This is a genomic window from Caldivirga sp. MU80 (assembly GCF_001663375.1).
In the GTDB taxonomy this organism is placed as follows: Archaea; Thermoproteota; Thermoprotei; order Thermoproteales; family Thermocladiaceae; genus Caldivirga.
This window is the reverse complement of record NZ_LCTF01000023.1, coordinates 1-41,549: the sequence shown is the minus strand read 5'-3', so window position 1 is coordinate 41,549 and position 41,549 is coordinate 1. Positions and strand designations below refer to the sequence as shown.

The following is a 41,549-nucleotide window of genomic DNA, read 5'->3' as shown; positions in this document are numbered from 1 at the left end:
TATTAATGACCTGGGAGTTATGAATAGGATTACTAGCGATATCACTAGGCTGGTTATTGAGAATAGAGTTAAACCCGTCATCAACCTAATTCCGTGTTTAGTACCCAATATATTCACCACAACTATGGCTGCGAAGAACACTACGGCTATTGCAACAGACTCCGCTGGTGTTATGTTAACATTGAAGCCGAGTATTGGCAATACTGAGGCTAATTGGCTGACGCCTGCTAGGGATATTAATGCGTAGTAGACCAAGGACTCGATCACAAAGCCCAGCGCTAGGCCGAAGGCTAGCCAAGCTAACCTAGGCCCAAGGGCCCTGGTTAACCACACGTAATCGCCACCGGTTCTCGGTATGTGCCTTGTTAACATCGTGTATACTATGATTTGTGGTATCGATAGCGCGAAGGCTATTAGTGAGGCGTAGACTAGGTTAACCCCTGCCACGGTTGGTAGTGAGGCCAGGGTGAAGCCCACTGTACCAAGGGCGGCCCCAACGGACATGTTGGCTATGTTAATGGACACTGCATCCGTGAACCCAGCTGTTTTAACGAGACCAGTAGACTCCCTTACAAATACCCTTCCCTTGCTTCCCATATTAACCATCTAGTAAATTGATTTATAAATATTTCCTTTATTTTAAAATAATCTTTAATTAACTAATTAAATTATGTTCATAACCATATCATGAAACATTTAAATGATGCAATGATGGAGTTCTAACCGGTCTATGAGATATTGCCGAGTTTTTATATTGCAATGCAATGCCTTATCATTGCTTTATTTTATTAAAAAGCTCATTGTTAATGTCCTTACCTAGCTTAACGAGTATCCCCCAGGCTGCTATTACACCTGTGGCCGCGGCCACATTGATACCCCTCGATAGCCCTGCACCATCACCAGCTGCGAATATACCCTCCACTGTCGTCTCCATGAGCTTGTTGACTACTGCCCTCATACTGTAGTACTTTATCTCTGGCGCATAAAGGAGTGTGTATTTTGATGCTAGGCCAGGTACGACGTTATCAACCTTGTTCAGGAACTCCAGCAGGTTGTCAACAACCCTGTGGGGTAAAGCCATTCCAATGTCACCTGGGGTTACGAACTTGAGGGTTGGCTCAACAATACTCCTCCTAATCCTATCCCAAGTGGACCTCCTACCATCCTCAAGGTCACCGAGCCTCTGAATTATTGGCCTACCCCCACCTAGCTTAGTGGCTAACCTGGCTATTGACTTACCATACTCAATGGTGTCCTCCAGTGGATCCGTTAGCCTTATTGATGTTAATAGGGCGAAGTTCGTGTTGCTGCTCTTCCTATCCAGGTACGTCTCGCCATTAACTCCAACGGTCCTATCATCATAGTTCTCCATGACCACGAAGCCACCTGGGTTGACGCAGAATGTCCTAACCTTGTCGTCATGAGACCTGGTGTACATGATCACCTTGGGGTCCATGTATAGGTCCGTCAATGGATCCATGACATACTTAGGCACCTCAACCCTAACCCCAACGTCAAGTGGATTCGGGTTTAACTCAACACCAATCCTCCTGGCCTCATCCCTAAACCACTCAGCCCCAGCCCTACCGGGTGCCATCAGGACTGTCCTGGCCTCAACATCCCCCCTCCTTGTCTTAAGGCGGAATAAACCCCCATCCTTAGACACATGCTCCACCGCCGTACCGACCATGAACCTAACCCCAGCCTCCATTAGGTAAGATGTGAAATTCTCAATAACCCTAATGGACCCATCAGTACCAATGTGCCTCTGCCTAATGGGCACCAGCTGAGCCCCAACCTTAGCCAGGGATCTCTGGTAGTCGCTGAAGGTGGGGCCACTTGGCTCGAAGACCCTATCCACAGGTGCGCCAAACTTAACGAAGACATCATCAACGTAGTTTATGATATCCATGGCCACACTCCAGCTGCCGATTAATTCATGCAGGTCACCACCTATGTCGGGCCTTAGGTTTATTATGCCACTACTGAATAACCCAGCCCCACCAACACCGTGTGTTACGTGACATGGCACACAGACGCATTTACCAACCTTGGCCAGTGGGCAATGCCTCTGCCTTGCCATGTAGCCCTTATCCAAAACAACCACGCTTAAACCACCACCCGCATTCTTAACCAGTTCATAGGCTGCGAATAACCCGGCTGGGCCAGCCCCAACTATGGCGGCGTCGTAGATCATGCAGCCTCACCCCTCCTTAGGTCAACCATGTCCATTGCGTCCTCCCCAGTCCCAATTAACGTGACTGGCACCCCCAACTCCTCGCTCACCCAGTTAACCCACCTCCTGGCTTCAGCCGGTAACTCACCCCAACTCCTCTTCCCCCTGGCCCCCGGGAATAGGGCATCCAACTTTGTTACGGCTATTTGAGTAGGCTTGTTAAGCATGACGGCCCTCTTAGCCAGCTCAACGTTGAATGGAGCCACCCTCCTCAACCTACCCGTCACAGTACCCCTCTCAACCCAACCCCTAGCCTCAGCCTCCTCCGGCTTTAACTCACCCGGTAGTTCACCAGCCCCAACCCTACTGACGAAGGCCTTGAAGACGAGGATTATGTCGCTGACGCTCCTTGGACTAACCCCAACCTCACTTAAAACACCTGAGGCGGTGGTGTCCCTACTCGTCACATATGGGTATGTGCCGTGGTATAGGCTTAGGAAGGTGCCCTGAGTACCCTCAACCACCACAAGCCCACCCCTGCCTAGGGATTCATCAACCTCCCTAGGCACGTCAGTGAGCATGCCGCTCAATTCCTTGAAATCCCTAGCCAACCTAAGCCTCCTCAGGACCCTATCCACCGTTGCCATCCCAACCCCTTGCCCCGTGGAGCCTATGGTCTTCATGAGGTATTCGTCGCTCCTCTCAGCCTCAACATGCCTATCCTCAATCACGCCCGTCGAGTAGTCAACCCAAACCCTCCCCCTGGCCCCAGTTTCCTCAACCTCCCTCATGAGGACTGGTATGCTTAACAAGGCCCCGGGGGCTATCATCAACCTGGTTTGGGTGTTTGGGAAGCAGGATGGGATTATCCTAACCCTCCAAGTCCTGCCACCTAGGTTTACCGTGTGGCCTGCATTTATTGAACCCGTCCTAACGCATATGTCCGGTTTATCAACGAGACTGAGGTATGAGATGACCTTACCCTTACCCTCATCACCGAAGAAACCACCTACAACTACTGTAAGGGGCACTTTTTAATTAAACAATTCAGCCTACTTTTAAGTTTTTCGGTTAATAGTGGGCCTACGTTTAAACAATCATTTAAATATTTGGGAGCGTTTATTAACCCTAACCTGGGTTAACTGAGGTGGACGTGATAAGCCCACTGGACGCCAGGTATAGGGGTGAGCTGGCTGGTTACCATGAATTGGCCTCCGAGGAGGCATTCATGAGGTATAGGGCTAGGGTGGAGCTGCTTTACCTGGGATTCCTTGTGGATAAGTTATCTGGCATGGGCTTGGTTAAACCCATTGATGATGAGGGGAGGGCTAGGTTAAGGAGGCTTAACCTAAGTTACGATGATGTTAAGAGGGTTAGGGAGCTTGAGGTTGAGATTGGTCATGACGTTAAGGCGCTTGAGTATGTGCTTAGGGATAAGCTTAAGGCCATAGGCCTCGGTGAGTACTCACACCTACTCCACTTAGGCTTAACATCAGAGGATGTGAATAACCTAGCCCTAGGCATAATGGTTAGGAGGATACTGCATGGGCACCTGCTACCCAGCTTAGTAGAACTGGGTAGGGTAATGCTGAGGCTGATTGAGGAGTATGCCAACACCCCCATGCTCGCCAGGACCCATGGTCAACCAGCCACGCCCACAACCTTCGGTAAGGAAATAGCCTACCATGCCTACAGGTTATGCACGTGGCTGGGTGAATTAGCCAGATTCAAGTTGACTGGTAAGGTTGCCGGTGCAAGCGGCTCCATGGCAAGTTTCACAATGATAGCCAACTTGGATTGGCCGAGGTTGCTTAGGGACTTCGTAGAGTCCCTAGGTTTTGAGCCTGTGCCCGTGTCAACCCAGATACTGCCCCCCGATAACCTAACGCACCTACTCTCCATGGTTGGTTTGATGGCTAGTTCGCTAGTTAACCTGGCCCAGGACCTGTGGATGTACTCAATGCTGGGTTACATTAGGTTCAGGGGGAGGGCCGTTGGGTCATCCACAATGCCACATAAGGTAAACCCGGTGGATCTGGAGAACGCTGAGGGTAACCTGAAGCTCGGTTCATCAATGCTCATGGAGATCTCCAGGATGCTTCAGGTTAGTAGGCTTCAGAGGGACTTAAGTGACTCAACGGTTAAGAGGAACCTTGGGTTAGCCATGGGTTACGTGATCCTTGGTGTTAAGAGGCTTAGGGCATTCATGGAGGGTGTTGAGGCTGATGTAGATGCCTTAAGCAGCGACCTCAATAACCACTGGGAGGTTCTCAGTGAGGCGGTTCAGGTTAGGTTAAGGTCACTGGGGTTGGTGGACGCATACGAGAGGTCACTTAAAGTGTTTAGGGGATCCAGGATGGGGGCTGAGGATTACCTCGACGCCATTAAGGGGCTTGGGGTTAATGATGAAGTCCTCCTAAACCTAAAGCCAAGTAACTACACTGGTTACGCAGAGTCCATAGCCAGGGACGTGGCGAGTGGCTGCAGGGCACTGCTTAATGAGGTGGAGGGGGTGTGCCGCAGGGAGAGGGAGTCCATGACACAGGTGCTTGGGATTGATTGAATCAATTACCTAAACAATGTTTTAAATCACCCGAAGCATTTATTAACTAAATTAGCCTAAACACGTTAACGTTAAATGAAGAGGGAGTTCGAAATAATCAACTGGAATAGAATTGAGGAGTTGAGCGTTAGATTAGCCGAGTTAATAGCATCCTCAGGCTTCAGACCAACGGTAATAGTAGCTGTAATGCGTGGTGGCTACATAGTAGCCAGGTTATTGTCGGACCTCCTCAACGTACCCAGGGTACTAACAATAACCATAAAGTCCTACACCAGTATTGGGGTTAGGGCCAGCAGCCCAATGGTCATAGCCGGTGAGGTGAATGTTAAGGGTGAGCAGGTGCTAATCGTCGACGACGTCACGGACAGCGGTAATACAATGAGGACTGCCGTCAACTACATTTCAACCCAGGGCCCGCGTTTAATCAAAACCGCGGTGCTCTTCCATAAACCCTGGTCAATGGTTAAGCCCGATTACTACTCATCGGAGACTACCAAGTGGATCATATTCCCGTGGAGCATTGCCGAGGTGTTGAGGCAATTGTCAGTTAACAGGGATCCTGGGGATATCGCCAGGGAGATGGGGTTAAACAAGCACTTCAATGAGGAGATTATAAACAGCATAATTAATATTATTAAGCACACAATGAAGGTCCGTTAGCCCTTAAATATTCATGTGATTAATTAATTCAACGTAATTCTAATCCTAACGAAACGCTTAAAAGGGTGATTGATTATAATGATTGCATGGTTTCCATAGCCGTGTTAGCAAGCCACTCAGCCCTAGACGTACTTGACGGCGCGAAGGATGAGGGGTTTAGGACTGTGGCCGTGGCTAAGAGGGGTAGAGACCTCCCCTACAGGGAATTCCCCGTTGTTGATAGGCTAATACTGGTCGACGACTTCAAGGAAATGGTGACTGAGCCCGTTCTCAGTGAGTTGAAGGCTGAGGATGCTGTATTCGTCCCTAATAGGTCCTTCGCAGTCTACGTGGGGTATGATAACATTGAGGAGAGGTTCCCAATACCCATATTCGGCAATAGGCGCCTGCTCAGGTGGGAGGAGAGGAGCGGCCCCTTCAACTACTATAGGCTACTTGACCACGCGGGCATAAGGAGGCCCAGGACCTTCAACAGCATTGATGAGGTTGATAGGCCGGTCATAGTTAAGCTACCTGAGGCGGTTAGGAGGGTTGAGAGGGGCTTCTTCATAGCTAGGGATAGGGATGATGCGGCGAGGAAGGTTAAGGAGCTCGCTGATAAGGGGATAATAAGGTTGAGTGACCTGGAGCAGGCGTCGATAGAGGAGTTGGTCATAGGGGCCCACTTCAATGCTAACTACTTCTACTCCAGGGTTAGGAGGAGGCTTGAGCTGCATAGTTTCGATAGGAGAATTCAGTCAAACCTCGATGGCGTATACAGGATACCGGCTAGGGACCAACTGGGGCTGGACATTGACGTTAGGTACATTGAGGTTGGGCATGAGCCGGCTACGATTAGGGAGAGCCTACTTGAGAAGGTTTTTGAAATTGGGCACAGGTTCGTGAAGGCCGTTGAGGAGCTTGTACCACCCGGCGTTATAGGGCCATTCACCCTCCAATTCATGGTCACCCCAGAGCTGGACCTGGTGGTCTATGATGTAGCCCCGAGGATAGGGGGAGGGACAAACGCCTACATTGGCATAGGCGGGCAGTACAGTAAGCTATACTTCGGTAGGCCAATATCCATCGGCAGGAGGATAGCGATTGAGATTAAGGAGGCTATGAACAACAACATGCTTGACGAGGTGACCACATGAACATTGAGGAGGTTGTTAAGGGGTACGACGTGGATAGGCTTAAGGTAGTCACCATAGCGAGCCACAGCTCCCTACAAATACTGAGGGGCGCCAAGAAGCTTGGGTTGGGTACCGTGGCTGTGGCTAAGCCTGGTGTTGGGTGGTTTTACAGGCGGTTCAACTTCATAGACAGGGTGATTGAGGTTGACTTCAGCGAATTCGAGAGGTTGGCCGATGAGTTGACTAGGGATAACGCCGTGCTGATACCCCACGGTAGTTACGTTGAGTACGTTGGCTGGAGGAGGGCCCTAAGGATGCCCATACCAACCTTCGGTAACAGGTACCTGCTTGAGTGGGAGGCGAGCCAAAGCAAGAAGATGAAGCTACTTGAATACGCCAGCATACCCATACCCAAGTCGTTTAATGACCCAAGCAGTGTGGATAGGCCCGTCATAGTTAAGCTATCCGGCGCTAAGGGTGGTAGGGGCTACTTCATAGCCAAGGACCCACGGGAGCTCATGGATAAGCTAAGTGGTGTTAAGGATGATGACTACATTATCCAGGAGTACATAGTCGGCGTGCCAGCCTACTACCATTATTTTGCTTCAAGGGTTTATGGGCGGGTTGAACTCTTTGGGATGGATATTAGGTATGAGAGCAACGTGGATGGTAGAACCTTTAACCTAGCCGAACCAACCTTCGTGGTGGTGGGTAACCTACCCATCGTCCTAAGGGAGTCACTCCTACCCACGGTCCAGAGGTACGGTGAGGAATTCTCCAGGGCGGTCTCCGAATTAGTGCCTCCAGGTATGATTGGGCCCTACAGCCTTGAGTCAATAATCAAGGATGACTTAACCATAGTGGTCTTCGAGTTCTCAGGTAGGATAGTGGCTGGGACCAACGTATACATGGGCATTGGTAGCCAGTACTCAGTCCTCTACTTCGATAGACCCATGGATATGGGTGAGAGGATAGCCCACGAATTGGTGACGGCAGCCAAGTCGGGCAGGCTACACGAGGTTGTCACCTAGCCACCTCACACTCCCCTTTAAGGTACACTTGGGTTGAATTGGTTACAGCAGGTTTACCGCAAGGGTCAGGTTCATCCAGTGGTCAGAAGCGGCATTTATCATCACTAGTCCGTGGGCTCTAGAATCATCACCCGCTAAGCATGCACCCTAAAGAACAGCCTCTTATTAAACTAAACTCAATAATAAAAAGTGAAACCCCCATGGTAATTACCCTCTGGCTGGGCCTAATGAAACGGTTACTGCATGGCTGGTTTCCATGTGGTTACAGCGAACGGTTTTACGCCTGAAACCGGTAAGCTCACTTGACCGATATGGCAAGCCGGTTAACGTGGATCATAGTAGGTGTAGTGGCTGCGGTGGCGGTGGTAACAGCAATTGTAGGTGCGGCGTACATGGTGCACGTGTTTAGTAATGGCTACTACCGCTATGGATATTATGGAGGTTACCCATGGGGTTGGATGTGGGGCTGGATGCGGGGTTACGGCAACTTGTATGCCGGGCAACAGCCAAACCGGAACCAATACGGTACCCTAGGTTATGGGTACTTCACCTACTACTCGATAAATGAATCACTTAACATGGCCATGAAGCTACCTGGCAATGCGCATGTTTACCCACAGAACAATACAATAGTATTTACGGGTACTCAAGTGAACCTAGTGGTCATAGCCATGATGAGGGATGATGCTGAACGTATGTTTAACGCCACGGCGCCATCCTATTCCCATGGCGATGTCTTCGTAATATACGGCCTAATAAACCCAACAATAGTAGTATCCGCCGGCGCCATCATTCACATCACATTCATAAACCTTGATGACGATATGTACCACAACTTCGTAATAACCACGGCACCACCACCCTACCCGTACAACGTAATGCCGTATATAGGCATGTATGGTGGCATGGGTCCACAGATGATGCTCTACATGAGGTGGCTACCCCCAGCCAACTATAACTCTGGGTATGCGTATGGTTACCAATACACCGTGTCACTTAACCTACCTGGCACGTACTGGTACATATGCACCTATCCTGGACATGCCGAGGGGGGCATGTACGGTAAATTAATCGTGGTGGGTGGTTAACGTGGTGCCTGTGCTAATACTACCACTGGTAATTGGGGTGTTATTTTGCTGTATGGGTTGGTGGGGTTGGGGATGGGGACCGGGGCTATGGTTCGGGTTTGGGTGGTGGATAATCGGCGCATTAATGTTCCTACTGTTCATAGTGTTAATAATACTCCTCATAATTTGGTTGATTAGAGCCATAAGCCGTGGTTCAGGTTCAAATGCGCATGAATCCCACGGCCCATCGTGCAGCTAACCTTAGGAAGCCACTTGAGTTGATGAATCGTTAAAATTTCTCCTTAACCTAACTATGTTTCTCCCCTTAACCTTAACAACCTCAACGAGCCCCTTCTCCTCAAGCCTACGCACTATCCTCCAGGCCCTAACCTTACTCATTGAGGTCCCTCATAACCTGGTACTGGTAAACCTCACCACCGGACTTAATTATGTACTCTAAAACCTCCCTCTCCTGCCTTGGTAGCAACTTAAGCACATCGAGTCCTTTACCTGTAGGCTGTGGGGATGCATTTGTGCTTGAACCACCTATGCCACTGTTTTGCCTAAGTAGTGTGAATGGCAACGCCATTAGTACTAAGCCGATTATCAACAGTGTTAGTGGGAGGATTAACGGGTAGTAGAACATTGAACCACACATCATACCCATACAGTGGTAGTAACCCATGTAACTGACCATTGGTAATGCAGTAATCAGTGTAACTAGGGCCACCGCCAACACCACCGCTCCAACAATAACCATAGCTACGCCTAGTGAGCTTAACCCGCTGCCCACTTAACCTTAATCATTAATTGCCTATAAAAACATTTGGTGCTGATCCCCCGGGTAAAAATCCTCAATTAATAAACTCTTATAAAAACGGCGGCGCCAGCCTCTCATGCCCATAGTTAGTTTCAATGGGAAGAGCCCTAGGTTGGGTAGAGGTGTGTTCATAGCCTCTACGGCGTACGTTATCGGCGATGTTGATGTTGGTGATGAGGTTAGCCTATGGCCATACGCCGTGGTTAGGGGTGATGAGGACCGCATTTCAATAGGTAGGTTCAGTAACCTCCAGGACCATGCCGTGGTGCACACGGATAGGGGTATTGAGACTGTTATAGGTGAGGGGGTTACGGTGGGGCATAGGGCAATCATCCACGGGGCTAGGGTGGGTAACTACGTGCTTATTGGGATGGGGGCGATACTCCTCAACAACTCGGAGGTCGGCGAATACTCAATAATCGGCGCCGGCGCAGTGGTTACGGAGGGTACCAGGATACCACCCAGGAGCATTGCGGTTGGGGTGCCCGCCAGGGTGATTAGAAGCGTGACCGATGATGACGTTAAGAGGATTATCGAGAATTACAAGGCCTACCTGGAGCTGGCTAAGGCATACGGCAATGGCTCATTATAAGCCGAACAATCACCCCCTTAAACAGCGGATAATTAACTAAGGTCTAATCAGGGTTGGGGGTTGCCGGTTAGTAATGACCTTATGTACCTCTCATAGGCCTTAATGTTCTTGAGCGAGTCCACGTAAAGCACCGTGCATTCACCCTCACACCTAATGTACTTTACAACGTCCCTGTACCTATCCTCAACGATGATTAACGCATTACCCACCTTTAAACTAACCCTCCTCGGTCTCAGGTTGACCCTGGTTGTTTGGGAGAATGGGTAAACATCACTGAGTTCAATGGGGATTAGGCCGTAGGCGCCGTGGTATAGGAATACCCTGACGCCCAGCCTAATGAGCTCACCGGCCACCTGAGTCCTTATGAATGGTTCATCGTAGTCACCGATGATTACCAGTGCGTTGTTTAAGTCACCCATACCCTCAATAAGCCTACGCAGCCTAAAGCCAGCCCACTGAACCTCGGGTCTCGCCAAGTCTGCTTCGTCGAGGATGTTTAACTGGGCTGCATTAACCTTAAGCCCACTGGCCAGTTTGGACACCAATTTACTGAAGAGTGGGCTCCTGCTTAACGCAACATACGCCCTGTAGAGTGATGGGTGTTGCCTAGCCTTCTGCGCCACGTAACCCCACAGGTCATGCTCCCTGATCCTCTGCTTAATCTCGGCTAATTCCCTCGACAGGACCCATAGGTTATGCTGGGCTATTAACCGAACCCTCTCCTCCTTACCCATCTCCAAAAGCTCACCCGCACTTTTACCGCAACCATCAAGTACGTAGCCCCTGTCCAACTCACCCAGCCTAACAGTCCTGCTGCTTAGGATGACCCTGTCATCATTGGCGTAGAGCATGTATGAGGCCGAGTCGAATATGTCTACGCCGAGGGCAACTGCGAGGGGCATTATTAACGGGTGCCCAACGCCGAATAGGTGGATGGGCTTACCAGCGGGTACAGTGGACTTGACCGTGAGTATCATCTTCACTATGTTGGTGAAGTTATAGGATTGAAGTAGCGTTGTTGGGCTACCTATGGCATATATGTCGAAGGGCAGCTCTGAGACAACCCTAGCTGAATAGGCCAGTATGTCCCCATACACCCCACCCTGAGTTGGCCCAACAATAAGCATCCTATGATCCGGGTCCAACTCCCTGAGCATCAGTATTGCCCTTCTAGCCCTCCTAACGGTTTCATTAACCTCAACCTCAACCAGGTCCCTTGGCCTTGGGTAACCCGTGGGTATGTCTAGGATTACCCCTATGTCGCTGCCTATCTCAACCTGATACCTGAGTATTTCATCAGGATTTACGTCGACGTAGCCGTACTGGAGTATTTGATAAGCCCCGGAGTCGGTCATTAGTGGCCCGTCCCAGCCCAACAGTTCATGGATCCCCAAATCCCTGGCTGAATCACCGTAGGTGCCCTTGATTATGTACGCGTTGGTTATGACTTGGCTGAAACCCAAATCCCTAATCCTACTCAACTCAACGTACTGCTTACTTGGGTTTATCACAGGGAATAATGCGGGTGTCTCCACTACCCCATGCCTCGTGTACAATTTACCTATCCTGGCTACCTCATCCTTCTCCACTACTTCAAACATCACCTCCTCCTCGACTGGACGTACTCATCGTAAATCTCCTTAACCCTCCTTGCCATTAACCCAGTCCCCTTAACACCCTCCTCGGTAACGGTCACGTTCTCCCCCACGATTATGGTGTTGGTCTCGTCTATGTACTTAACCATGCCTGGGAAGTACTTCTCAAGTATCTTAGCCAACTCCCTTAGGTCAATGTACTCCTCAATCAATGCAACATCCCGTATGGCCTCAGACCTAATGAGCACCTTAGGGTACCTCTCATTCTTACTGCTGACGACGTTCACAAGCACCATGTTTAACCCCTGGTCTATACCAACCAACTGCCCCCTGTACGATGAACCATCCATGAGGTTGACGAGCACCATCCTCCCAAGCATCCCCATGACCTCAGCGTTGAATCGCCTAGCCCCCTCACCAAAGGCCATACCAGTAGTCCTATACAGTGGCCTTTTTAAACTCTAATAGCCTAAACCAGGCGATGTACGAGTATAAGGGCACCTACAGGGTCACGGGGCTAGAGTATGAGCCAAACAACGTGGTTAAACTTAGGCTTGAGGGTGAAGACGGCCTACTGACGATTGAACTACCAGCCGTGGTGAATAGGTTTAGGGAGGGGGATTCCGTGTTGGTTTCCCTATCAAGCAGTAGGGATGAGAATTATAGGGAGAATTGGAGCGTGTACATGTGGGGCGTGGTCTACTACTCCGGGGAGGACTACGTTAGGTTATCCATTGGGGGATTCATAATGCACATGGAGGGGGGTGTTGTTAAGAATAGGCCTGGTTTGGGGGAGAAGATTTACATTGGTTTAAGGCAATTAACCAAGTGACCCTTTAACCCAATTAGTCGCCGCCACCTGAGGTACCGCCTGTACCCTCCTCACCCTCCTTCTTCCCCTTCTCACTCCCGCTCTCAATCTTGCTGGCGGCTATTATCTCATCAATCCTGAGTATCATTGAGGCAGCCTCGACGGCCGCCTTGTAGGCCTGAGTCTTAACCACCAATGGCTCCACCACGTTGAGGGATATCATGTCAGCCACCTTGCCGCTGAACGCATCAATACCGTACTTCCACCCATCCTCCCTACTCTCATGCATGTGCCTCAGCTCGGTCAATATGTCCACTGCGTCTAGGCCAGCGTTCTCCGCTAGGGTCTTGGGTACGGCCTCTAGGGCGTTGGCGAAGGCCTCAATGGCGTACTGCTCCCTACCACTGACCTTAGCGGCCAATTGCCTAACAGCCTTAGCAGCCTCAACCTCAGGTGCACCACCGCCGGGCACTATGAACGGGTTCTCTATGGCATCCGACACAACGCTTAACGCATCGGTGAGGTTCCTCTCAGCCTCATCAACGAGCCTCTCGAAGCCGCCCCTAATCAGTATGCTCACAGCCCTCGGGTTCCTGCACTGCTCAACGAACACCATCTTCTCGTCCCCAACCCTCCTCTCCTCCACAAGCCCGGCGAAGCCTAGGTCATTCTCCGTTAGGTCGTCTATGTTAGTGACGAGCTTTCCTCCAGTGGCCCTAACGAGCTTCTCAATATCACTCCTCTTAACCCTCCTAACAGCCATAATACCAGCCTTAGCTAAGTAGTACTGGGCTATGTCGTCAATGCCCTTAGTGGTGAAGACTACGTTAACCCCTATTGACTTCAACTTATCCACGTAACCCCTCAGTATGTTCTCCTCCTCATCTAGGAAGGCCTTGATTTGTGTTGGGTCCTGTATCCTAATCTCAGCGTCTATCTCAGGCTTCTCAACCTCCAGTGGTGCGTCCAGTAGGGCTATCTTGGCGTTGGTTATCTTCTTGGGCATTGCGGCGTGCACAACCTCCTTATCAACAACCACACCTTGAATGAGCTGGGTGTCCAGTAGGCTACCCCCATGCTTCTTAACCAGTTGAACATTGTCCAGGTCGGCTATCCACTTATCACCCCTCTGCTCCTTAATCATGGACACTGCCCTTGCCGCAAGCTCGGCGAATTGATCCTTAACGGTCTCACTTATCTTGCCGTGCATTGACGTTGCGGCCACCTTCTTGAGTACATCTATGTTATCCCTATCAACCGGTATGGCTATCTTTGATAGGTACTGAATTGCGGCGTCCAGCCCCTTCTTAAAGCCCGATATTATGACGGTTGGGTGTATGTTCTTCTCAATGAGCTTCTCGGCCTCATCAAGCAGCGCCCCAGCCAGGACAACGGCGGTGGTTGTGCCGTCCCCAACCTCATCGTCCTGTGTCTTAGCTATCTCAACCAGTAGCTTACCTATTGGGTGTTGGACATCCATCTCGTTTAGGATGGTGGCGCCATCGTTCGTTATGGTTATGTCGCCTAGGCTGTCGATGAGCATCTTATCCATGCCCTTGGGGCCTAGGGTTGTGCGCATAACCTCAGAGACGGCCTTAGCCACCATTATGTTTATCCTGAGTGCCTCCTTGCCGAAGGCCCTCTGGGTCCCTTCCTTAAGCACCAGTACAGGGACACCACCTATCTGCGCTATGTAAGCTTGTTGACTCATAAGCGCCCTTAAAAACCGCTTCTATATAAACCTTTCCCAATGCTAAGCGAGCCCACCCTTAATTAATAAGCATGAGAACGAGACACGCCATTACACGGCCGGTAACCAGGAGTGCTAAAGGCTAAGTTGCATGATGCTCCATTACCTCTATAGATGCATGGGAAGCCATCGGTATCATGGGCTTAACTACATTAGGCAAACGTCTTTAACTTAATTCTATATATTATGTCACATATTTAACTTGAACTATAGAAAGAAGGCAAGGAATTAGGCATGTGGGTAATGCTTAAATATACCCCAACGGTAAACCTACTGTGCACTACTTAGAGGGCCTTGAAAATGTAAGGATTATAAATAGTTTCCTCAGAATATTAAATAAGGATTATACTAGGGATTTCTGGAGCAGTAGTGTTGTTGAGGAGATTAGGCGAATGGCGGTTACGGGAAGGCCCATTAGGATATTTAGGAGGGGTGTTAGGAGGTACAGGGTCCTCGATAGGTTAAGCTTCGATAGGTATGAGGTGACGCTTAACGGTGATGAGACATACACTGCGGATTTAACCACCAGGATAGGGGGCGTTGAGTTATCAGCCCCAATCTACATAGGTGACATGTCCTTTGGGGCACTCTCCGGTGTACCCAATGTTGTCGTGGCTGAGGTTGCTGATGAACTAAACCTGGTGGCTGGTATAGGTGAGGGTGGGCTACACCCAGAGGTTGGGAGGCATAGGAGGATTTTCATACAGTGGGCCTCGGCCAGGTTCGGGATAGATATTGATGTATTAATGAGGGGGCTCGGCATAGTTATTAAGATTGGGCAGGGGGCTAAGCCTGGGATAGGGGGCCACCTACCTGGGAGCAAGGTAACTAAGCTCATCTCAACTGTTAGGAGAATACCCGTTGGCGTTGATGCCCTCTCACCAGCTCCACACCACGACATATACTCCATTGAGGACCTTAAGCAGAGGATTGATGCCCTAAAGGAGGCGACGGGTAAACCAGTCCTCGTTAAGATAGCGGCAACCAACTACACACCCTACATCGTGGTTGGGATAGCTAGGATGGGGGCTGATGGTGTGATAATAGACGGACACGGCGCCGGGACCGGTGCGGCACCCCAGGTGGTTAAGGATAACGTGGGCATACCCATTGAGCTTGCCGTGGCGTCGGCGGATAGGATGCTTAGGAGGGAGGGGCTTAGGGACGGTTTCACGGTGATAGCCTCAGGTAGGGTATCGTCAGCCGACGACGCAGCCAAGGTGATTGCCCTCGGCGCTGACGCAGTTGCCCTGGGCACATCCGTGCTTATATCAATGGGGTGCGTCATGGCTAGGACATGCCACACGGGCAATTGCCCAGCAGGCATAACGAGCAAGCTAACCGAGGGATCGGTGCTGGTTGACCATGAACTGGCCAAGAGGGGTGCATTAAACTACCTGAGGGCGTTCCAGGTGGAACTGGGCTTAATAGTGGATAAGCTTGGCCTAGGCAGTGTGAGGGAGCTCGTGGGGAGGAGGGACCTACTGAGGGGTAGCTGCATCGGCGGTGAGTTGGCTAAGATACTTGACGTCGACGATGAGTGCGACGCAGACCCACCTCCCCTTAAGGCCGGTGGATCAGTCTGGACGCCGGACTACTCCATATACGCCAGTCAACTGGCCAAGAAGGGTGACGTGGTCATAACCAGCATGGGGAGCACCGGCCCACCTGAGGTTGAGCCGCCTAAGAGGTTGATTGACTGGCTTAGGCTTGATGGTGCTCAAGTCACCAAGCCATCCATAGATCCCTACAGGGAGGACATAGACACGTCAGTCTACCTAGCAGGGGGTAGGTTAACCATGTCAAGCCCAATCATAATTAGGCCACCTAGGGAGTGGGGTGCGGAGCAGTTGGAGAGGGCTAAGTTCGTGGCTCACCTGATGGACATAGCCATAGACCTGTATGGGTTACCTAACCCAACAGGCAGGCATGCATCGAGGGTTATGTGGGATAGGCCGCTTAGGGGCATGGCAGCCCTCGTAACTAACCCAAGCTACCTAGGTGGGAAATTAACCCCCGAAACGGATGCACCGGTGTACGTAAGGCTACCCCCACTTAAAGACCCCATCAGCCACGTCAAGCAGTACCTAAACTTGGTTTCAGGCATAATAATTGATGATGAGTTGGGCGGTGAAACGGACCTGGAGGTTTCCCTGGTCAACGCCGACCTGGGGTTGAGGAGGCTTGGGGTTAGGTATAGGGTCGACGTGGTAGCTCACATGTCGGCCTTAAGGAGCTCAGGGGACGTGGTTAAACTGGCCGCCCTGGGGGCTGATGCCGTTGAGGTTAGTTCAATATTAAGTAAGGCTATTGTGCCAGGGGGCTTTGAGGATAAGCTCATAAACATAGTGAATGGGTTGAAGAGGGAGGTGGCTCAACTACTGGGCGCCGCTGGGGTTTACACGTACTACTCAACCGTCGTGGGTAATAGGGAGCTTCTGAGGGCCCTTGACCCCAGGGTTAAGGAACTGCTGAGGGTTAAGGTGGCTGGGGAATGGTGATTGTCAACCACTACCCATCATCATGCGGAGTCCTAGGCGTAATAAGGGCCAGCGGCAACGCCGAGAGGGTTAAGGGAGACCACGTTGTTACTGGGATTAGCGCCGTGAGGTATAGGGGGATTGGGCTTGGCGCCGGCTACGCTGCCATAAGCCTCAACGGCCATGGTAACTACAGGATCGGCCTATTCGCCGTGAGGGAGCACTACGAGGACGTTGACTCGCTGCTTAGGGATGGACTAGGTGAGGCTGGGGTCAGGGTAATCAACTCCACCGTTAAGGCTAAGGTGGGTAGTGTGGTTGACGTTGAGTATGAGGTAAACGGCACCGGTGATGGCCTCGGCGATTTAATCAACAACATTAATGATAGGCTCTGGGAGATGGGGGGTGTTGGTAGGGTTTACTACTGGGGTAGACACGTGACCGTGTTTAAGGGGGTTGGGCACCCTGAGGAGGTGGCTAAGGTATACGGCGTCAATAGCCTTGAGGCCGATGCCTGGGTAGCCCACACCAGGTTCCCAACAAACTCACCGGGCTACCTACCCTACTGGTCACACCCATTCGCCATTAACGACATTGCCGTGGTGCACAACGGCGAGTTAAGCTCCTACGGCGTCAATGCAGTCCACTTGGGCTTAACCATGGGGGTTAGGGGGTTTGTGGGTACGGACAGCGAGATAGCCGCCTACATACTTAATTACCTGGTTAAGGTGAATGGGCTTGACATTGAGGATGCGGTTAAAATCATGGTTAACCCATCGCTCAGGGGCATCACCGACCCATTACTAGTTAGGTTACTCAACGAGTACAGGTGGGCCAGGCTTGATGGACCATTCACCCTGGTCATGACCATGCATCACAACGGCGACGTCTACCTAATAGCCCTAGCTGACAGGTTTAAGCTGAGGCCAATTGTGATAGGGTACGATGGGCAGTACTACTACGCAGCCAGTGAGGAGGCTGAGATCAGGGCTATTTCACCCGAAGCCAGGGTTTGGACACTAGCCCCAGGCGGCTACTTCATAGCATCGATTAAGAGGGGTGTTGTATCTTGGGGTAGGCCCGTGGAGCAGGTTGAGGTCTTCTTCCCCCAGAGGCTTTTCCCAAGGCCAATCGACAGTGACGTCGTAGATGCAGGGGGGTTGGGGTATAGGGAGGTTAATGAGGATATCCTGAGGAGGGTTATGAGGGGTGATAAGGTGGTTAGGGTTGTTAACGTTAATGGGCAGAGGTTCATAGGGGTTAACCTGCCCAGGTACGGGGTTAGGGGTGTTAGGGTTGAGATATACGGCACGCCGGGCAACTCACTTGCTAATCTGAACAATGGGGTTGAGTTCGTCGTCTACGGTAATGTGCAAGATGATGTGGCCGACACAATGCACGACGGTAAGGTTGTGGTCCATGGTGATGCGAGGGATGTGCTAGGGCAAGCCTTCCAGGGTGGGAGGATTTTCGTGAGAGGTAATGCGGGTAATAGGGTTGGGGTTCAGATGAGGGAGTACTCCAACAGGAGGCCCTACATGGTAATAGGCGGTAGGGTTGACGACTACCTGGGCGAGTACATGGCGGGTGGCGTCATAATGGTTCTTGGCATTGATGCGTATAAGCTAGGTAAAAGCGTGGAGTTGACGGGTAGCTACATTGGGAGTGGCATGGTTGGTGGTAGGATATACATCAGGGGCAGGGTTGATTACAGTAAGGTTGGCCTAGCCCCCTCAAGCCATGAGGTTAAGGCCCTGGTGGAGGCCCTTAGGGAGGAGGGTTACCCGGAGGACACCTTCAATGAGTGGTTGAGTAGGGTGCTTCAGGTTAGCCACGTACCAAGGCCAACCATGGACTACAGAGAGCTTACAGAGGATGAGGTTAGGGAGCTGAAGCCAATACTGCTCGACTACGCAAGGGAGTTGGGCATCGATGAGCAGGTTATTGATGATTTAATAGGGGAAAGGTACACGGTGATTAAGCCGGGCGTTAGGGGAATACCCACACCGGTTAATTACGGGTTTGAATAACCCCATAAACATGATTAGGTTGATGCATTTTAACATCCATTGATGATATCCCCATGGGGTAGTTTAAGCCTTTACCACGGCTATTACGTCAACCTCAACGAGGGCCTTGGGGTCAATCATCCCAGTGACCACTGTTGTCCTAGCCGGCCTGTGAGGGAAGTACTCCTGGAAGAGCCTATTCATGTCACTGAAGTACTTGGCGTCGGCCAGGTAAACAGTGACCTTGACAACGTTGCTTAGTGATGAGCCGGCTGCATTAAGTATCTTACCAATCTTCTCCACGGCGTTCCTGAACTGTTCCTCGAAGGTCAAGTCTTTACCTTGAACCGTGCCCAACTGCCCCGAGACGAAGACAAACCCATTAGCCACAACAGCGTGGGAGTAGGGGCCTGCCTTGGGTAAGCCCTCAACGTCAACACCCCTAAACATACCTAACCCCGGGCAATCCCCTTTATAAGTATAGGTACTGTGAAAAACAATACCTACATTAGTAAAGGAACATATACATACCCTATGTAATCAACCACATCATGTATATATGCAAATGTTTAAAACATCTGAATATTAGGATAGGTATGGTTATCAGCAGGGAGGTTATAGGCAGTGAGGTTAATGAAGCCTTTGCGTTAATTAAATTTGAGCATAGGGATGACTGGACCCTGAGGACAAGGTCTATTAATGCCCACTTCAGTAGCGTAACATGGTACCCCATTGTTAACTACGCAAACATAGAGATTGTTAACGTTAAGTGGCTTGAAAGATCCATGGATATACGTGAATACTTCAATGGATTGAGTAAGAAGGGGTTGATTTACGAGGTACCTGTAATCAGGCACATAACCGGTAGGCTATACCTAGTGGGCTTCATGGGTCCATACCAAGGCACGGTTAGGGAGAGGCTAGTAATGAATAACATACTTTACTTCAACTCATTCATAGAAAATGGTCAACAAAACTGGTTAATAATGGCACCAATGGACAAGGTGATGGATTTAAAGGATTCACTTAAAGGAATAGGCAAGGTAACGTACTTTAAGGTACAGCCGGTGAAGAGCACGAGGGATGTACTACTAGTGGTAATGAGAAATAACATGATGTCTAGCTACGTTAGGTTAGCCTTAACAGGTAGTGAGTTAAACACGTTAAGGAGCGTGTGGAAACTAGGTTACTTCAACTTAAACAACAGACCGACGTTAAGCGATGTATCGGTGATGCTTAACAAGAATAAGTCAACAATAGATAGGCAGATAAAATCGGCAATACATAAACTGGTGAATTACGTAGTTAACATTACGTAAGCAAATGCAACAAAGTTGCACATAATGTTTATAAAAACTAAAAGGTTTATCACTCATGTCTAATGGTAATACGTTAAAGCTGAATATGAGTGTTAAGGTGCTGGTGTTAACGGTGATAGTGATACTGGTGGTAATGATTAACGTAGCCTTACCTCAAGCAACCTCTCAGAAGCCTCAAATAATATGGGCTGATTATGGTTCCCTGGTCCTAACAGGGCCGATATATAACCCATTCTACCCAAACACCCTGGCGAGCGACTCGGTGACCAGCATAATGACCTATGCGCCATTGGCTCTCTATAACCCATATAATAACCAGTTTTACCCTGTTTTAGCTAGGAATTGGACTATTCAGGTGCTTCCTAATGGTAGTGGCATCTTCACCATTTACCTTAGGCCTGGCTTCTACTGGTTCAATGGTTCAGCGGTAATACCATTTACGGCCTGGGATGTTTACGCATACTTCTACATTGAGGATAAGGCCTTCGCTGCCTATGCGCCATTCCTACAACCCCAATACGCCGATGAGTCATTCAATGTGTTGAACAACTACACCCTGCAGATAACATTCCAAACCTGGTCCCCCATAGAGTGGATAATCTTCATTACATCCAGTATACCTACTCCATGGCCTGTTTGGAAACCCGTAGTTGAGGTTCTCCATAAGATGAATTCCACGCAGGCAATGATATACTCCACTAATATAACTAGGTTGAATACGCCGTATTGGGGGATATTCCCGTATTACCTAACGTACATCAGCACCTCCAGCCTCGAAATAACGCTAGAGCCCATGTACTACAACGGTGTGCCACTATTAGCCAATTGGCTTAAACTATTCCCATTAGCATCCTGGGATTACTACAACCCTACCTTTGAAGAGTTCTTCACCGGGAGCCAATACATAGCATCCCTAGTGGCCCATAAGGCAACTTGGGCTGGTGGCTCTGCATCGGTAAAGCAGGTTGCATTGCTTAATAGCAGTGGGTTTAGCGCATACTTCGCCCCTGACCTATCAGGGTGGGGTATAACGTTTAACCCCCACGTATACCCATTTAACAATGTTGAGTTGAGACAAGCATTATGCATGATATTTAATAGGAGTGAGGTTGCGGCTGCATGGGGCTTAAACTACCCTAATTATTACCCCCAGCCAATAGCGCCTGAGACGGTTGATGTATATCCGTCAAGTGTTAGGCAATTCCTAGTCCCATGCACTTATGACCCCAATAAGGCTGCTCAAATACTGCGGAGTTTAGGATTTAGCAACGTTAGCGGGTATTGGCACCTACCTAATGGATCGGCATTCTCAATTGAGGTCTTGGCGCCAAGCGGCTGGATAGACTGGGATACTATGGCATCTGAGGCCATTACCCAAATGCAAGCCTTCGGTATAGATGCGAAGATGATTGCCCAAGACGCTGGGGCATACTGGGGCACCACGATACCTAATGGTCAATACGTGGCCGCATTAACATGGACCACGGCGTTCACGCCATCATACTACGCTGCCTGGGAGGCCTTAAGCTGGCCTTGGTGGGCCTTTGGTAATGTTATCTCCGCTGATGTACCTGGTAGTGATGTTTGGCCTTTCCAGTGGCCTAACGGCACTTGTACGCCCGTTATGGCTCCTTCATCAATGCACCTACCCAACAGCACCATCGTGTGGTGCGTTAACTCAACACTCGGCTACATTAACTTGACTAATTGGCAGAATGCTTTCAATGCAGCAGCACCAGGTAGTGGAAATTACAACCTGGCATTGGATGTAATATTCTCATGGTATCACTACTTCGTCCCCATAGTACCCTTAGCCGCTAAGATCGACCCATTCACATACCTCACACCGATAGCTGATATGGATTGGGTGTACGATTGCCTACCCTATGAAGTACCTTTACTACTCGTCTCAGCCAACTGGTACACTTATGGTGCTGTTATACTGCAGATGTTTGGAGCCATAGCACCCAGGAGCATTGCCCCACCCTTGGCTGAGGTTATTGCTAATGGTTCGCTTTGGACTAATCCTAGCCTTAAGGTTGTTGCCAATTTCCTAGGCTTACCAACACCAGACGTGAAGGTTCAGGAGTGTGTTGCCTCATACTTCCATATACCATACACTCCAGTAGCCACAACAACTACAACCACAACGACCACTACATCAACCACAATCACATCAACAACCACTACCACCACTACAACCACTACGTCTACGACTACAACTACGACTGCTACTCCTGTTACTACCACATCCACAACGACTGCAACAACTACGACTACAACTACGGCGGTTTCAACTGTTACTTCAACGGCAACGGTGACTAGCACTGTGACTTCAACAGTGGCATCAACAACAACAGCAATAAGCACGATCACGGTCACGAAGACAGTAATATCAACAGCACTAATAGCAGGAATAGTAGTCATAGTAATAGTCATAGCAGCAGTAGCCGCCCTAATAGCACTAAGAAGAAGATGAACTAGGATTAAATCACTATGAACATTAAAACGATAACTTTTTCTCCATTTTTAACCTTTCTTTTATTTTTCATTGCCTAATGAATGCATGTGGTTACACATTATGGATGCATCCGTGGGACTACCTGTGATAATCATGCCTAAGAAATGGTTAAAGGTGACTGGTGAATGATCCTATAGCCTACGCCATAAAGATTCATAGTGAGCTAGCTACTAATGTGTGAGCAAAGCAAGTCACCTTCCTACTGTGGGTCTGCAGCGTTAATAAAAAGTTTTTAATTGCCTTAGTGTCAGAAGAAGAATAGGCTATCCAAGTAGATTACTGTGGCAAAGCCGAGCAGTAGGAGCGCCGGTATTACTATCGTGTATATTGGCGTCCACCTGACCCCCCGCCTGATTAACGCCAGCCCTATGCCGCTGGCTATGTGTAGCGTGAAGAAGAAGGCCAGTGGGTCTATTAGCAGTAGGTGTAGTTCAAGCCCAACACCCCTGGTCAACAACCCACCTGTGGCGGCTGTGATTAGGTTTGAGGACACGGGGCCCGCTGCGAAGCCCGTTAGGGCCTCCATTATGGATAGTGCCAGTAATACCCAGGCCGTTTGCCTTTGGAATGAAGGTGAGTATATGCTCCTGTTAATGCTGGGTATGGTAACCGTTGCAGCGATGACTATTAGCATGTATGGTGCCGTCCACGGCATGAGGTAAAGTATGGAGGAGACTAAGGCGGCCTCGGCTTGGATTATTAAAGCCCCATACGTAGGCTTGAGACCGCCTAGACCCACGGCTACTCACCGTTCTTCCTGGCTATGTCCGGGTAGCCTAGGGATTCCCAGTAACCCAGGTAGTTCTCATTAGTCACCGTTAACCTGACTAACCACTTAACGTTCTTATAACCCCACCACCTGGGTACGACCAGCCTAACTGGGTAACCATGATCACTCGGTAGCGGTGAGCCATCAGCCATGTAGGCTACTATCGTGTCCGGCTCCATAGCCTTTGAGATGGGTAAATCGCTCGTGTAGCCATCGGCGCCGTAGGCAATCACCTTAATGGCTCCCTCGGATACACCAGCCATGTTCAATATCGTGCTTAACCTAACCCCAGTCCACTCAACAGTTGCCTTAAGGAAGTATGGGTCTGAGACGCATTGCAGGGTGTTCACTATTTTAACCGATGGTAGCGACGTTAAGTCATTGTAGGTTAGCTTAAGCGGCCTCTCCACAAGTCCATCAACCACTAGGGCGTAGTTGCTGACGTCGATGATTGGCGTTGGGCCAACTTGAACTATGTACCAAAGGTACTCCGGCGTTAATTCAACCAACACCCAAAGCCAGGTTGAATTGACCTGCGGGTATTTCTTAGTAGCCGATATGTGCGAGCCTGGCGGAGGTTGTGGCCCCTTGGTGGTTTCGAGTCTGGATAACTGGCTACCCACGTACCTGCCCGCCAGTGCCAAGCCACCAGACGCCAATAGCAGCTTTATGAACCTCCTCCTGTCGCTAATGCTCATGGAGTCTTATTAACGTGGGCATCTAAATAAGGCTTATTCAGAATTTCACGCAACTCTACGCACCACATCGGTAAACCCAGAATAACAATATAGCAATAGTAAAAGTAAATTTTTATTTATAAAACATGGCGTTTAATGCTGCTAGCCCCTACTTGACCGTTATCTTCCTTGCCTCACGCTCAGTCTCCCTTAGCATAAGTATGTCCCCGACCCTCACGGGGCCCTTAACGTTCCTGGTTATTATCCTCCCCTTATCCCTACCCTCAAGTATCCTAACCCTCACTATGCTAACCTCACCAGCCACCCCAGTCCTGCCCAGTATCTGCACCACGACTGCCGCCGTTGCGTCCTCGTATGGGCTTAGCCTTATTTCACCACCCTCACTGGCCACCCTCACTCACCTCCCTACCCCTCCTCTCCCTCTGCTCCCTTTGCTGCGGCTTAGCCTGAGGCTGTGTCCTGGGTATCTGTATTGGGTTTAAGCCGGCGCTAACCCTAACGTCGTTTAGCTTTGAGACTAGGTCCTCCAGGTCCTTTGATGCTTGCCCTGGATCCACTATAGCCACTGAGGATGCGTAGGAGGCTAGGCCAACGGCCTTACCGAGCCTCTCCTTACTGGGCACGTAGATGTAGGGCACCCCCTTCTCCTCGCATAGTAGGGGTAGGTGCATCACTATTTCAGGTGGGTCCACGTCCTCCGCTATGACGACTAGTTTGGCTAAGCCCCTCTCAATCATCTTAGTGGTTTCATTGGAGCCGCGCTTAACCACGCCGGTCTGCTTAGCCATACTAACGACGTTGTACGTCATCTCAGCTAACTCCTGGGGCACCGCAAACCTCACGTATATCGGCTTCCCCTGCGGTGGGTTAGCGTAAAAGACCCTCGGGTCTATTGTACTCATACATCATACGTAACCCCTCACCCTTTAAAAACTTTCACGTGGGCCATTAGGTTAATTAACTCGTCCTACCTGCCGTTAAGGCCTTAACAGCATCATCAATGTTGACGGCTAGGGTAACGTACTCCCTATCGTTAACCCTCCCCCTACTGAGGAGCCCCATGCTCACCAGCTCATCCATTGCATCATATATACTCATCCCCCTAGCCACGGCAAGGGGGGCTATGAGTCTCTTGGCGTTGCTGCTAACATCAAGGTCAACCATTTCTTGGTAGGCCTCGGAGAGCTTCCTAGCAACCTCAACAACTCTGTCGAAGCCGGCGTCGGTGCGTAACCTTGACCCATTTAACTCAGCCCTATGGCCCATTAACCTAAGCGCCAGTTCAATGGCGTCGGGTGGTATGGGTGACTTGGGCTTAGCCTCCTGGAGGACCACGGTTAAGTCGTATGTGTTGACCCTACCACCCTGCCTCAGTGTCCCGTAAACCTTACGTGCCTCCACGGCTGATAACTTGGCTAAGGCTGGGTTAGCCCAAACCTTAACCTCAACCCTACCACCCCTGTACTTTATGTAAACCTCCCTAGCCTTAACCCTATCCAGGTAAGTGTCGATAAACCTAACGGCATCACTAGCCCTCCTAGCCTTAAACGTCAACCTCCTGCTAACCATCCAGCCAACCACCCAGTCTCCTCCTTAAAATACCTTGCCAATTAAAACCCAATGAACCTACATCTGAAACTAGTGCTGATTAGCCCATGTCTTGACTAGTATTGTAGGCTTCGATGCCTCTTGTTATGCCTGCTAGGCATGCGTCCAGTTGTGTTGGATCCTTGACCCCGGCTAGTTGCTTTATGGCTAGGCAGTTCACTAGGGCCTCCGCCTCCGCTCCAGTTTCAATTAATCCACTTGCCTTCTCCAGTAGCCATGGGGGTATTAGGACGCCCCTCTGTTGGGCTACACCCACTATTATCGCCTTGACCATTTCAGGTGGTGGCTTGGCCACGTAGATCTTTAGGTCACCCAACCTACCCGGCCTTATGAGCGCCTCATCGAGTGCGTTGACGTTGTTTGTGGTCGCCACCACGAGAACCTTATCGTACCTAGATGCCACGCCGTCGATGTTCTGAAGCATGACGCTGACCAGCCTATAGCCACCAGCCCCAGCCTCCTCCCTAGCCCTCCCTATTGAATCCACCTCATCTATGTATATTACGCTTGGCTGAAGTGCTCTGGCCAGTTGGAAAACCTTCTCAAGCCTCCAGGCCGTCTCCCACGGGCCACCCCTCATTAACCTACCCGCCTTAACTACAATAACCCTAAACCCCCTGTATAACCCAAGCCAGGCGGTGTACCCAAGCCCAAGGGCAGTCTTGCCGGTTCCAGCTGGGCCGTAGAGTAGGACTCCGTGTATTGGCCTAACGCCACTGCCCCTAAAGCTCTCTGAGGCTATTATCAACTCCCTCTTAGCCGAGTCCAACCCTATTAGGGTCTCCCAATCCTCACGGTAATACTTGATTAAGGTGTCCCTGTCCGGTATGTCCGCTATGCTACCGTAGAGCATTGGCAAGACATCTATGCTGTTAACGTACCAGGAACCCGCGTAGGAAATGGGTAGTGATGACGCTGCCAGGATTAGTGCACCCTGAACACCCTGGGTCAGTGCAGGATCCATGGGCACCATGGGTATTAGTGATGCAAGGGACGCCAGTAGGACCGCCGGTACCGGTGATGCCCAGCCCCTAACCAACCTAGCCAATGCAGGCGAGGCTACGTACACGGCAGCTGCCGTGATGGTTAGGGAGAGGGTGAGGGGGTTGGTGTATGTTGATATGTTTCTGACGAAGACCTCGTAGAAGCCTAGGGGGCTTAGGCCCACTGGGCCCCATGGGGTTGAACCCTGCATCACAATACCCACGAGGTACGTTACCATGAAGGTTAGGGTTGGGAGGACGGGCATTGAGAAGGCCTCAAAGGCAGCCGTAACACCACCCGCAACAGCCCAGGCAGCCCCAATCAACGGCCCCGGCCAGGGCTGGAACATGAGTAGGAGTGAGCCTATTGAGAACAGTGGACTAATCCCCTGGCTGGCTGACGCATTAAGTAACTTAACCTGGAAACCAACCACGACGATGGGTATGAGGAGTAATGGGGTTAGCCTAAGCATTGAGCCTATAGGGTTCGTGGAGAACCACGGCCAGGAGGCCAGTAGGAGGGCCATGACGTAGGCCAGGAGGCCAAGTACTGAGGCTTGGTTGAACCTACCAACACTACCCAACACCACCAAGCCGCCGAAGATGACCAGCATTAGGAGTGAGAAGCTGTGGGGCATCATGAGGAGTGAGAAGGTCGTTAAAGGCCCTAGGGCAATTAGGGAGACCAATAGGCCACCCAACCCAGCTATAATCCTACTAATGCTGCTAAGCCCCATTACAACACCCATGGCTAAATAATATGCTAAAATATAAACATATCGTTAAACCTATACGCAGCCTTGAATTACTCATTGAGGACTTTCAATTACATCAACGTAAGTTACCGGAGAGGCCGCTTACTGCGAATAGATGTAGATATAGACAGCTAGAGAAGCCCTCGTGAACGTGTAAGTCACGTATGGTACTGTGGGAATAGTGACTTATGCTGTTCAATCATCTTGTTGAAGTACTTAATAACCACGCCATCTGATGTTGTCTGACCCTCAGTGTTGACGTTGCCCATGCCGTTGCTTACGGCTACTAGGCTCCTTGAACCAGCCTCAATTACACCGTCGACGTAACCACCCTCCAGCACGTATATTGAACCACCTGTGACGCCATCATCAATTAGCCTCCTGACCATTTTGAAGACCTCCACGTAGCTGTTTAGGCTTAGGTTCAGGTTTGTTAGTGGGTCTAGGGTGTGGGCGTCGAAGCCTAGGGAGACGACGATGTAGCTTGGCTTATAATCCCTAAGGGCGTTCTCAATAATCCTTAAAACCAAGCCGTAAAGGTCATCACCAGTCATTGGCGGTAGTGGGATGTTCATGTTGAAGCCCTCCCCATCACCAACCCCAACCTCATTAACGAAGCCCGTGCCCGGGTATATTGTCCTCGGGTCCTGGTGAGTGCTTATGTAGAAGACCCTTGACGTGTCGTAGAACAACTCCTGCGTACCATTACCATGATGTGCATCAACGTCCAGTATAGCCACCCTGGAGGCACCACTTCTCAGCAGTAGGGTTGCAACCATGGCAGCGTTGTTAAGTATGCAGAAGCCCTGAGTTGGAGCAAGTAGTGCCCTACCCCTGAAGCCCACGTGGTGTCCAGGGGGCCTTAGTGGGATGTAGATGAACCTCTCCCCCGACCTAGCCAAATCAACGGCGGTTGCTATAGCCCTCACCTCCGCCTCTAATGCATCGCAGGTGCCCTTGGACACGTACGTGTCCTGGTCCAACCTACCTCCAGTGGCGCAGAGTGAGGTAACGTACTCCACGTAATGGTACTCGTGGATTAGGCTAGCCACCTCAAGGAGGTTAGCCTTAACAGTCGGCTTCACGACCCTCGACAAGCCTTCAACACCCCTTAAGGCGCTCACTGCCCTATTGGGCGCCTCGGGATGCCCATTGGGTACCTCATGCCTTAGGTAGCCCTCATCGAATATAGTTACGAGCATTAGGCTTAACTGGGCTATGCAGGTGTTTATTAATGTTGAGCCGCTGACCTAGGCTATGGTGTGGGGGATTCTCCTAACCAACACCTTAACCCCATTATCGTACCTTAAGGTGTAGTCCACTAGGCCACTTGACTTAAGAACCTCAAGGACCTTGATAAGCCTGTCTGGCGGCACGTTAAGCCTCTTAACCATATCATCCAGGTACTCGTCGGAGCTGCCGTTCATTATAACCCTCAGTAGCCCCGACTCAACGTTAACCCTCGTGGTGAAGAATGCCGAGAGTAGCCTCTGCGACTCAGAGTAGGTCATTGATATGAAGTCCAGCATGGCGCCCACCTTAACCATAACCTCCCTCAACCTGTCCACTGCATCATCGATTTCGCTGCAGGGCCCACTACACCTACTCCTATAAGACTCAAGCAGCTTAACCACTTCATCAATGTCCTCAATTATGCCCATCCTGGTTATTACAGGTATGCTTCATTTAAGCCTGGCGTTTAATATACCCTAAAACATGTGCGTGGCTTAATCCGCCGTTAGGTAAGGGTTATTAATCCACTCACCCAGACACCACGTTATGGGCGATAGGTGGGTGGTTAACAATGTTAAGGACTTCCTGAGCAGGGTGGATAAGTACGCACTCAAGGTGAGGGCTAACGGGCAGGCCAAGGGCTTCATAGTGATATTCTACGACTTGTACTGCCCAGGCTGCGCACTACTAGACATTGACCTCATGGACTACTTCATGCAACTTAACCAGAAGGGCCTGGTAGACGTACTATTCGTCGACTACCCAGTCCACAGGGTTGAGAAGCTTCACGCAAAGGCTAGGGTGCTGTTCAAGAGGGACCTCAATGAATTTTTGAAGACACTCAACAAGGTGTACAGTGACATGGTTGAGAGGGGGGTCTTAACAAAGGACATACCGGGCGTTAGTGACGATGAGGCTAACGGTGAACTACAGGCCGTTGACGAGTGCAAGAGGTTAGCCAAGACCATTAAGGTGCCGGGCACGCCGACAATAATGGTTGGTAGGTATGATAGGGACACTGGGGTCGCCATATTCGGCTATGATGGACCGGACTCGGTCATGAACTTGATAAGGGAGGTTATATTCGAATTTTAAACACCTCGGTTAACAAGCGGGCTTAACATATATCACATGTATCATACATGGAGACTACATGATTAGATATGATGGGAATATTTATAAGGGTGTCGTTTAAATTAAAGCCTATGCCGAGGACAAAATCCGAGGAGAAGATGGTGTTGATCTCAGTCCACATACCGAAGCAGATGCTTGAGGAGCTTGATGAATTGGTGAGGAGTGGTTCATTCCCATCTAGGAGTGAGGCCATACGGGTAGCCATAAGGGACCTGTTAATCAGGGAGAGGGCGAGGGGGGTTGAGCAGGGTGGTGGGGTATTGATGAGCGGGAGGTGATGCACCACAGGTAACACCACCATAGGTTAATTAAACCAACTCATCAATCTTCACCAAGGGATTAGCACTATTGGTGCGCTACTTTACCTTGGCGATCACGGTTTCGCCTAAACTCATGCATTAAGCCTGCCCTAGCCGGCTACTCATGGGTGCTGGTGGTGCCTGCACAAGTGCATAATGGTTATGGTAATGTTTAAATACGGCCTACGTTACTCTTAATAGTGGTTTACAAGGGTATTGGGGTTAGGTTCGTCTACATACATGGGGAGGTCACCACCCCACCACCTCCTGGCACACAGCTTCAAATGGCCATGAACATACAGGTCAGTGGACCCCCTGAGGTTATGGAGGAATTGGTTAATGTCCCGTTCACCATAACGGTGTCCTCAATACCGCCATCAATAAGCATAACCATAAGGGGCCTATTGGCCATACAGGCCACCAGCGATGATGTTAAGAGGGTTTCAAGTCAATTGAAGTCCGGCACCGTGCCGCCTGAGGTTCAAGCCATCATAACCCAGTACGCCGTGTTTGAGGCTGGGTTGGTGGCTAGGGAACTGGGCATACCACCAACCATACCGTTACCCATGGCCCAGCAGCAACCACAGCAGAGGGGGCCTCCAACAGCTATTTAGCAACTCAACCCCTAATGGCGGTATAAGTTTAAAAACCTTCAGGGCGGCGTTGGGGTGATGGTTAAGAGGACCCACGGCTACAGGTTTAAGGCTAGGAGGCTATTGTCAAAGGCACCCAGGGAGAGGGGTAGGCCCGGTCTCTTCAGGTGGCTCCTCGCCAGGTACTATAGGGTTGGGGATAAACTTGTCATAGACATCGACCCGGTTAACATTAGTACGGCCCCACATAGGAGGTATCAGGGTAGGGTTGGGACACTGGTTGGGTGGAGGGGTAAGGCGCTTGTGCTTGAGGTTGACTTCATGGGTGAGAGGAGGACAGTAATAACGACCCCGGACCACGTGAAGCCCCTCAACCTTGAGGCCTTCATGAAGGAGAGGGTGCCCAGTGAACCGGTTATTCAGAGTCAGGGTGAGTAGCGCCTCCCTGCCTACTGCCCACGGTTACCTTAAGTAGGCTGAAGATGTCGCTCTCCCTAATGACCGATATTCCAGTCTTTGATGGGAAGACCTCAACCTGAATCACCTTATCAGGGTTCTCAAGCTTAACCTTCCTCATTATCTGGGGAGCCGCCTTATCTATAATGGTCATTCTATCGAAGAGTACACCCCTCCTCCTAACCTCAATCTTATAGGTCTCGTTCTCGGCTATCATCGAGTTCCCCATCTGGACAACCTTACTCACAACCTCGTCTACATCAGTCCTAACAACCTCCTGTATCGGAACTACCTTAAGTATGAACCTCGGTATGAAGACGCCGTTGGCAACCATCTCCCTCAGCTTATTGCTAAACTCCACGGGATCCATACTAACCCTACCTGTTAACAAGCCGTCAAAGCCCGTGAAGAAGGTCCTCACGTCAACGGAGAGCAATTCACCAACCCTCTTCAACTCAGCTATACACTTACCCTCAACACCCCTCCCAGTGGAGATGACCAGGTTAAACGACATCACCACTACCAGGCAAACCCCGCAAAATCAGTTTAAATACATTTTCAAGCACCAGGAGCCACGATACTAATGGCATCAACCCCATACTCACCTAGGTAAACATAGTGGCTAGATGCCATTAAGGCATCAATGCTTTTATAATAGTGAACAGCAATTATAACGTATGACGAGCGTAGTTTACGAGCTAGCGCGCAAACTTACCATTAACCTAGTTAAGCTAATAATTGGCAGGTACATGGTGAAGTATGGCCGTGGAATCAGCGCCAAGGCGTTAACCGAGCTCCTATTCCTAACGCTATATACGGACAACGAAAGGTTACTTAACACACCAAGGATTAGAATACCCGAGGGATTTAGGATACGTTCAAAGGGCCTTTACCTACCAATTAACAAGCTCCTTAGAAGGCTCGGTGCCTATGATGAAGGGGCCGTAATTAGGGTTGGGGATAAGTACTATGTTAAGAATCCGGAGGAGGTGTTTAAAGAGGCTTATGATGAATTGACTAAGAACGGGTTAAGGGAATTAGCCGAGTACGCTACCAGGGTCGTCGATGTGTATGGTGGCTATGGTGAGGAGGAGTTAACTAGGTTAGGTGAGGATATACTCAAACTAACCCCTATGATTAAAGCAGTGAGCTTTAATATGGATCTAGACGTCTTCATAGAGGCCAAGAAAACGTTAAGAAGGGTCTTAGAAAGTGGTGAGTACGTTGACGAGGTAGAACTTTACCCAGACTTATTTAAGGAAAGGGAGGGTGATTAATTGGCATATGAATTTTACTACGTATTCACGGATACCAGCGTCCTTGTTAAAATTGTTTATTCGATAACTTTAAGCTATATCCGAAGAATTAAGCTTCCTGAAATTTTAGGTCTTCTTGAATCTAATAGGCTGGTTATTTTTACTGATAGAGCCGTAATTAATGAATTAATCAATAGGGCACTTCCAAACCTACTAAGTAGGGTGGATAGAGGGAGGCATGGTTGGAGTGGCAGGGGTATCGACGAGATGTTGATGTACACGGCAAACACGTTTTATAAGCTAATTAGGAAGGGATTCATCAGAGTAGTTGAGGAGGATCCATCACTGAGGAGGCGGTATTTAAGCGTACAAATGAGGTCTAGTAGAAGGGTTTGCTGGCAAGGTTACATCATGGACCTTGTGATTAATGTAGCACCACTTGAGGATTACGAAGTCTTAACGTCACTGCTGTTAGCATATGACCTACTAGCCATAGTACCCAAGACAACCGAGGCAGGGGGTAATAAGAGGTTCATTAGTCTTCGTAACTGATGATAAGGCGTTAAGAAGCTTTGTGAATAATAAATTAGCCTGTGCGGGATGCCCATGTGGTGGCTTAATATATGCAGTTAGCTATGAGGAATTTAAGAGAAATTTGAGGGATTTCCTGCTGAGATAATTGGTAATTATTGACCACCTCACTGGGTTGTTGATGTGTACTTGAGTATTGTTTCCTTGAACTTGCCCTCTATGTATGCCACATCCACCCTTGTGAATACCCCTATGTCCGTGATTAGTACGTCCACTAGGCTTAGTGGTATTTCGTCGAAGAGCGGCACCTCAATGCCGCCTACGTTAACCCTGTAGACTTGGCTTGGCCTTGACCTGCGTGCTTTGAATGATTCGAGGACCACTATGACTGGCTTACCCAGGTGCCTTGAGGTTAGGGCTAGTGGTAGGGAGCCAACCTTATTCACTATGAAGCCTTCGTAAAGCCCATCACCACCCATGACCACCGCGTCGGAGTTGGCTATGAAGTACGGCATTGTTAGGTCCGGGACCACCAGGCCACCGTGGCCACCCCACATCCTACCCTCACCACCTGGGTTTGACTCAAGGGCCACCACCTTAGCCCCAACCGCCTCGGCGAATAGCCTGGCGTTTGAGGAGTAGCTTATAGTCACCATGGATTTAACCCTATTCATAAACAACCTTGAATTAGCCCTAATACCCTCCTCAGCCCTCCCCCAGTAAACCCTAATAGCCCTAGACAGGTCAAGGGGCTTAACCTGGGTTAGCAGCTCGGCTACGTTTTCAAGTGGAGCCATGCCTGGCCTAATGGACCTTATGTCACTAATCATGGTCTCGATGGGGACCTGCTCACTAACCCCAGCCTCAAGAAGCTCGGCGAGCCTCAGGAAGTACCAGGAGGCTCCGTGAACCCTATCACTAATCATCTCCTCCAACACAGCCCTATAACCCCTCCCCCTAGGGACACTCACTAACTAGGATGAATCTTGCCACTTTTATAAATTCCCTAATGGCCACCGGTCAATAAACCCCTAATGGATTCTAGGCTACTCATGAGGGTGTAGGTTAGGGCGTCAACGTCAGTTGAGTTATCGTAGACGGCTACCATGCTTAAGTCACCATCACTAACCACCATTATCGACGACTGGTCACCACTAATGGTAACAACCCTACCCGTGAAGCTGGCCAACCAACTCTCCGGGTTAATGGACCTTACACGCCTGGTTAAGCCACCTATGAGCGTGGCTATGGTTGAGAACTCCAGGTTACCTAACCTTAAGCCACCCTTAGCCACAGACCCGATGACAATACCACCATCGCCCACCACCGCTACGGCTAAGACACCATCCACATCATTCAACACACTCCTCAACACGTCATTAACTCCACCACTAACCCTACCCACAGCCCTCCACCCAACCTAGAGGCACAGGTATTTAACAAGCGCCTAAACTTAAATTTAAATCTAGTCTGCGTGGTGAATGGTTCTTATTGAGTAATCGTATGGAGACCGCCTCAGCACCTTCAAACATGCCTATTTGTCTTTTAATTCAGAGGCTAAGCCAGGGGCTTAACGTCACGGTGCAGGATTTTAATGAAACCTAGGCCAAGGGCCCTATTCTTACCGACTCCAAGAAACTCAGCAACGTCAAGTAGGGCATTAAATAAGTTAACATTATCAGTGTAGGTAACATACTCCGCAACGCCGCGGAAGGCTGGCATAACCCTACCACCACCCAGATCAACCCTAAGTCTCCTAACCCTAAAACCAACAACCTCCGTGTTAAACACCAGGTCCTTAATGAAATCCTTAACATCAACACCATTAATAACTCCACTCAGTTTTCCACCATCCTTACTGAGGACGATGCTTGACCCATGGATGAGGCTAACTAGGGAACGGGCAGCCGAGGACAGGAACCTCGCTGGGCTCGGCCAGGCTACGTAACGGCTCCTGAAGGTGAAGACAGTGGGCCAAAACCTAACACCCCAATTAACAACAGCCCTACCGCCAGTGTTGCTGTTGAGCCTAAGCTCACTAACCTCCACACCGAAAACCCTAACAACCCCACCACTACTCAGCGCATAACTATCACGAACAAAGGCATTAACCACCCTACCGCAATCAACCATATTGCACATAAACGAAACCCTAAACCAGTAAGCGTTACCAGGAACAAGCCTACCAACCACACGACCATTGACATCAAAAATGGGGCTAATTGAGAAGGGCTTAACCTCTGCACCATGAGGAACCCTAACACCAACACCCTCAAGAACCTCACCAACAAGCCTACTAAGAAACCGACCACACCAAGAACCAACCCCAACCTCCCAATCAACGCTAAACCTAACAACCAAACCAACACCAAGCACTATAGTCACCGTATATTTCTATTCATCTTAGCTATCGTACCATCAGCCTCATTCAACAAACCAGCTATTGCCATTATTGCCGGCTTATGTGGATAGAATACATTACTGAGTAAGAAATTCTTGAGTTCTTTATCTAAAAATATTTCGATTTCGAATTTACTTAATTTATTTTTTAATTCGTGCATTATTTTCTTGCCAAGATCACTTTGTACGTGGATAAGCCCATAATTAATAACCTCGTTTAATTGATCAATGCAATCTTTATATACATCAATCCTCTCCTTTTTTATGCTTATAATATAATGAATATGCTTATATGGATCAGCTTGCACGTAATGGTGAAGAAGAATTGGAAGCGTCAATAAATCAAGAAAAAGACCTTCTGTGCTGTCTTTCTTAATTAGCTTAAATGCGATATTGCGAATCGCAGTTGTTGAGAGAACCTCATGATTGCTAAAGCCGTGATTTGGCTTTTCCTGGTATTGTTTATCTACCTTACCTAGATCATGAAGTAAACCAGCTAGTAAGACCGCATCGTGCACCAGGTCCCTACTCACGCCAAGCCTTACACTGATTGTATTAATGACCGCGTTCGTGAGTGACGCCAAGTCCTTAAACATGTACTCAACAACGTCTATAGAGTGCCTATTAAACTCTTCAGACTTTTCCTTATCCTTCATTGGATTTGGATAATATGCGTAACAAGTCATAGAGTCTCACCGAGACAACTCTCTCTCAAAATTACGATAGGACCTGCCTCGTATTTTTTGATAAATTTGATAAAACTGCTGTATGATTTCTCATCCCCATTAATAAAGCCCCTTATTAAGTCGTTATCGTTAACCTGTTCCCTGAGTATCTCATCATGCTTTATCTTAATATAGCCTAACCCTTCTACGCACTTACTTATTCTTTGAAGATTTCCGAGATCGCTTGTGAATGAATCAAGGATTACATTTTCATAAGTATCACTAATAAAGTTTGACAAACCTTTTGTATAAACCTCAACAATAGGTTCCCTAACAAGTGAAAAGTCCTTACTCTCGAAGAACGCGTCCAAGATGTTCCTAGGTATGAATACGAAGTTAAATATGTTCCATAACTGTTGCTGGTACTTCCTATCTAATTCAATTGGCTTGATAAAAATGTCTTTCATCAATTCCTCATATCCAATACACCCATCCAAATCAAACGGTACTCGCCAACAAATATTATTATTCCTCCTCAAATAATCTACTAAATTCCTATTGTTCTTTTCAAAGCCATCTACTAAAATAACCTTACCCTCGCACTCCTTATTAATATCCCTACAGACCCTACCCGTACGCTGTATAAGTGCAAGGGCATCAGTCGGTGTAGTTATTAATGTATCAAACGATACATCAACACCAGCCTCAATCGCGCTAGTACCAACAAGTACCTCGTATTTACGCAGGTTATCAATTATTTCCAGTCTCTCCCTCCTAGTTCGCATTGAATGAATAACACCAATGTTAAAACCTCTCTCACGAAGCATGCGATACACTTGCATCGCCACATTAATATTATCAAGGATAATAAGTACACGTTTTAGACCCACATCCTGCAATAGATCAGCGGCTTTTTTCACAATAGAATCAAGCCGATACTCTATGAACTCAAGCGTGTATTTTATCCTAGTTACCTTCCCCACGAAGTCATCATCCTTCACAACAATTTCCCTACCCCTACTTACGTTATTCTCAGCCTTTTTTCCAAGCCTAACAATAACGAGATCATTAACGGCCTTGACCAACTCTTGCTTGATATTCTGCGGAATTGTAGCGCTCATTATTATGAGCGGGTTACCCATCTTCTCAAGAAGCTCAATGCTTGTCAGGAATACAGTACCAACCTTCTCCTCAGAGGCGAATAAATGAGCCTCATCAAATATCACGCTCGAAACGTAAATCCGAGTAAATGGAATATAATAGTGCTTCTTCTCGTTATAAAGCTCCGTTATTGGGAACTTGAAGAAATTATGGGCAAAGGAATCCATGGTAGTGATGGTATAGTCCGCATCAAAGAATGGCTCCTTCCTAATATTGAGGATTCGAATACCTGCTTGGTACGCAACCGTCCCATCAATCCTGCCATTAAACCTATTTGCCAAATCCTCAACTATAGCGCGGAGAGGCAATACGTGAATGATCCTATCCTCAGGTCCAAGTTTCTTAATTAACTCGTATAACCTTATACCCGCCGTACTTTTACCATAACCCGTTGGTAACTCAATTATAAGGTGTCTTTTACCCTTCTCGAATAAATTAATTACCTCGGTTATTGCAATTCTTTCTGCCATGCAATCACCTTTATGCTTAATAACTTAGATTTTAACTTAGCCCAACCTTCAGCACCTAAGGCTTTATTCATATCTTCATCAAATGAACCAGCAACTATCGACCTAACCGTGTAGTATATATGGCGTAAATCCTTACCTATTGCGTAAGCAAATATGTTACCTCCAATAATGTTCGCCAAATTAGCTACATAATTTTCAACATCGTGCCTACCACCAGAATGATACGTTTGAAGCGATCTAGCTATGTCAGCCAGCGCATCCGCAGCTCTCATTCTTAGAACTACTTTAGCTAGGTTAGTCAAATCATAAGGCGTAACTCCACTTTCACTAACCCTATAAAGAACCAAGGCGCCATTATTTACTAAATCCATAATTTCACCATAAGTTTGGTCGTACTCATGTTTATCTCTCAGTAACTCAAATAATTTATCAATGGCAAGTCCACTCAAGAGTGTTAAAAAGGCGGTTTCACCCAACTTATGATTTCCGCCTTGGCGTTGAATTTCCTCATGATATTTCATAAAATCACGAATACCGAGATAAAACTTCCTAAAGCCATCAATATCTAACACTTTATTATAATAGTGCAGATAGTAACTAGGCTCTACTAAAAGAAACGCATCCTTATCGTTTCTACCACCCCTAGCAATTCTTGTTAAATACATACCGAGTTCATAAAGACCCAGCATGTAGCTTCGTGTTTTAAGTACATCACGAACCGCTTTTCCACGCCCACCCCAAATCCTTACGTACTCCTTAAATTCATAATCCATGAAGAACTCCGTGTTCAATGCTTCTTCCTGATCACTATTTATTTTCGTAAGAATTTCCTCGAGCTCCTCTTTTTCAGCTTCGACTGCTTTTTTCAACCTGGAATTGTTGACCTTTTCATACCTCTTCTTTACATCGCTCATTAAACTATTGACGAGCCTTTTAGCTTCATCCAGGATTGGTGATGGATTACCAATTGGCTTATTAAATGGATCTTCACCGGTCGTATACACAATCGCGAATCGAACAAACTGCGCAAATGATAAGTGCCTGAATTCCATAAGGTTCTTTAAATCGATACATACGGCACTCGATTCAGAGTCTCTTTTCGAGATTCTCCTACGATCTTTACTCATTATAGGATCACCTCCTTGGGTATTGCTACGCACTCGTTTGATCCGTTAATTGGGAGGTTAATAATGATCGCTTTATCGAGATCGGGATGGTACTGTATTTTATCACCGTATATTGGTATTGGTATTATGAATTCCTCTTTTATGAGATTACCATTGATTACATTGTTTAAAACCCATGACGCGGTATTTTCTGGACGCCCCTTCATTAATCTGGCTGGTATGTAAAATTGTGTTTTACATTTATCATAGGTATTAATGATCATTTTTTGTAACTCATACATTTCCACATCATATATAATTGCTATATCCTCTTTACGCCCAATCCTGGTTATTAACCACGTATATCTGCTTACATTTTTGTTATCCGTAATGTATAGTAAGTAAGATGGAGTTGCGAAAAAGGTCATTGACCTTGAACTTACACCCCACATATTTTGTAACGCCTCATCGTATAAACTCTTACATGCTATATCAATATCCTCAACTTCGACACCACTGTTTCTTTTACTTATGTAATCTAGGCACTTTACGATGTTTTCCTCAGTTATCCACCTTGCTCGTTGTGGTCTTTGATACGTAAGTCCGAGGTCTCTCTCGAGGGTTGTTGTTTCAGTGTATGGTGGTACCCAGAACGATGCGTATCTAACACCCCACCTCTCATACGCCTCTTTAACCAGGTCTTGAATTGTCATTCCCTCACTAATCGCGTTATCCTCAAACCTCTTAATGGGATACATCAGGGCGCCTATGAGCGTTAATGGGCTAGGTACAGGCGCGGCTTGCGATGACAATACGTAAGGCGGTAAAACAGAGAACGTGAGGATGTCGGCCTTTACTAGTACGACATATAAGTTTTCATTTTTAGCAGGCATTATTAACACCTTGAATAATGCTTAGGCAGTTCCATCCTTCGTTTGCCCTAACACTTCATTCTTTACTTTATCTATTAGGGAATTTATGTCATTAACCCGTTCAATAATTTTCTTAGCTTCATCGGATTGAGGTACCCAGTTGAATTCATTATCTAGATAGAATATCTTCACCGTTGCGTTAAACATTTGCCTGAATCTGAGGGCCCTCGCCACGGTATCTTCTAAATACCATGGCGCTAATGTACCATTACTATCCTGTCTCACCTTAGGTGGAGATACGACTAATGGGTACGGGTGTGAAACCACGGCTACCGCGCCCAGGGGTTCCATCTGTGGGAAATACCTACTCTTCTTAGCACCTACGTAACCGCCGTTGATCATTAATGCGAGTGCTTCAATTGCTAAGGTGATTCTATCCTTTCTATTATTTACGACTATTTTATCACTATCTATTCTCCCTATCCCATCAACGTCTATATTAGTAATTAAGGTATAAATGGCCGACCCGCTCTCGACATTAAATATCATCTGCTCCTCTTTTCCATACCTAACGTGAAACTGCGGCATTGGTGATACATGGCGTGCACTGTCAGCGTCGGGAATTAAGTAACTGAATTGGACACGTGAGGTCCTCCTGACCGCTTGGCCCCCACCAGGAGGTGCAGCCATGAAACCTGTTATGTCCTCAACTGCACACTCTTGAATCCTCACAGCAACATCCTTCAACTCATTGGGTCTCTTCGGGAAGCCACCTAACTCCATGTAGCTTCTACACATATCACAAACCGGTATGTTCCTACTAACGGCGAGATCCGTCAAAGCCCTCATATACGCATTAGCCACTGATTGCCCGCTTACTACGGGTAGGAATTGGACCTCATACCTAACTTTGTCGTCCTCTATGAAGCGCCTAATGATTGGCGCAACCCTATGGCGACTATAGTTGCCAACGCTCTCGACCATGTTCATGGCCTCCACATTAACCCTAAACCTAAAGCCAAAGGATACGAAAACCATACCTATCACCCTACCTGCTTACTCTCCTTCCTATCAGATTGTTGTTGCGTCTGTTGCTGTGGTTGCTTCATCTTTTCCGCCCTAATCAAAGCCTTGATGGCTATTTCCCTCATGACCTCGGGGTTCTTCTTTGCAATAGCCACGAAAGCATTGAATTCCTCTTCACTAGGTATTGTGTATCCCTGGCTCTTGGCATACCTAATGGCATTATATAATGAGCCTAGGGCCACTGAAATATCTGGAGTAGTTGCTAAAACATCAAGGGGTCCATACATCTTGTCAGAAGCAAGCTTAGCCAACATGTCAATTATACTACCAAGAAACTCCTTACCCTCCTGTTGTTTCTTCTCCTCTTCTTCCATACAAGTGATTAACCCGCTTATGTTTTTAAACTTCACTTGGATTCACATATCCAATTATGGTTGTTTCTTCTCCGTCTTTGGAGAAGTTGAATAGGAGGTGTGTTGTGGTTAGTGTTGGTTTGTACCCGGGTAATGCGGAGATTGCTTTGATGAGTGTTGGGTTTCATGATGGTGATGTGGTTATTCTTGTGAATAGTGAGCCTAGGTCTGTGCCTGAGAGCGTGATTAGGGGTAGGAGGAGGCAGCCGACGGAGGCTATGGAGGAGCTGCGTAAGTTCATAAGTGAGTTCATAAGTAAGGCCTTCAAGGGTTTAAACATTGAGGTTAGGGATGTGTGGCTTAACCCAAAGCTTGGGCTTATGACCAATGTGGCTATGTTAAGAAGCATTATTGAGGGTTATGCACCTTGCGATGTCATTATAGCCATGGCTGGTGGGCTTAGGTGGTTGTCCTCAGCTCTCATGTTCCTTGCAATTGCTCTGAATACGGTTGGTAGGTTCATCAGTGTTAGGGTTGATAAGGTTTTCACGATGCTTGAGGAGGAGAGCCCGAGCATTAGGGCTTTGTTTAAGGGTGTTGAGAGGTTTATTGAGTGGCCCTTCATACCGGCAATGGCGGAGTTAACCAGGGAGGAGTACAGTGTGCTGAAGC

46 protein-coding genes are annotated in these 41,549 nt (G+C 48.5%); 19 read left to right on the top strand and 27 right to left on the bottom strand.

All coding sequences use genetic code 11. The features are described from left to right. The 3 genes from AAX04_RS07675 to AAX04_RS07665 form a co-directional block, all read right to left on the bottom strand. Nucleotides 1-597 (bottom strand): amino acid permease (locus AAX04_RS07675; protein ID WP_156519754.1); only part of this gene is annotated, 597 nt, incomplete at its 3' end. 175 nt (nucleotides 598-772) lie between these two features. Further along, nucleotides 773-2,197, bottom strand: a complete 1,425-nt coding sequence (locus tag AAX04_RS07670) for an NAD(P)/FAD-dependent oxidoreductase (protein ID WP_066796413.1) — start codon at nucleotides 2,195-2,197, stop codon at nucleotides 773-775. Further along, nucleotides 2,194-3,207, bottom strand: a complete 1,014-nt coding sequence (locus AAX04_RS07665) for an adenylosuccinate synthetase (protein WP_066796411.1) — start codon at nucleotides 3,205-3,207, stop codon at nucleotides 2,194-2,196. Before AAX04_RS07665 ends, AAX04_RS07670 begins: the two co-directional genes overlap by 4 nt. Nucleotides 3,208-3,323: 116 nt before the next feature. On the opposite strand from AAX04_RS07665, the gene purB reads away from it, so the two are divergent. From purB to AAX04_RS07635, 6 genes are all read left to right on the top strand, one after another. After that, on the top strand, nucleotides 3,324-4,739 hold the full coding sequence (purB, locus tag AAX04_RS07660) for an adenylosuccinate lyase (protein WP_066796409.1): 1,416 nt from the start codon (nucleotides 3,324-3,326) through the stop codon (nucleotides 4,737-4,739). 75 nt (nucleotides 4,740-4,814) lie between these two features. Continuing rightward, on the top strand, nucleotides 4,815-5,399 hold the full coding sequence (locus tag AAX04_RS07655; RefSeq protein WP_066796402.1) for a phosphoribosyltransferase: 585 nt from the start codon (nucleotides 4,815-4,817) through the stop codon (nucleotides 5,397-5,399). 86 nt (nucleotides 5,400-5,485) lie between these two features. Then, nucleotides 5,486-6,535 carry a formate--phosphoribosylaminoimidazolecarboxamide ligase family protein gene (locus AAX04_RS07650; protein WP_066796398.1) on the top strand — a complete coding sequence of 350 codons (1,050 nt, stop codon included), beginning with the start codon at nucleotides 5,486-5,488 and terminating at the stop codon, nucleotides 6,533-6,535. A gap of 2 nt (nucleotides 6,536-6,537) precedes the next feature. Beyond that, nucleotides 6,538-7,545 (top strand): formate--phosphoribosylaminoimidazolecarboxamide ligase, encoded by a 1,008-nt coding sequence (locus AAX04_RS07645; protein ID WP_066796432.1) that lies wholly within the window; start codon nucleotides 6,538-6,540, stop codon nucleotides 7,543-7,545. Nucleotides 7,546-7,856: 311 nt separating this feature from the next. After that, nucleotides 7,857-8,633: a plastocyanin/azurin family copper-binding protein gene (locus tag AAX04_RS07640; protein ID WP_066796395.1), complete on the top strand. Its 777-nt coding sequence runs from the start codon at nucleotides 7,857-7,859 to the stop codon at nucleotides 8,631-8,633. A gap of 1 nt (nucleotide 8,634) precedes the next feature. Continuing rightward, nucleotides 8,635-8,871, top strand: a complete 237-nt coding sequence (locus AAX04_RS07635; protein WP_238377839.1) for a hypothetical protein — start codon at nucleotides 8,635-8,637, stop codon at nucleotides 8,869-8,871. 2 nt (nucleotides 8,872-8,873) lie between these two features. Here the strand turns inward: AAX04_RS07635 and AAX04_RS12390 are convergent, their stop codons facing one another. After that, entirely contained in the window at nucleotides 8,874-9,011 is a 138-nt protein-coding gene (locus AAX04_RS12390) for a hypothetical protein (protein ID WP_238377838.1), read from the bottom strand. Next, nucleotides 9,004-9,405, bottom strand: coding sequence for a MarR family transcriptional regulator (locus AAX04_RS07630; protein ID WP_238377837.1), 402 nt, complete (start codon nucleotides 9,403-9,405; stop codon nucleotides 9,004-9,006). Before AAX04_RS07630 ends, AAX04_RS12390 begins: the two co-directional genes overlap by 8 nt. A 103-nt stretch (nucleotides 9,406-9,508) precedes the next feature. Here AAX04_RS07630 and AAX04_RS07625 point away from each other — a divergent pair, with 103 nt between their 5' ends. Continuing rightward, nucleotides 9,509-10,024: a gamma carbonic anhydrase family protein gene (locus AAX04_RS07625; protein WP_066796391.1), complete on the top strand. Its 516-nt coding sequence runs from the start codon at nucleotides 9,509-9,511 to the stop codon at nucleotides 10,022-10,024. A 47-nt stretch (nucleotides 10,025-10,071) separates the two neighbouring features. On the opposite strand, the gene tgtA is transcribed toward AAX04_RS07625, so the two are convergent. Next, complete coding sequence (gene tgtA / locus AAX04_RS07620; RefSeq protein ID WP_162270121.1) at nucleotides 10,072-11,613, bottom strand: tRNA guanosine(15) transglycosylase TgtA; 1,542 nt, start codon at nucleotides 11,611-11,613, stop codon at nucleotides 10,072-10,074. 11 nt (nucleotides 11,614-11,624) lie between these two features. Continuing rightward, nucleotides 11,625-12,047 carry an Lsm family RNA-binding protein gene (locus AAX04_RS07615; RefSeq protein WP_066796385.1) on the bottom strand — a complete coding sequence of 141 codons (423 nt, stop codon included), beginning with the start codon at nucleotides 12,045-12,047 and terminating at the stop codon, nucleotides 11,625-11,627. A gap of 53 nt (nucleotides 12,048-12,100) precedes the next feature. Between AAX04_RS07615 and AAX04_RS07610 the strand changes: the two genes are divergently transcribed. Further along, nucleotides 12,101-12,451 (top strand): hypothetical protein, encoded by a 351-nt coding sequence (locus AAX04_RS07610; RefSeq protein WP_066796382.1) that lies wholly within the window; start codon nucleotides 12,101-12,103, stop codon nucleotides 12,449-12,451. Nucleotides 12,452-12,464: 13 nt separating this feature from the next. Here AAX04_RS07610 and thsB read toward each other — a convergent pair whose 3' ends face one another. Continuing rightward, entirely contained in the window at nucleotides 12,465-14,141 is a 1,677-nt protein-coding gene (gene thsB, locus AAX04_RS07605) for a thermosome subunit beta (protein WP_066796379.1), read from the bottom strand. Nucleotides 14,142-14,455: 314 nt separating this feature from the next. Here thsB and AAX04_RS07600 point away from each other — a divergent pair, with 314 nt between their 5' ends. Both AAX04_RS07600 and AAX04_RS07595 read left to right on the top strand, forming a co-directional pair. Further along, the gene (locus AAX04_RS07600; protein WP_066796377.1) at nucleotides 14,456-16,681 is read left to right on the top strand and encodes an FMN-binding glutamate synthase family protein; all 2,226 of its coding nucleotides are present in this window, start codon (nucleotides 14,456-14,458) and stop codon (nucleotides 16,679-16,681) included. Next, nucleotides 16,675-18,690: a glutamate synthase gene (locus AAX04_RS07595; protein ID WP_084761266.1), complete on the top strand. Its 2,016-nt coding sequence runs from the start codon at nucleotides 16,675-16,677 to the stop codon at nucleotides 18,688-18,690. Before AAX04_RS07600 ends, AAX04_RS07595 begins: the two co-directional genes overlap by 7 nt. Nucleotides 18,691-18,753: 63 nt before the next feature. Here AAX04_RS07595 and AAX04_RS07590 read toward each other — a convergent pair whose 3' ends face one another. Continuing rightward, complete coding sequence (locus AAX04_RS07590) at nucleotides 18,754-19,119, bottom strand: RidA family protein (protein ID WP_066796374.1); 366 nt, start codon at nucleotides 19,117-19,119, stop codon at nucleotides 18,754-18,756. Between the two features lie 146 nt (nucleotides 19,120-19,265). Between AAX04_RS07590 and AAX04_RS07585 the strand changes: the two genes are divergently transcribed. Further along, a complete protein-coding gene (locus AAX04_RS07585; RefSeq protein WP_066796371.1) occupies nucleotides 19,266-19,988 on the top strand; it encodes a hypothetical protein in 723 nt (240 codons plus the stop codon). A 55-nt stretch (nucleotides 19,989-20,043) separates the two neighbouring features. Further along, nucleotides 20,044-22,467 carry an ABC transporter substrate-binding protein gene (locus AAX04_RS07580; protein WP_066796368.1) on the top strand — a complete coding sequence of 808 codons (2,424 nt, stop codon included), beginning with the start codon at nucleotides 20,044-20,046 and terminating at the stop codon, nucleotides 22,465-22,467. A gap of 289 nt (nucleotides 22,468-22,756) precedes the next feature. Here the strand turns inward: AAX04_RS07580 and AAX04_RS07575 are convergent, their stop codons facing one another. From AAX04_RS07575 to AAX04_RS07540, 8 genes are all read right to left on the bottom strand, one after another. Next, the gene (locus AAX04_RS07575; protein WP_066796365.1) at nucleotides 22,757-23,248 is read right to left on the bottom strand and encodes a hypothetical protein; all 492 of its coding nucleotides are present in this window, start codon (nucleotides 23,246-23,248) and stop codon (nucleotides 22,757-22,759) included. 2 nt (nucleotides 23,249-23,250) lie between these two features. After that, nucleotides 23,251-23,976: a molybdopterin-dependent oxidoreductase gene (locus tag AAX04_RS07570; protein ID WP_066796360.1), complete on the bottom strand. Its 726-nt coding sequence runs from the start codon at nucleotides 23,974-23,976 to the stop codon at nucleotides 23,251-23,253. Between the two features lie 148 nt (nucleotides 23,977-24,124). After that, complete coding sequence (locus tag AAX04_RS07565; RefSeq protein ID WP_066796424.1) at nucleotides 24,125-24,367, bottom strand: 30S ribosomal protein S28e; 243 nt, start codon at nucleotides 24,365-24,367, stop codon at nucleotides 24,125-24,127. After that, complete coding sequence (rpl7ae, locus tag AAX04_RS07560; protein ID WP_066796358.1) at nucleotides 24,357-24,878, bottom strand: 50S ribosomal protein L7Ae; 522 nt, start codon at nucleotides 24,876-24,878, stop codon at nucleotides 24,357-24,359. Before rpl7ae ends, AAX04_RS07565 begins: the two co-directional genes overlap by 11 nt. 55 nt (nucleotides 24,879-24,933) lie before the next feature. Continuing rightward, nucleotides 24,934-25,545, bottom strand: a complete 612-nt coding sequence (locus AAX04_RS07555) for a DUF2067 family protein (protein ID WP_156519752.1) — start codon at nucleotides 25,543-25,545, stop codon at nucleotides 24,934-24,936. A 79-nt stretch (nucleotides 25,546-25,624) separates the two neighbouring features. Next, on the bottom strand, nucleotides 25,625-27,316 hold the full coding sequence (locus AAX04_RS07550) for an ATP-binding protein (protein WP_066796353.1): 1,692 nt from the start codon (nucleotides 27,314-27,316) through the stop codon (nucleotides 25,625-25,627). A 164-nt stretch (nucleotides 27,317-27,480) separates the two neighbouring features. After that, nucleotides 27,481-28,524 (bottom strand): histone deacetylase family protein, encoded by a 1,044-nt coding sequence (locus AAX04_RS07545; RefSeq protein WP_066796349.1) that lies wholly within the window; start codon nucleotides 28,522-28,524, stop codon nucleotides 27,481-27,483. 48 nt (nucleotides 28,525-28,572) lie between these two features. Beyond that, nucleotides 28,573-28,983 (bottom strand): hypothetical protein, encoded by a 411-nt coding sequence (locus AAX04_RS07540; protein ID WP_066796346.1) that lies wholly within the window; start codon nucleotides 28,981-28,983, stop codon nucleotides 28,573-28,575. Between the two features lie 118 nt (nucleotides 28,984-29,101). Between AAX04_RS07540 and AAX04_RS07535 the strand changes: the two genes are divergently transcribed. From AAX04_RS07535 to AAX04_RS07520, 4 genes are all read left to right on the top strand, one after another. Beyond that, complete coding sequence (locus AAX04_RS07535) at nucleotides 29,102-29,650, top strand: thioredoxin domain-containing protein (RefSeq protein WP_066796344.1); 549 nt, start codon at nucleotides 29,102-29,104, stop codon at nucleotides 29,648-29,650. Nucleotides 29,651-29,760: 110 nt separating this feature from the next. Continuing rightward, nucleotides 29,761-29,967 (top strand): ribbon-helix-helix domain-containing protein, encoded by a 207-nt coding sequence (locus AAX04_RS07530; protein ID WP_066796341.1) that lies wholly within the window; start codon nucleotides 29,761-29,763, stop codon nucleotides 29,965-29,967. Nucleotides 29,968-30,188: 221 nt separating this feature from the next. Continuing rightward, nucleotides 30,189-30,602 (top strand): hypothetical protein, encoded by a 414-nt coding sequence (locus AAX04_RS07525; RefSeq protein WP_084761265.1) that lies wholly within the window; start codon nucleotides 30,189-30,191, stop codon nucleotides 30,600-30,602. Between the two features lie 57 nt (nucleotides 30,603-30,659). Further along, a complete protein-coding gene (locus AAX04_RS07520; RefSeq protein ID WP_066796339.1) occupies nucleotides 30,660-31,019 on the top strand; it encodes a 50S ribosomal protein L21e in 360 nt (119 codons plus the stop codon). Here AAX04_RS07520 and AAX04_RS07515 read toward each other — a convergent pair. Further along, nucleotides 30,997-31,551, bottom strand: coding sequence for a THUMP domain-containing protein (locus AAX04_RS07515; RefSeq protein WP_066796417.1), 555 nt, complete (start codon nucleotides 31,549-31,551; stop codon nucleotides 30,997-30,999). The genes AAX04_RS07520 and AAX04_RS07515 overlap by 23 nt on opposite strands. Before the next feature lie 163 nt (nucleotides 31,552-31,714). On the opposite strand from AAX04_RS07515, the gene AAX04_RS07510 reads away from it, so the two are divergent. Together AAX04_RS07510 and AAX04_RS07505 are read left to right on the top strand one after the other, a co-directional pair. Next, entirely contained in the window at nucleotides 31,715-32,314 is a 600-nt protein-coding gene (locus AAX04_RS07510) for a hypothetical protein (RefSeq protein WP_066796337.1), read from the top strand. Beyond that, on the top strand, nucleotides 32,315-32,845 hold the full coding sequence (locus AAX04_RS07505) for a hypothetical protein (RefSeq protein WP_066796335.1): 531 nt from the start codon (nucleotides 32,315-32,317) through the stop codon (nucleotides 32,843-32,845). A 146-nt stretch (nucleotides 32,846-32,991) separates the two neighbouring features. Here the strand turns inward: AAX04_RS07505 and AAX04_RS07500 are convergent, their stop codons facing one another. From AAX04_RS07500 to AAX04_RS07460, 9 genes are all read right to left on the bottom strand, one after another. Continuing rightward, a complete protein-coding gene (locus AAX04_RS07500; protein ID WP_066796333.1) occupies nucleotides 32,992-33,795 on the bottom strand; it encodes a hypothetical protein in 804 nt (267 codons plus the stop codon). A gap of 35 nt (nucleotides 33,796-33,830) precedes the next feature. Next, on the bottom strand, nucleotides 33,831-34,229 hold the full coding sequence (locus AAX04_RS07495; protein WP_066796329.1) for a hypothetical protein: 399 nt from the start codon (nucleotides 34,227-34,229) through the stop codon (nucleotides 33,831-33,833). Nucleotides 34,230-34,381: 152 nt separating this feature from the next. Continuing rightward, entirely contained in the window at nucleotides 34,382-35,200 is an 819-nt protein-coding gene (gene cas6, locus AAX04_RS07490; protein WP_066796326.1) for a CRISPR system precrRNA processing endoribonuclease RAMP protein Cas6, read from the bottom strand. Between the two features lie 5 nt (nucleotides 35,201-35,205). Continuing rightward, nucleotides 35,206-35,910: a CRISPR-associated endonuclease Cas3'' gene (locus AAX04_RS07485; protein WP_066796323.1), complete on the bottom strand. Its 705-nt coding sequence runs from the start codon at nucleotides 35,908-35,910 to the stop codon at nucleotides 35,206-35,208. Further along, nucleotides 35,907-37,520, bottom strand: a complete 1,614-nt coding sequence (gene cas3 / locus AAX04_RS07480; RefSeq protein ID WP_066796321.1) for a CRISPR-associated helicase Cas3' — start codon at nucleotides 37,518-37,520, stop codon at nucleotides 35,907-35,909. Before cas3 ends, AAX04_RS07485 begins: the two co-directional genes overlap by 4 nt. Then, nucleotides 37,499-38,647: a hypothetical protein gene (locus AAX04_RS07475; protein WP_156519751.1), complete on the bottom strand. Its 1,149-nt coding sequence runs from the start codon at nucleotides 38,645-38,647 to the stop codon at nucleotides 37,499-37,501. Before AAX04_RS07475 ends, cas3 begins: the two co-directional genes overlap by 22 nt. After that, nucleotides 38,647-39,519: a type I-A CRISPR-associated protein Cas5a gene (cas5a, locus tag AAX04_RS07470; RefSeq protein WP_066796317.1), complete on the bottom strand. Its 873-nt coding sequence runs from the start codon at nucleotides 39,517-39,519 to the stop codon at nucleotides 38,647-38,649. The genes AAX04_RS07475 and cas5a overlap by 1 nt, the downstream gene beginning before the upstream one ends. Before the next feature lie 21 nt (nucleotides 39,520-39,540). Further along, nucleotides 39,541-40,536, bottom strand: a complete 996-nt coding sequence (locus tag AAX04_RS07465) for a DevR family CRISPR-associated autoregulator (protein WP_066796415.1) — start codon at nucleotides 40,534-40,536, stop codon at nucleotides 39,541-39,543. 5 nt (nucleotides 40,537-40,541) lie between these two features. Beyond that, nucleotides 40,542-40,898, bottom strand: coding sequence for a hypothetical protein (locus AAX04_RS07460; protein WP_066796315.1), 357 nt, complete (start codon nucleotides 40,896-40,898; stop codon nucleotides 40,542-40,544). A gap of 56 nt (nucleotides 40,899-40,954) precedes the next feature. Between AAX04_RS07460 and AAX04_RS07455 the strand changes: the two genes are divergently transcribed. Beyond that, on the top strand, nucleotides 40,955-41,549 hold a 595-nt coding region (locus AAX04_RS07455), incomplete at its 3' end, for a CopY family transcriptional regulator (protein ID WP_066796313.1).

Excerpts from the sequence above, each read along its gene's own strand:
- AAX04_RS07595 (WP_084761266.1), top strand. The coding sequence starts at position 16,675 with ATGGTGATTGTCAACCACTACCCATCATCATGCGGAGTCCTAGGCGTA.
- AAX04_RS07545 (WP_066796349.1), bottom strand. The coding sequence starts at position 28,524 with ATGCTCGTAACTATATTCGATGAGGGCTACCTAAGGCATGAGGTACCC.
- thsB (WP_066796379.1), bottom strand. The coding sequence starts at position 14,141 with ATGAGTCAACAAGCTTACATAGCGCAGATAGGTGGTGTCCCTGTACTG.
- AAX04_RS07530 (WP_066796341.1), top strand. The coding sequence starts at position 29,761 with ATGCCGAGGACAAAATCCGAGGAGAAGATGGTGTTGATCTCAGTCCAC.
- AAX04_RS07655 (WP_066796402.1), top strand. The coding sequence starts at position 4,815 with ATGAAGAGGGAGTTCGAAATAATCAACTGGAATAGAATTGAGGAGTTG.
- AAX04_RS07485 (WP_066796323.1), bottom strand. The coding sequence starts at position 35,910 with ATGACTTGTTACGCATATTATCCAAATCCAATGAAGGATAAGGAAAAG.
- AAX04_RS07465 (WP_066796415.1), bottom strand. The coding sequence starts at position 40,536 with ATGGTTTTCGTATCCTTTGGCTTTAGGTTTAGGGTTAATGTGGAGGCC.
- AAX04_RS07585 (WP_066796371.1), top strand. The coding sequence starts at position 19,266 with ATGGTTATCAGCAGGGAGGTTATAGGCAGTGAGGTTAATGAAGCCTTT.
- AAX04_RS07535 (WP_066796344.1), top strand. The coding sequence starts at position 29,102 with ATGGGCGATAGGTGGGTGGTTAACAATGTTAAGGACTTCCTGAGCAGG.
- AAX04_RS07615 (WP_066796385.1), bottom strand. The coding sequence starts at position 12,047 with ATGGCCTTTGGTGAGGGGGCTAGGCGATTCAACGCTGAGGTCATGGGG.
- AAX04_RS07640 (WP_066796395.1), top strand. The coding sequence starts at position 7,857 with ATGGCAAGCCGGTTAACGTGGATCATAGTAGGTGTAGTGGCTGCGGTG.
- AAX04_RS12390 (WP_238377838.1), bottom strand. The coding sequence starts at position 9,011 with ATGAGTAAGGTTAGGGCCTGGAGGATAGTGCGTAGGCTTGAGGAGAAG.
- AAX04_RS07475 (WP_156519751.1), bottom strand. The coding sequence starts at position 38,647 with ATGAGTAAAGATCGTAGGAGAATCTCGAAAAGAGACTCTGAATCGAGT.
- AAX04_RS07515 (WP_066796417.1), bottom strand. The coding sequence starts at position 31,551 with ATGTCGTTTAACCTGGTCATCTCCACTGGGAGGGGTGTTGAGGGTAAG.
- AAX04_RS07590 (WP_066796374.1), bottom strand. The coding sequence starts at position 19,119 with ATGTTTAGGGGTGTTGACGTTGAGGGCTTACCCAAGGCAGGCCCCTAC.
- AAX04_RS07610 (WP_066796382.1), top strand. The coding sequence starts at position 12,101 with ATGTACGAGTATAAGGGCACCTACAGGGTCACGGGGCTAGAGTATGAG.
- AAX04_RS07510 (WP_066796337.1), top strand. The coding sequence starts at position 31,715 with ATGACGAGCGTAGTTTACGAGCTAGCGCGCAAACTTACCATTAACCTA.
- AAX04_RS07650 (WP_066796398.1), top strand. The coding sequence starts at position 5,486 with ATGGTTTCCATAGCCGTGTTAGCAAGCCACTCAGCCCTAGACGTACTT.
- cas5a (WP_066796317.1), bottom strand. The coding sequence starts at position 39,519 with ATGCCTGCTAAAAATGAAAACTTATATGTCGTACTAGTAAAGGCCGAC.
- AAX04_RS07580 (WP_066796368.1), top strand. The coding sequence starts at position 20,044 with ATGTCTAATGGTAATACGTTAAAGCTGAATATGAGTGTTAAGGTGCTG.
- AAX04_RS07555 (WP_156519752.1), bottom strand. The coding sequence starts at position 25,545 with ATGGTTAGCAGGAGGTTGACGTTTAAGGCTAGGAGGGCTAGTGATGCC.
- AAX04_RS07570 (WP_066796360.1), bottom strand. The coding sequence starts at position 23,976 with ATGAGCATTAGCGACAGGAGGAGGTTCATAAAGCTGCTATTGGCGTCT.
- AAX04_RS07550 (WP_066796353.1), bottom strand. The coding sequence starts at position 27,316 with ATGGGTGTTGTAATGGGGCTTAGCAGCATTAGTAGGATTATAGCTGGG.
- rpl7ae (WP_066796358.1), bottom strand. The coding sequence starts at position 24,878 with ATGAGTACAATAGACCCGAGGGTCTTTTACGCTAACCCACCGCAGGGG.
- AAX04_RS07540 (WP_066796346.1), bottom strand. The coding sequence starts at position 28,983 with ATGGGCATAATTGAGGACATTGATGAAGTGGTTAAGCTGCTTGAGTCT.
- cas3 (WP_066796321.1), bottom strand. The coding sequence starts at position 37,520 with ATGGCAGAAAGAATTGCAATAACCGAGGTAATTAATTTATTCGAGAAG.
- AAX04_RS07670 (WP_066796413.1), bottom strand. The coding sequence starts at position 2,197 with ATGATCTACGACGCCGCCATAGTTGGGGCTGGCCCAGCCGGGTTATTC.
- AAX04_RS07625 (WP_066796391.1), top strand. The coding sequence starts at position 9,509 with ATGCCCATAGTTAGTTTCAATGGGAAGAGCCCTAGGTTGGGTAGAGGT.
- AAX04_RS07460 (WP_066796315.1), bottom strand. The coding sequence starts at position 40,898 with ATGGAAGAAGAGGAGAAGAAACAACAGGAGGGTAAGGAGTTTCTTGGT.
- AAX04_RS07520 (WP_066796339.1), top strand. The coding sequence starts at position 30,660 with ATGGTTAAGAGGACCCACGGCTACAGGTTTAAGGCTAGGAGGCTATTG.